The sequence below is a fragment of the Candidatus Nomurabacteria bacterium genome, assembly GCA_020632075.1.
Lineage (GTDB): Bacteria > Patescibacteriota > Minisyncoccia > Phycocordibacterales > UBA918 > OLB19.
The window spans coordinates 399,356-455,954 of sequence record JACKGH010000001.1 but is presented as its reverse complement, the minus strand read 5'-3'; the positions used below and the strand labels follow the sequence as shown (position 1 = coordinate 455,954).

59 protein-coding genes (2 of these 59 cut by a window edge) are annotated in these 56,599 nt (G+C 50.0%); 43 read left to right on the top strand and 16 right to left on the bottom strand.

The features are described 5' to 3' along the window. Nucleotides 1-413, bottom strand: partial view of a peptide chain release factor N(5)-glutamine methyltransferase gene (locus H6786_02295; GenBank protein ID MCB9816204.1) — the 5' portion only. The gene continues 349 nt to the left of window position 1, outside the view; 413 of the gene's 762 nt are visible here — the first part of the coding sequence; it begins with the start codon at nucleotides 411-413; its stop codon lies beyond the left edge, outside the window. 57 nt (nucleotides 414-470) lie between these two features. On the opposite strand from H6786_02295, the gene H6786_02290 reads away from it, so the two are divergent. The 5 genes from H6786_02290 (at nucleotide 471) to H6786_02270 (ending at nucleotide 3,840) form a co-directional block, all read left to right on the top strand. Next, nucleotides 471-860 (top strand): hypothetical protein, encoded by a 390-nt coding sequence (locus tag H6786_02290; protein MCB9816203.1) that lies wholly within the window; start codon nucleotides 471-473, stop codon nucleotides 858-860. A gap of 64 nt (nucleotides 861-924) precedes the next feature. Then, a complete protein-coding gene (locus H6786_02285; GenBank protein MCB9816202.1) occupies nucleotides 925-1,683 on the top strand; it encodes an ABC transporter ATP-binding protein in 759 nt (252 codons plus the stop codon). After that, on the top strand, nucleotides 1,680-2,441 hold the full coding sequence (locus H6786_02280; GenBank protein MCB9816201.1) for an ABC transporter permease: 762 nt from the start codon (nucleotides 1,680-1,682) through the stop codon (nucleotides 2,439-2,441). Before H6786_02285 ends, H6786_02280 begins: the two co-directional genes overlap by 4 nt. 76 nt (nucleotides 2,442-2,517) lie before the next feature. Then, a complete protein-coding gene (locus H6786_02275; protein MCB9816200.1) occupies nucleotides 2,518-2,739 on the top strand; it encodes a hypothetical protein in 222 nt (73 codons plus the stop codon). Nucleotides 2,740-2,838: 99 nt separating this feature from the next. Continuing rightward, on the top strand, nucleotides 2,839-3,840 hold the full coding sequence (locus H6786_02270; GenBank protein MCB9816199.1) for a fructose-bisphosphate aldolase class I: 1,002 nt from the start codon (nucleotides 2,839-2,841) through the stop codon (nucleotides 3,838-3,840). 74 nt (nucleotides 3,841-3,914) lie between these two features. On the opposite strand, the gene rpmG is transcribed toward H6786_02270, so the two are convergent. Next, nucleotides 3,915-4,094 (bottom strand): 50S ribosomal protein L33, encoded by a 180-nt coding sequence (rpmG, locus tag H6786_02265; GenBank protein ID MCB9816198.1) that lies wholly within the window; start codon nucleotides 4,092-4,094, stop codon nucleotides 3,915-3,917. A 157-nt stretch (nucleotides 4,095-4,251) separates the two neighbouring features. Between rpmG and H6786_02260 the strand changes: the two genes are divergently transcribed. From H6786_02260 to H6786_02245, 4 genes are read left to right on the top strand one after another with little or no spacing between them, the layout of a single operon-like run. Beyond that, on the top strand, nucleotides 4,252-5,475 hold the full coding sequence (locus tag H6786_02260; GenBank protein MCB9816197.1) for a glycosyltransferase family 4 protein: 1,224 nt from the start codon (nucleotides 4,252-4,254) through the stop codon (nucleotides 5,473-5,475). Between the two features lie 5 nt (nucleotides 5,476-5,480). Beyond that, nucleotides 5,481-6,887 carry a polysaccharide deacetylase family protein gene (locus H6786_02255; protein MCB9816196.1) on the top strand — a complete coding sequence of 469 codons (1,407 nt, stop codon included), beginning with the start codon at nucleotides 5,481-5,483 and terminating at the stop codon, nucleotides 6,885-6,887. Between the two features lie 7 nt (nucleotides 6,888-6,894). Then, a complete protein-coding gene (locus H6786_02250; GenBank protein ID MCB9816195.1) occupies nucleotides 6,895-7,281 on the top strand; it encodes a hypothetical protein in 387 nt (128 codons plus the stop codon). A 4-nt stretch (nucleotides 7,282-7,285) separates the two neighbouring features. Continuing rightward, a complete protein-coding gene (locus tag H6786_02245; protein MCB9816194.1) occupies nucleotides 7,286-9,262 on the top strand; it encodes a glycoside hydrolase family 15 protein in 1,977 nt (658 codons plus the stop codon). Nucleotides 9,263-9,265: 3 nt separating this feature from the next. On the opposite strand, the gene H6786_02240 is transcribed toward H6786_02245, so the two are convergent. Beyond that, nucleotides 9,266-10,165 (bottom strand): hypothetical protein, encoded by a 900-nt coding sequence (locus H6786_02240; protein ID MCB9816193.1) that lies wholly within the window; start codon nucleotides 10,163-10,165, stop codon nucleotides 9,266-9,268. A 141-nt stretch (nucleotides 10,166-10,306) separates the two neighbouring features. Here H6786_02240 and H6786_02235 point away from each other — a divergent pair, with 141 nt between their 5' ends. The 14 genes from H6786_02235 to H6786_02170 all read left to right on the top strand — a co-directional run bounded on the left by H6786_02235 (nucleotide 10,307) and on the right by H6786_02170 (nucleotide 21,911). After that, complete coding sequence (locus H6786_02235; GenBank protein ID MCB9816192.1) at nucleotides 10,307-10,639, top strand: hypothetical protein; 333 nt, start codon at nucleotides 10,307-10,309, stop codon at nucleotides 10,637-10,639. Between the two features lie 41 nt (nucleotides 10,640-10,680). Next, entirely contained in the window at nucleotides 10,681-10,977 is a 297-nt protein-coding gene (locus H6786_02230) for a hypothetical protein (protein MCB9816191.1), read from the top strand. A gap of 97 nt (nucleotides 10,978-11,074) precedes the next feature. After that, complete coding sequence (locus H6786_02225) at nucleotides 11,075-11,497, top strand: DUF393 domain-containing protein (GenBank protein MCB9816190.1); 423 nt, start codon at nucleotides 11,075-11,077, stop codon at nucleotides 11,495-11,497. A 127-nt stretch (nucleotides 11,498-11,624) separates the two neighbouring features. Next, nucleotides 11,625-12,443 (top strand): hypothetical protein, encoded by an 819-nt coding sequence (locus tag H6786_02220; GenBank protein MCB9816189.1) that lies wholly within the window; start codon nucleotides 11,625-11,627, stop codon nucleotides 12,441-12,443. Between the two features lie 156 nt (nucleotides 12,444-12,599). Then, nucleotides 12,600-12,983 (top strand): hypothetical protein, encoded by a 384-nt coding sequence (locus H6786_02215; GenBank protein MCB9816188.1) that lies wholly within the window; start codon nucleotides 12,600-12,602, stop codon nucleotides 12,981-12,983. Between the two features lie 230 nt (nucleotides 12,984-13,213). After that, nucleotides 13,214-13,516, top strand: a complete 303-nt coding sequence (locus H6786_02210) for a hypothetical protein (protein MCB9816187.1) — start codon at nucleotides 13,214-13,216, stop codon at nucleotides 13,514-13,516. Nucleotides 13,517-13,526: 10 nt separating this feature from the next. Beyond that, nucleotides 13,527-15,533 (top strand): V-type ATP synthase subunit I, encoded by a 2,007-nt coding sequence (locus H6786_02205; GenBank protein MCB9816186.1) that lies wholly within the window; start codon nucleotides 13,527-13,529, stop codon nucleotides 15,531-15,533. Between the two features lie 55 nt (nucleotides 15,534-15,588). Further along, nucleotides 15,589-16,071, top strand: a complete 483-nt coding sequence (locus tag H6786_02200) for a V-type ATP synthase subunit K (GenBank protein ID MCB9816185.1) — start codon at nucleotides 15,589-15,591, stop codon at nucleotides 16,069-16,071. Nucleotides 16,072-16,082: 11 nt separating this feature from the next. Then, nucleotides 16,083-16,652, top strand: coding sequence for a hypothetical protein (locus H6786_02195; GenBank protein ID MCB9816184.1), 570 nt, complete (start codon nucleotides 16,083-16,085; stop codon nucleotides 16,650-16,652). A gap of 9 nt (nucleotides 16,653-16,661) precedes the next feature. Further along, the gene (locus tag H6786_02190; GenBank protein MCB9816183.1) at nucleotides 16,662-17,645 is read left to right on the top strand and encodes a V-type ATPase subunit; all 984 of its coding nucleotides are present in this window, start codon (nucleotides 16,662-16,664) and stop codon (nucleotides 17,643-17,645) included. Continuing rightward, the gene (locus H6786_02185) at nucleotides 17,632-17,982 is read left to right on the top strand and encodes a hypothetical protein (protein ID MCB9816182.1); all 351 of its coding nucleotides are present in this window, start codon (nucleotides 17,632-17,634) and stop codon (nucleotides 17,980-17,982) included. Before H6786_02190 ends, H6786_02185 begins: the two co-directional genes overlap by 14 nt. Before the next feature lie 115 nt (nucleotides 17,983-18,097). Further along, nucleotides 18,098-19,858 carry a V-type ATP synthase subunit A gene (locus tag H6786_02180; protein MCB9816181.1) on the top strand — a complete coding sequence of 587 codons (1,761 nt, stop codon included), beginning with the start codon at nucleotides 18,098-18,100 and terminating at the stop codon, nucleotides 19,856-19,858. Between the two features lie 14 nt (nucleotides 19,859-19,872). Next, a complete protein-coding gene (locus H6786_02175; protein ID MCB9816180.1) occupies nucleotides 19,873-21,267 on the top strand; it encodes a V-type ATP synthase subunit B in 1,395 nt (464 codons plus the stop codon). An 8-nt stretch (nucleotides 21,268-21,275) separates the two neighbouring features. Next, nucleotides 21,276-21,911: a V-type ATP synthase subunit D gene (locus tag H6786_02170; GenBank protein MCB9816179.1), complete on the top strand. Its 636-nt coding sequence runs from the start codon at nucleotides 21,276-21,278 to the stop codon at nucleotides 21,909-21,911. A gap of 73 nt (nucleotides 21,912-21,984) precedes the next feature. Here the strand turns inward: H6786_02170 and H6786_02165 are convergent, their stop codons facing one another. From H6786_02165 to H6786_02150, 4 genes are all read right to left on the bottom strand, one after another. Continuing rightward, nucleotides 21,985-22,239, bottom strand: a complete 255-nt coding sequence (locus H6786_02165; protein ID MCB9816178.1) for a hypothetical protein — start codon at nucleotides 22,237-22,239, stop codon at nucleotides 21,985-21,987. 53 nt (nucleotides 22,240-22,292) lie between these two features. Further along, nucleotides 22,293-23,165 carry an FAD:protein FMN transferase gene (locus H6786_02160; GenBank protein MCB9816177.1) on the bottom strand — a complete coding sequence of 291 codons (873 nt, stop codon included), beginning with the start codon at nucleotides 23,163-23,165 and terminating at the stop codon, nucleotides 22,293-22,295. Between the two features lie 7 nt (nucleotides 23,166-23,172). Further along, nucleotides 23,173-23,634, bottom strand: a complete 462-nt coding sequence (locus H6786_02155; protein ID MCB9816176.1) for a hypothetical protein — start codon at nucleotides 23,632-23,634, stop codon at nucleotides 23,173-23,175. A 73-nt stretch (nucleotides 23,635-23,707) separates the two neighbouring features. Continuing rightward, nucleotides 23,708-24,364 carry a hypothetical protein gene (locus H6786_02150; GenBank protein MCB9816175.1) on the bottom strand — a complete coding sequence of 219 codons (657 nt, stop codon included), beginning with the start codon at nucleotides 24,362-24,364 and terminating at the stop codon, nucleotides 23,708-23,710. Nucleotides 24,365-24,462: 98 nt separating this feature from the next. Between H6786_02150 and H6786_02145 the strand changes: the two genes are divergently transcribed. From H6786_02145 to H6786_02125, 5 genes are all read left to right on the top strand, one after another. Further along, entirely contained in the window at nucleotides 24,463-25,995 is a 1,533-nt protein-coding gene (locus tag H6786_02145; GenBank protein ID MCB9816174.1) for a hypothetical protein, read from the top strand. Between the two features lie 54 nt (nucleotides 25,996-26,049). Then, nucleotides 26,050-29,070 carry a tail fiber domain-containing protein gene (locus H6786_02140; GenBank protein ID MCB9816173.1) on the top strand — a complete coding sequence of 1,007 codons (3,021 nt, stop codon included), beginning with the start codon at nucleotides 26,050-26,052 and terminating at the stop codon, nucleotides 29,068-29,070. Nucleotides 29,071-29,170: 100 nt separating this feature from the next. Further along, nucleotides 29,171-30,676, top strand: a complete 1,506-nt coding sequence (locus H6786_02135) for a hypothetical protein (GenBank protein MCB9816172.1) — start codon at nucleotides 29,171-29,173, stop codon at nucleotides 30,674-30,676. 14 nt (nucleotides 30,677-30,690) lie between these two features. Further along, nucleotides 30,691-32,112, top strand: a complete 1,422-nt coding sequence (locus tag H6786_02130) for a glycosyltransferase (protein ID MCB9816171.1) — start codon at nucleotides 30,691-30,693, stop codon at nucleotides 32,110-32,112. A gap of 78 nt (nucleotides 32,113-32,190) precedes the next feature. Beyond that, nucleotides 32,191-32,484 carry a hypothetical protein gene (locus H6786_02125; GenBank protein ID MCB9816170.1) on the top strand — a complete coding sequence of 98 codons (294 nt, stop codon included), beginning with the start codon at nucleotides 32,191-32,193 and terminating at the stop codon, nucleotides 32,482-32,484. Between the two features lie 54 nt (nucleotides 32,485-32,538). On the opposite strand, the gene ung is transcribed toward H6786_02125, so the two are convergent. After that, a complete protein-coding gene (ung, locus tag H6786_02120) occupies nucleotides 32,539-33,201 on the bottom strand; it encodes a uracil-DNA glycosylase (GenBank protein MCB9816169.1) in 663 nt (220 codons plus the stop codon). Between the two features lie 20 nt (nucleotides 33,202-33,221). Between ung and H6786_02115 the strand changes: the two genes are divergently transcribed. Next, entirely contained in the window at nucleotides 33,222-33,440 is a 219-nt protein-coding gene (locus tag H6786_02115; GenBank protein ID MCB9816168.1) for a DUF2061 domain-containing protein, read from the top strand. Here the strand turns inward: H6786_02115 and mutM are convergent, their stop codons facing one another. Both mutM and H6786_02105 read right to left on the bottom strand, forming a co-directional pair. After that, entirely contained in the window at nucleotides 33,441-34,304 is an 864-nt protein-coding gene (gene mutM, locus H6786_02110) for a bifunctional DNA-formamidopyrimidine glycosylase/DNA-(apurinic or apyrimidinic site) lyase (protein MCB9816167.1), read from the bottom strand. Nucleotides 34,305-34,365: 61 nt separating this feature from the next. Then, nucleotides 34,366-34,992, bottom strand: a complete 627-nt coding sequence (locus tag H6786_02105; GenBank protein MCB9816166.1) for a hypothetical protein — start codon at nucleotides 34,990-34,992, stop codon at nucleotides 34,366-34,368. A 925-nt stretch (nucleotides 34,993-35,917) separates the two neighbouring features. On the opposite strand from H6786_02105, the gene H6786_02100 reads away from it, so the two are divergent. The 9 genes from H6786_02100 to H6786_02060 all read left to right on the top strand — a co-directional run bounded on the left by H6786_02100 (nucleotide 35,918) and on the right by H6786_02060 (nucleotide 46,938). Next, nucleotides 35,918-36,277, top strand: a complete 360-nt coding sequence (locus tag H6786_02100; GenBank protein ID MCB9816165.1) for a hypothetical protein — start codon at nucleotides 35,918-35,920, stop codon at nucleotides 36,275-36,277. Nucleotides 36,278-36,600: 323 nt separating this feature from the next. After that, entirely contained in the window at nucleotides 36,601-38,583 is a 1,983-nt protein-coding gene (locus H6786_02095) for an acyltransferase (GenBank protein ID MCB9816164.1), read from the top strand. Between the two features lie 25 nt (nucleotides 38,584-38,608). Further along, complete coding sequence (gene acs / locus H6786_02090) at nucleotides 38,609-40,516, top strand: acetate--CoA ligase (protein MCB9816163.1); 1,908 nt, start codon at nucleotides 38,609-38,611, stop codon at nucleotides 40,514-40,516. Between the two features lie 275 nt (nucleotides 40,517-40,791). Continuing rightward, nucleotides 40,792-41,385, top strand: a complete 594-nt coding sequence (locus tag H6786_02085) for a hypothetical protein (GenBank protein MCB9816162.1) — start codon at nucleotides 40,792-40,794, stop codon at nucleotides 41,383-41,385. Nucleotides 41,386-41,470: 85 nt separating this feature from the next. Next, nucleotides 41,471-42,184 (top strand): hypothetical protein, encoded by a 714-nt coding sequence (locus tag H6786_02080; protein ID MCB9816161.1) that lies wholly within the window; start codon nucleotides 41,471-41,473, stop codon nucleotides 42,182-42,184. 87 nt (nucleotides 42,185-42,271) lie between these two features. Next, nucleotides 42,272-43,618, top strand: a complete 1,347-nt coding sequence (creD, locus tag H6786_02075; GenBank protein ID MCB9816160.1) for a cell envelope integrity protein CreD — start codon at nucleotides 42,272-42,274, stop codon at nucleotides 43,616-43,618. A 49-nt stretch (nucleotides 43,619-43,667) separates the two neighbouring features. After that, nucleotides 43,668-45,014 carry a Trk system potassium transporter TrkA gene (gene trkA, locus H6786_02070; GenBank protein ID MCB9816159.1) on the top strand — a complete coding sequence of 449 codons (1,347 nt, stop codon included), beginning with the start codon at nucleotides 43,668-43,670 and terminating at the stop codon, nucleotides 45,012-45,014. A gap of 2 nt (nucleotides 45,015-45,016) precedes the next feature. Next, on the top strand, nucleotides 45,017-46,462 hold the full coding sequence (locus tag H6786_02065; protein MCB9816158.1) for a TrkH family potassium uptake protein: 1,446 nt from the start codon (nucleotides 45,017-45,019) through the stop codon (nucleotides 46,460-46,462). Nucleotides 46,463-46,539: 77 nt separating this feature from the next. After that, nucleotides 46,540-46,938, top strand: a complete 399-nt coding sequence (locus H6786_02060; GenBank protein MCB9816157.1) for a response regulator — start codon at nucleotides 46,540-46,542, stop codon at nucleotides 46,936-46,938. Nucleotides 46,939-46,989: 51 nt separating this feature from the next. Here the strand turns inward: H6786_02060 and H6786_02055 are convergent, their stop codons facing one another. Beyond that, nucleotides 46,990-48,444, bottom strand: a complete 1,455-nt coding sequence (locus H6786_02055) for a hypothetical protein (GenBank protein ID MCB9816156.1) — start codon at nucleotides 48,442-48,444, stop codon at nucleotides 46,990-46,992. A gap of 163 nt (nucleotides 48,445-48,607) precedes the next feature. Continuing rightward, nucleotides 48,608-49,363 (bottom strand): ArsR family transcriptional regulator, encoded by a 756-nt coding sequence (locus H6786_02050; protein MCB9816155.1) that lies wholly within the window; start codon nucleotides 49,361-49,363, stop codon nucleotides 48,608-48,610. A 359-nt stretch (nucleotides 49,364-49,722) separates the two neighbouring features. On the opposite strand from H6786_02050, the gene H6786_02045 reads away from it, so the two are divergent. From H6786_02045 to H6786_02035, 3 genes are all read left to right on the top strand, one after another. After that, nucleotides 49,723-50,865 carry a hypothetical protein gene (locus H6786_02045; protein MCB9816154.1) on the top strand — a complete coding sequence of 381 codons (1,143 nt, stop codon included), beginning with the start codon at nucleotides 49,723-49,725 and terminating at the stop codon, nucleotides 50,863-50,865. Between the two features lie 128 nt (nucleotides 50,866-50,993). Next, entirely contained in the window at nucleotides 50,994-51,290 is a 297-nt protein-coding gene (locus H6786_02040; GenBank protein MCB9816153.1) for a hypothetical protein, read from the top strand. A gap of 153 nt (nucleotides 51,291-51,443) precedes the next feature. Further along, on the top strand, nucleotides 51,444-51,776 hold the full coding sequence (locus H6786_02035) for a hypothetical protein (GenBank protein ID MCB9816152.1): 333 nt from the start codon (nucleotides 51,444-51,446) through the stop codon (nucleotides 51,774-51,776). A gap of 79 nt (nucleotides 51,777-51,855) precedes the next feature. Here H6786_02035 and H6786_02030 read toward each other — a convergent pair whose 3' ends face one another. Then, nucleotides 51,856-52,080, bottom strand: coding sequence for a hypothetical protein (locus H6786_02030; protein ID MCB9816151.1), 225 nt, complete (start codon nucleotides 52,078-52,080; stop codon nucleotides 51,856-51,858). A 271-nt stretch (nucleotides 52,081-52,351) separates the two neighbouring features. On the opposite strand from H6786_02030, the gene H6786_02025 reads away from it, so the two are divergent. After that, nucleotides 52,352-52,663 carry a glutathione S-transferase N-terminal domain-containing protein gene (locus H6786_02025; protein ID MCB9816150.1) on the top strand — a complete coding sequence of 104 codons (312 nt, stop codon included), beginning with the start codon at nucleotides 52,352-52,354 and terminating at the stop codon, nucleotides 52,661-52,663. Nucleotides 52,664-52,687: 24 nt separating this feature from the next. Beyond that, entirely contained in the window at nucleotides 52,688-53,056 is a 369-nt protein-coding gene (gene raiA / locus H6786_02020) for a ribosome-associated translation inhibitor RaiA (GenBank protein ID MCB9816149.1), read from the top strand. Between the two features lie 45 nt (nucleotides 53,057-53,101). On the opposite strand, the gene H6786_02015 is transcribed toward raiA, so the two are convergent. The 3 genes from H6786_02015 to H6786_02005 all read right to left on the bottom strand — a co-directional run. Next, nucleotides 53,102-53,983 carry a methionyl-tRNA formyltransferase gene (locus H6786_02015; GenBank protein MCB9816148.1) on the bottom strand — a complete coding sequence of 294 codons (882 nt, stop codon included), beginning with the start codon at nucleotides 53,981-53,983 and terminating at the stop codon, nucleotides 53,102-53,104. Further along, nucleotides 53,976-54,509: a peptide deformylase gene (gene def / locus H6786_02010; GenBank protein MCB9816147.1), complete on the bottom strand. Its 534-nt coding sequence runs from the start codon at nucleotides 54,507-54,509 to the stop codon at nucleotides 53,976-53,978. Before def ends, H6786_02015 begins: the two co-directional genes overlap by 8 nt. Before the next feature lie 377 nt (nucleotides 54,510-54,886). Beyond that, nucleotides 54,887-56,599, bottom strand: the 3' portion of a protein-coding gene (locus H6786_02005) for a hypothetical protein (GenBank protein MCB9816146.1). Its footprint extends 180 nt past the window's final position; the window shows 1,713 of its 1,893 coding nt (coding positions 181-1,893); its start codon lies off the right edge, out of view; the stop codon is at nucleotides 54,887-54,889.

Below are 56,599 nucleotides of genomic sequence, written 5' to 3'. Positions count from 1 at the left end.
TCTTTGCTCACCTGATTCTCCTTGAGATTTTTCTCGATGGTGGGGAGGTGTGCGCGATCGAGCTCGGCAAAATCAACGAGAGTGTTTGGAAGCTCCTTTGCGACAGAGACACCAACACAGCCACTCCCAGCGCAGAGGTCGAGGACTTTGACTGGCTTTGACTCAAAACCAAGCGGCAAGGTAGCACCGCCACGGATAGTATTGATCGCTTCCTCGGTCCAGTATTCAGTTTCGGGGCGGGGAATGAGCGGTCGTGAATCGAGGTAGATGGTGTTGCCAAGAAATGGCACATGACCAATAAGGTACGCAAGGGGCTCACCGAGGAAGAGGCGCTTCACGTCGGCGAAAAAAGCTTTGCTTTTTTCGCCGTTATATTTCTCCGCGAGGAGCCACTGTCGTTCTTGACTATCCATACAATATAGGTACTATGCAACATAGTAGTTTTTTCGTCAATCCACTTAGGAGAAGTTATGATGGGTACTGAATCAGATGGTCGAGTAAAGATAATATCTGCGTCAGGAAGGTATCCTGAGTATCTGGAAGCTTGCGCTGCAGAAATGCGTGCGTTGCGAGAAAAATGGCTCAACCAGCTTGAGGAATTCATTACAACACCAGGACTTGTTATCAACCGGAAGTACTTTACCGAGTACTGGAACATGTTGTTGGAGCTACACATCTTCACCGTAGAAGAGTTTTGTCGGGTGTATCGAATGCAAAGGGGTTCGGTTATCGCCTGGTCTGATAAGTCTGAACCTCTTGAGCGTAATGATCTGATCCCTTCGCCACCACTGGCTCGAATACAAGTCCTCAAAAACGCTATCGAGTTCGCTCGGTGGCGGTTGGATAATGAGCTCGATTGATTTTCTGGAATGCATGGGCCGGCGCGCTTGCGCGCCGGCCATTTTTCTTTGCTATACTAGCCGAATGTCGAATCCGATCCTGGAGATCAAAAATCTCACGAAGATATACAAATCAAAAAAGGAAGAGAAGGTGGCAGTCGATAACATCTCACTCAATGTCGAGCGCGGCAGTTTCTTTGGTCTCTTGGGGCCAAATGGTGCTGGTAAGAGTTCGACCATCCACTGTATTACTGGTATCGCACAGCCAACTTCAGGTCAGATATTGATCGATGGTATTGATGTGGTTGAGGACTACAAGCTGGCACGAACTAAGGTGGGCCTTTCACCACAGGAATTTAACGTCAATATTTTCAATACTCCCGAACAACTCATGGAGTACATGGGCGGATACTACGGTATTCCGAAAGATGTGCGCCGAAAAAAGATCGAAGAATTGATTGAGCGCTTTGACCTGCAAAAGCATCGCCGCGTACTGTTTCAAAAGTTATCTGGTGGTTTGAAGCGTCGTGTCATCCTCGGTCGTGCTCTCATTCATACGCCAGACCTTCTCATTCTTGACGAACCAACAGCAGGAGTGGATGTTGAACAGCGTCACGACCTGTGGGGGTATTTGCGTGAACTCAATGCAATGGGAAAGACGATCATTCTCACCTCACACTATCTCGAAGAGATCCAGGCGCTCTGTAACGACATCGCGATCATCAATGACGGCAAGATCGTGGCACAAGGTACAAAAGCAGAATTTATGAAAGACGGTAAGAGTGTCGAGGATACGTATCTGGAGATCACTCGCGGCCTTAAGGATAAGAAAACTGGCGTATGAATTGGATAGGACTCTATACATTGATCCGGCGTGAAGTGGAGCGTACTTTCGCGGTGGTCGTGCAGACATTGGTGGCTCCGGTTGTATCTGCAACGCTCTATCTATTTATTTTCGGTACGGTGATCGGTAGTCGGATCGATGATTTTGCTGGCGTGCCATTCATCTCATTCGTGTTTCCTGGTGTGTTGATGCTTTCGATCATCAATGCTTCGTTTGCAAGTGCATCTTCAGGACTATACTTCATGCGCTTTTCGCGGGCGATTGAGGAGCTGTTGGTGGCACCACTGTCATACTTTGAGATGTTGATCGGTTTTGTGGGGAGTGCGGTGATGCGTGCACTTATCGTGGGTGTGCTTATCTTGATGATGGGTATGTTGTTTGGTGCGGTAACGCTCGTGAATCCGATCGGGTTTGTGTTGTATGTGGCCGCGATCGCAGCTATCTTCGCGATGCTTGGTATCTTGGTGGCACTCTGGGCAGAAGACTTTGAACAGCTACAAGTGCTCAACACCTTCGTGATCACACCGCTCACGTACCTTGGTGGTATTTTCTACTCGATCACATTCCTGCCAGAATTGGCAGCGACCATTACGCGCTTCAATCCCTTCTTCTACTTCGCGGATGGTATCAGAAGTAGCATGATCGGCTACAGCGAAGCGAATACCCAAGTAGGACTCTTGGTTATTGTTGGACTCCTGGTGGCACTTGGTCTTCTGGTGACTGAGCTCTTCCGGCGTGGTTGGAAGATCCGGTCGTAACCTCGACAGCATTGAGTGTTTTTGGCGTTGTGTTATAAAGGATCTAGCGTCACTCAATAAACTCTTGGAGGTTGAAATGATGCAAGTACAATTGTTCTTCGCATGGTTGCTCAGCTACCTATTTGCGCCTATTGATGTGCTTCTTGATGGGGGTGGTAATTTCAGTTGGAAGCAGTTTAAGCAGGCTCGACTATACAATTACGAAGTGCGACGAGCACACATCACAGGGGATTGGACGGTACTTAATAGGAAGTATGAAACGCCTCTTCCAGATAAAGATGAGCACGCATCAATGTGAACATTCTCGCGGAGCTGGCAATTAATGCTGGCTCTTTTTTGTTATCCACTTAAAGCGCGGCGGCGAAGCTGCCGCGCTTCTGGTACACTTAAGGTCAGTATGAAAAAGAACACTAAATTGTATGAGACAGCTGCAGCACTTCTTGCGTCAGGCAAGGGTATCTTAGCGGCAGACGAGAGCGACCCAACTGCTGGAAAGCGTTTGGCAATGGTGCATTTACCAAACGAACCTGAGCACCGACAGTTGTTCCGTGAGATCCTCTTCACAGCAAACGATATTGAGAAGTATATCTCGGGAGTTATTATGTATGACTCATCAATTCGCAATACGACTCGCGATGGTATCCCATTTGCAGACGTTCTTACTGCTAAGGGAATTATTCCAGGTATTAAGGTTGATTTGGGTACAACAGAATTACAAGGATTCAAGGGTGAAGTAGTTACACAAGGACTTGATAATCTCGCTGAGCGGTTTGAGGAGTACTACGATATGGGTGCTCGCTTTGCGAAGTGGCGAATGGTAGTAAATATTGACGAGGATGAGACACCGACCGATGCGGCAATAAAGATCAATGCTGTCATGCTGGCGCGCTATGCGCAGCTGGCGCAAGAGGCAAACATTGTGCCGATCGTCGAGCCTGAAGTGATCCACGCGGGTGACCATTCGCTCCAGAAAGCGGAAATGGTCACGACTCGTACGTTACAGATCTTGTTCCAGACTCTCATGGAATACAAAGTTGATCTTGGTGGGCTCATCTTGAAGTCATCGATGGTGCTTGCTGGATCTGATCATCCAGAGCAGACCTCACCGGAAGAAGTTGCTCAAGCGACCTTGCGAACATTCCATATGAGTGTACCGCACGAATGTGCTGGTATCGTCTTCCTTTCGGGTGGACAGACCCCAGAGCGCTCAACTGACAATCTCAATGCGATCGCAAAGATGGGAGATCAGCCATGGCCGATCACCTTCTCCTTCTCACGTGCACTTGAAGAGCCTGTGCTTCAGGCGTGGGGTGGTAAGGAAGAAAATATAGAGGCTGCTAAGAATGCATTGACCGAGGTGAGCAAGAAGAACAGCGCTGCGAGTTTGGGTCAACTATAGCTTTAGAAACGGCCGGCCCTTCGGGGCCGGTTGTTTCAAAAAATAATTAAAACCGGCAATCTTGCCGGTTTTAATTATTTCTTCTGCTTGTAGACCGTGTGCTTCTTAGCAACAGGGTTGAATTTCACCGTCTCATACTTCTTGCTCGGGTCCTTCTTGTTCTTGTTGTTGTACCGAGTGTAGTAGACGTGACCTTTCCCAACGCCTTTTTCGTCGCCTTGAGATACGAGCTTTACTAACAAATCCTGTGACATAGTGGCGAGATTCTAGCAAAACAGCGCGGAAACGTCAATGTGTCAAATTAATTAACAGTTTATGCACCGCCTGAATGGGCGGGTGCCTATCAGGCCGTGATACTATAAGGACAACTAACGCTGAGTGGTGCAGTTGGCGTTGGTGTGTTGAAGCTACATGAGAGTACTAACCTTCGGCTGGGAATTTCCACCCGCACAAAGCGGTGGACTCGGCTTTGCATGTCAGAGTCTCACGCAGGAACTTCTACAAGCAGGTGTAGAGGTCATCTTTGTGCTCCCAAAGACCCAAGAAGCGCATGGCAATGCGCGTTTTGTCTTTGCTGATCAGGAGCGCAGGGTAAAGATTCGGCACGCTGACATTGGACCTCTGCCGTATCAACATGCCGACACCATGGTCGATGTGATCGTAGGGTATGACGCACAAGGTAAGCCGATCATTCGCTCACGTACCATCATTGAGGAAGCACACCGCTTCGCGCACCAAGCAGCACTCATTGCACAAGAGGAAGAATTTGATGTGATCCACGCGCACGATTGGACTTCATACTTGGCGGGTGTGGCGGCTAAGATCGCGAGTGGTAAGCCACTCATTTTGCATGTGCATGCCACCTCCTTCGATCAAGCTGCAAGCGATAACGTTGATCCATCGATCTACAAGATCGAGCGTGAGGCATTTGCTATGGCTGATAAGATCGTGACCGTCAGCAACTTTACGAAGAACATCATTGTCACCAAGCATGGTGCATCAGCAGATCGAGTTGAGGTAGTGCATAATGGTTGTGATACTCACGAGCCATTGCGACATGAACCGACTTTGACCGAACTCAAGCGGCAAGGCAAGAAGATCGTGTTGTATCACGGACGTATCACGATCCAGAAGGGTGTTGACCACTTCATTCGAGCCGCTAGACGTGTGGTAGATGTCGATCCAAATGTAGTCTTTGTCATCTCCGGTTCTGGAGACATGACCAGGCAGATCATTGAGATGGTTGGTTCACTGGGATTGTCCCAGAACGTACTGTTCGCTGGAGCACTTTGGTACGAAGATCGTGACCGCATGTACCAAAGTGCCGATCTCATCGTGATGCCATCAGTTTCAGAACCGTTCGGTCTTGTGCCACTTGAGGCGCTTCAGCACGGTACACCTTCAGTCATCACGAAACAGTCTGGTGTAGCAGAAGTACTCTCGCATGCACTCAAGGTAGATTTTTGGGATGTAGACGAAATGGCTAATCAGATCTTAGCTGCATTGCGCTATCCGGTGATGAGTCAGCAGATCGTCAAAGAAGGAAAGTGGCAGATGCTTAACATTTCATGGAAGCATGCGGCGGAAAAGATCAAACAGATCTATCGAAGTCTGGTACAATACGTTACACCATAGTGCATATGCTTTCAGTTTGTCCTTACTTTCATGTTCATCAGCCATACCGTGTAAAGCGGTATCGAGTGTTTGATATCGGAAATGACACTGAATATTTCAATGACACCAGTGGCACTGATCTCGATAACCGTTTCATTGTTGAAAAGGTAGCCGAGAAGTCGTATCGTCCAACCAACCGTGTACTCAAAGAACTCTTGGATCGACATCCAGAGTTCCGTTTCAATCTTTCGTTTTCGGGTACGGTCCTTGATCAATTTGAAGAATACGCGCCGGATGTGCTCGAGTCTTTCCAGGAGTTGGTCGCAACTGGTCGAGTCGAGATCTTGGCTGACACCTATCATCACTCACTCGCGTTCTTCTACTCTGTGCCGGAGTTTGAGCGACAAGTGAAGCAGCATGAACGACGTGTGAAGCAACTCTTTGGAGTGCGACCACGAGTGTTTCGTAATACTGAACTTTCATACCGTAACGATCTCGCTAAGTGGTGTGAAGACAATGACTATCTTGGCATCATGGCTGAAGGTTGGGATAAGTATCTTGGGTGGCGTAGCCCGAACTATCTGTACCGACCAGCTGGCTGTTCTAAGATCAAGGTCCTTCTTAAAAACTACAAACTCTCTGATGACATTGCATTTCGATTCGGGAATAAGCAGTGGGCAAGTTGGCCGTTGTCTGCGGACACGTATGCTAACTGGATTCATGCGCACCATGGTGATGGGCAGACGGTGAATCTTTTCATGGACTACGAGAGCTTTGGTGAACATCAGTGGGAAGATACTGGTATCTTCGATTTCTTGCGCGCAATGCCAGAGATGGTGCTGCGTCACCCAGATACTACTTTCAAGACCGCGACTGAAACAGTCGAAAGCTATGATCCAGCGGGCGAGTATGATGTGCCAGATGTGCTCACGTGGGCAGATACCGACCGCGACCTGACTGCGTGGGTTGGTAATGATATTCAGCGTGACGCGATCGCTGCGACGTATGGTATGGAGTCTGATGTCATGAAGACGCGCAAGCGCAGCCTGATCGAGACCTGGCGTAAGTTACAGACGTCAGATCACTTCTATTACATGTGTACCAAGTGGTCACAGGATGGAGATGTACATGCGTACTTCTCTCCGTACCAATCCCCATATGATGCGTATATCGCCTTTATGAATGCGCTGAGTGATTTACAATTAAGGGTAAGCCATGCGGTGGCTGAACGTGATGCTAAGGAGGCTGCCAAACAAGCGGTCGACGAAGCAATTACAAAGGAGGATGATGCTACACCAACCGATGTAGATAAGGTTGTTGAAGCTCCTGTTGTTGAGCCAGAACCATTGTCAGCACTGAAGCGGTGGTGGCAAAAGATCCTGGACTCATTACCGTTCTTTAGAAGCCCCAAGCGGGGACAAGTAAGTTCTTAAACGAAGTATGCCAACAAAAAAAACGACTAAAACAGCACCTGCAAAAAAAGCAGCTGCTAAGAAGGTGGTCAAGAAAGCGGTGAAGAAGGCACCTGCAAAAAAAGCTGCAGTAAAGACTGGTACTAAGAAGCCACTCGTGTATGCGAGTAACACCAAATCATTTTGGGTAAAGAATGGTCAGGTCCTCAATAGTCTTGTAGCACTCAAGGATGCACTCGAAGAGATGGAGAAGGAAGTTTACGTGTATCACACCGGTGGAGACAGCAATGATTTTGCAAACTGGGTTGAGCAAGTGCTGTGTGACAATGTGTGTGCTGCTGATCTAGCAAAAGCAAAGACGCCAAAGTCTGCAAAGACTGTCGTGGTGAAGCATCTTAAGTACTACGCAGTGTAAGTTCATGGCACGAGCGGTCACAATTGGAAACGGCAACCTCTTGGTCGGCCTTGATGGTCGCGGGCAAGTTCGTGATCTGTACTACCCATTTGTTGGGGAAGCAAATCACGTGAGTGGTGCTAGTGGGAATTACGTGCATCGCATTGGTGTGTTTGTTGATGGTCATATTTCTTGGTTGGATGATCCAGGTTGGAAGGTTAGTGTTGGATCAGAAGAGGGTACTTGTATTGGTTCTCTGTTTGCGGAGAATCTTGAATTAGGCATTTCGATCTCTAGTCGAGATGCGGTACATAATGAACAGAACATCTTTTTGCGACATTTTACCGTTCACAACCACCGCAGTGAAACTCGAATGGTAAAGCTTTTTCTTTCGCAGCAATTTCGTATATTTGAATCGCAACGAGGTGACACTGGTTTCTACGATCCACGTGTAAATGCGATCATTCACTACAAGGGTGATACGACGATCTTGGTAAACGCGATGAGTGGTAAACAACAGTTCCAAGAGTACAACATTGGATTGTTTGGTATCGAAGGAAGGGAGGGGACGTATCTTGATGCGGTAGATGGTGTTTTGGAGTGTAATCCGATCGAGCACGGTTCGGTTGATTCAGTACTGGGGCTTAGTTTTCAGATAGCAGGACAGTCCTCAAATGATGCGTACTACTGGGTCGTATTTGGTAAATCGATTGCAGAGGTACATATGCTTGATGAGCATGTACTGACCGAAGAACCAGAGCGTCTGATCGCTTCGACTGAAGCCTACTGGCATGCGTGGCTTGAAAAGGAACAGACCGATCTATCACTCTTGTCAGCCGAACTTCAGACACTGTACCGACGGTCGTTGCTTGTTATGCGGGTACATACCGACAATCGAGGTGGGATTATCGCATCAAGCGATACCGATATGTTGCATCATGGTCGTGACACATACAGCTATGTCTGGCCACGGGATGCAGCAGTGATCGCACACGCCTTTGACGTGGCAGGGTATCGAGATGTCTCTCGACGGTTCTTTGAATTCATTGCTGAACGTCTCGATCCAAGTGGATACTTAATGCACAAGTATCGGAGTGATGGCGCCCTTGGTAGTTCGTGGCATCCTTGGATCATCAATGGTGAACCAAGATTACCTATCCAAGAAGATGAGACCGCAACAGTCGTCTTTATGCTGTGGGAGCACTATGAGCGCTATCATGATGTTGAATTTATTGAATCGATGTACAACAAGTTCATCGAGCCGGCTGCTGAGTTTATGTGTGAGTATATTGAGTCGCTGACGGGATTGCCGCAAGCTTCATTTGATCTGTGGGAAGAGAAGTACGGTACTTCTACGTACACCGCCGCTTCAGTATATGGCGGCCTCATGGCAGCAGCAAAGTTTGCAAATACGCTTGGAAAGGACGAAGCATCTCGTACCTATCAGGCAGTTGCACAGCGCATGCAGCGAGCGATCGGAGATGTGCTGTTTGATGAGCAGAAGGGTGTGTTTATGAAGCATGTGCTGCACACCTCTGATGGTGACTTGGAGTTTGATCGTACACTCGATACGAGTAGTTTGTACGGACTCCAACTCTTCCGTGTATTTGATAGCGAAGATGAAAAGATGGAACGGATGTGCAAAGCGGTCTTGGCTAATCTGCAGGTGAAAGGCAATAGCGAAGGCTTTGTGCGGTACGAAGGTGATGCGTACTATCAACAACAAGATGCTGGTAGCCCTAATCCGTGGGTGATCACTACACTGTGGGTGGCACGATACTACATTGAAAAGGCTGAGAAACTAAAGGACTTGAAGTATCCACTTGAGTTGTTGCAGTGGACGGCTTCTCATGCAAACCATGGCGGTCTCTTAGCTGAGCAGATGCATCCTGATACGAGACAACAGCTGTCTACCTCGCCTCTAGTATGGAGTCATGCAGAGTTTGTGCTCGCGGTGCGAGCATACCTGGATCGCGTCGAAGCGATCAACGAACAGAAGTAATATTTAAAAAGTGTGACTCCAATCCTTGTTGGTTTGGTTGTAGGTGCCGATGACGGTGCGGTGAATGTGCCAGGCCAGTCCACAGGCACCGAGTTTTTGGCCGATGAGGTGGGCGAGGGAGCGCATGTAGGTACCAGAAGAAGCGACGCAACGAAAGTGTGCGATGGTGTAGGTGTCAGGGAGGGGGGCCGGGCCGAAATTGCCGGAGGCAATTTCGGCCCAGTCCTTACGCACATCCACTCGACGGAAATCATTTCCAAGTGCTTTACGAAGGTCGGTTACTGGGGGAATAGTATCTATTTTGTCGCGCGCTTCGCGCGCGACGTCCGTACGATGTTTCGCCTCGATCTTAATGAGTTCAAGTTCGTAGATCGTAGATTCATTGGTTGGAATTTCAATCTCGTCAAGTCGACCTTCAAGAGTCCAGGTGTGGAGCGGTTTTCCTTTAACTGTTTTTGAAGAAAAAAGTGGGTAGGGGAGTGAAATTTGTCCGACGAGGTTTCTTGTAAGCATCGTTAGATTTTCTTTGGTGAAAACAGATGTACCAGTGCCTCCTTCGGTTGCGCTCCGGGCCGCTAAGCCAAGTCTGACAACCTCAGTAGGCACTGGTACATCTGTTTTTTGAGGAGTCACAGATAATCTACCTAACACATCATGCGTATCAGACGTGATACCAAGTAGTACCGAAAACTCATACTCTTTATCGAGCCCATGGTACTGCTCTTGGTTTTTACACTCCTCACCAATGAGCACTAGAAGCTTTCCTGATGCCATCGGGTCAAGACGTCCGGCGTATGTCAAAGGGACATCTTTGAAGGCGGGCGACGCAGTCGCCCGCCACTTCTCAGCACAAGAGAGCGGTGTTTCTCCAACTTTCTTTTCTAGTACGATGTACTTTTGCATACGGCCATCTTGCCATGCTTTTGAAAGTAGGTCGATATAAAAAGGTAATGATTGACACAATAAACAATCAGTGGTATTAAGCATTGGGCGTAGCATTGCTACAGTCGCACTAGAACATTCACAAACAAGCGAGGAAGACAAATGCAACAGTTGATCGTGACACTGCCGGAAGGACTGGTGCCGCAAAGAATCACCATCGTTGATGGTGAGGGGAACAAATATGCCGCGGAGGTTGTTCAGTATTGGTCTGGTTCGTTCCAACCAGAAGGCAACAAAGATGCGCCAAAGCAGTACATCGGCAACTTCGACACTGAGCAGGCGGCCAAAGACGCTCTCGGAAGCAACCTGCAGTATGGCCGTACTTATCGGGTCTACAAAGTGCAGTCGTTCAATCCCGATTACAAGCCGCCGCAGTTGTATGCCAACGGTGGACGTCTGACCACCGAGCCGCCGCCGAGTGTGCGCGGAACCTGATTCCAATAATTTCGTTCAAGTCATTTTGAGGTGAGGCGTACATGAGTAAGTTGTTTATGATTGCTGCAGCAGCGGTCGCAGAAGAGACCTCTGCAGATGGAACGGTCTATGTCGATCAAGCTCTCTGGCTGCAGGCTGGAACATCACTCGATGAGGCGATTGAAGTCTGTCGAAGCGATGAACCTGAAGGAGAATTGGCAGTGTTTGATGGGGCTGAATTGTCTCGCGAAGTGCTCCTCGAGTTGCTTCCGTTTGCTCGCGCGCAAGCCGAGATCGACGCAGATGCCGCAGTGGAGGAAGAGCTCGAAGATGAAAGATCTTCCGCTGAGTCTGCCTAGGTGGTAGAGCAGCAGGTGTCGTAATCATCTGGTGTACAAACAGACACGGTCTACTATGACCGTGTTTTTCTTTTGCGTAGTATACTGAGTCAGTAATATGTTCAGAAAACAACCAAAACCAAAAGTGTCGATCTACTACGACGGAGGTTGTGGGTTTTGTGCTCGTGGTGTCGAATTGTTGGTGAAGTGGTGCATGATCCGTACCGAACAGATCGCACCAGGTTGTTCAGATGCAGCTGTGTTTGCGCTCATGCAAGCGGAAGACTCTTGGGTGGTAGTCAATGAAAAGGGTGAGATGTTTATCGCGTTTGCAGCTGGAGTAGAAGCCGCAAGACACTCACCGCTTTTAGGGTGGCTTACGCCACTGGCTAGATTTTCTTTTGTGCAAAAGATGGGCAACCGTTTTTATCACTGGGTCGCACGCAATCGTTACCGGATCTGGCTTCCCGGTTTACCCAAACGGATTTCCACCCAAAAACTTGTTCAGGATGGCAAGCAAAATAAATGCTCCGAGTACTAGGATCAAAACTTTCATATGTATGGAAAGTATAGCACCAAGGCGGAAGTTGTTGACAGTTGTGAGTAGCTAGTACATTCTTTTGCCGGGAGATCATTTTTGATCAAAAACCTTGTACGTGGAGGACAATATGTCACACTTTGGTGGTCTGACTTTCTTGCTCGGGGCAGATGACCCCGAGATGCGCCGCATTGAAGCGGTGTTGCACTTGCTTGGGTGTTCCTATGCGTATGCGACGGTAAATGGGGTTCGAGCCAACCCCGGTAATGCGTATCGAGCAGATACGGTCGATAGCGCTTATTGGAAACCCAGACCTGGTTTACGTAAGTTGGTGTGCGTCGAGTGTGGCATTCCAGGTGTCACGCCATACAAGATCATCGATCACCATCGAGAAGGTGATCCGGGGTACGAACTCGGCGCGAAAGAATTCTGGAAGGCTTCCTCGCTAGGCCAGCTGTTTTCGTTGCTTGACCTGTGTGCGTCGACAGAAGATCTGTACATCGCAGCGATGGATCACTGTTTCAGTGCTGCAGTGCATGGTTGCTGTCCCGAGATCGATCCCAAAGAAGTGATCCGTCTTAAGCGAGCCAGTCTGGAAGAGGTTCGCGCGGCAGAGGATGCGCAGTTTGTCGAGCGGATCATGCTATCAGTAACAGATCGCATTGCTGGGCAAGAGGTCTGGATCTTCGATGAGGACTTGGGTGACGGATACTCTCATAGCTACCTGAAGGCAATTCAGGTGGCAACAGAACTGGGGATGCCGATCATTCTGCGCAGTCGTAATGCGGCCGGTGAACGAGAACGTTTCCATCTGTGTGGTGGCAATGTGCGTCCGAGTACGGCAAGGGTATTTATGGACACGTGGGCGCCAAAGCGAGGTCTTGTCGATATATATGGTGTGCCAGAGCGTGGGTATGCCGGTGGGTATGCACAAATAACGAACGGTTGAAAACAAAGCAGCAAGTGAGAACTTGCTGCTTTTTTGTTTTATTCGGTCTAAGACTTGTTGGGTGTGTTTGTGGTATGTATTTTGAGACTTTACTTGACTAACTGTGAGCGTGCTCTATATTTCAATTTGGAGTTCCTACTGTTACGGAGGTAATACATGACTCCACGTCGTAAATTCTACAGAAACGTCTTTCTGTATGGTGTGTACCTGACTCTCGCTATTTTACTCGGTTATTTCATGGAGCCGTATGTATCAACGGAATGGGCAGAATGGATCGGCTTCGTCGGGTTTGCCTCTATGGCCTGCCTGTTTCTTATCGGGCTCGGGCTGCTGCCAGCAGAGCTGCTGAGGAGTACTGCACTTCGGAAAGTCCTGTATTGGACGTTTGGCGGGGTGATGTTCAAGGCGGGTTACGAGTTTGGGGTTGATCCAAGCGATCCCGACAACATCATGATGCTGTTTTCTGGCGTTGGCGTGTACATGATGTTGATCGGATATGTTTTGATGGGACGCCAAAAATTCATCAAAGCAGGTCTGTAACCGGTTAAAGGAACAAAAGCTCGACAATCGTTGAGCTTTTTTGTTTGACGGTCAGATTTTTCATCGTGTTATCAAGGCCAGCCGCTTGACTGTGGGTTGCAAAGTAGTAGTATGCAGTCGCAAGACCGGTCGGGTTATGCCGACAGGATACTCCATTTGCGGTTTTGCGCGCCAACCGCCACGCGCCTTGTGACGGTATTCATTTACGATTTTCAACGCTTTTTTATTTTATGACCGCATTCAATGATGTCATGACCGCTGAGGCAGAAGCAGCGCAAGCTATCGAAGCTGCCAAGGAAGCAGCTACCGCAGCGCTTGCTACCGCAGAGTCAGATCGCCGATCAACACTCGAAACACTCGAGGGTGAATTAAAACAGGTTGAAGAAGCCGAGCGTGCAATCAATGACAAACAAGTAGCAGCGACCGTTACTAAGATCACTGCGGCTGCGGAAGCAGAAGTGGCTGACGTGCGGCAGAAATTTGCTGCTAAGAAAGGAGAGGTAACCACGCTTTTGAAACAGCGTTTTCAATAAATAGAGATATATGGCAGTAGTTCCCATGCAGAAGGTGCGTTTAGTAGTACATGGTACTCAGGTAGACGCGGCACTCGATCTCATTCAGCGCTCGGGCGCGGTGGAGTTTCGTGCGACCAAGCTAGCAGATACTACTGAGCCAGAGCTCTACTTCCCGCATGCGCAGCTTTTGCCACGCGTACAGCACGCCGTACAGTGGCTTGCGCCGTACGCGCCAGAAGTAGGAGCGTGGCAAAAGCTGCGCGAAGGAACTCGAGCTGAACTCACTGAAGAAGCAGTCGCGAAGCAATTGGCAGACACTGATGTGGTCGCATCGGTTGCCGACGATCTCGAAAGGCTTCAGGTTGAATTTGCAGAGACTGAAGAGCGAGTGCGTGTGCTTGAGGAAAAGCGTGATCTGTTTGCAGAATGGAAGAAACTTCCAATTAAGCTATCTGATCTCGCAACTATGCGTACCGTGACCTTCCTCTTGAAGGGTCATCAGGCAACCGACAAACATCCGCTCAAGGAGATGGTGGCTAATTTGTGTGAGAGTGAAGGCACTGCACACGTCATCACCGAAATATCAGTCCAGCAGATCGCACTGACGATCGCGAATGATCCTGACCTTGTCACGAAAGCGAAGGGGATTCTCGAGGCTGCTGATGCAGAAGTGATTACACTGCCAGAAGGAATTGAAACAGTCGAAGTAGAACTCACCGCAGTTGAAGAACAGCTTGCAAAAGCCAAGGGTGACCTTGCGCTCCTGCATGACCAAGCAGAACATTTTGCGATCACGCACTACAAGACCCTTCGGGTTGCGTCAGAGGTGCTCGCGTGGCAGCGGGACCGCTTTGCGGTAGTCGATGATGCAGCAGCGACTCGCTACACTGTGGTATTTGATGGCTGGCTCATGGCTGATCATCGCACGGCGATCGAAGCAGCATTTGCAGAAAAGGGCATTGCGGCCGCTTTTGCCGAAGTACCGCTCGAAGACGGTGAAGAGCCACCGGTAGAAATTCGCAACACTGGTATCGCGCAACCGTTTGAAGCGGTGACTCGTCTCTACGGTATGCCGGGTTACTCTGATCTCGACCCGACTGCGTATCTCGCTGCATTTTTCTTCCTCTTCTTTGGTATGTCACTGACTGACGTTGGATATGGTCTTGCGCTTGTGCTCGTCACTGGTTTTCTTTTGCTATTTGCGAAGCTTTCAAAGGCGACTCGTTCGTTTGCAAAGCTTCTTTTCTATGTTGGTATTGCGACCGTCTTTGTGGGCGCACTCTTTGGTGGGTACTTTGGTATCGCGATCGATCAGCTTCCTGCGCCACTGCAGGCAATTGCACTCTTTGACCCGATCGGCAATCCACTGCCAGTGTTCTATCTTGCGCTTGGCCTCGGTGTCTTCCAGGTAATGGTTGGTATGATGCTCAAGATCTACAGCGAGTACCGCAATGGTCGCTTGATGGATGGTGTTCTTGATCAGGGCCCATGGCTCTTTATGTTTGTAGTCGGTATCTTGTATCTCTGCACGACCTTGGCTGAATCTGGTGCGGTCACAAGTGAATTTTTCTCAATGATCATTGGCGTGCTCGCTTTCCTAAGTGCATCGCAATTGTCTAATCTTGCATTGGTGGCTGTGGCTCTCATCCTACTTGGTAGCGGCCGCAACGGTACCGGTATTGTCGGTAAGATCATCTCAGCGCTCGCTGGTCTCTATGCTGGAGTTGGTCACTTCTCAGACATTCTTTCATACTCACGTCTCTTGGCGCTTGGTCTTGCAACTTCTGCGCTTGCCTTCGCGGTCAATCTTATTGCTGGCATGGTTTCTGGTGTGCCGTACGTTGGCTTCATCTTTACAGCAACTATTCTCTTCATTGGACACGCGTTTACACTTGCGATCAACACGCTCGGTGCTTTCGTGCACAGCGCTCGTCTCCAATTCGTCGAGTTCTTCGGTAAATTCATCGCCGGAACTGGTAAAGAATTCTCTCCTCTCAAACGCTCAGAAGATTACATTACGATCAAAGACGATTGACCGTCTGGTCGTAATGAATAAATGATTAAAATTATCAAACGTTAACAAAATTAGTATGGAATCATTAACAGGAATTGTACTCGTATTCGTTGGAGCAGCGATCACTGCTATCCTCGGATTTCTCGGGTCAGTAGTAGGTATGGGATACGCTGGTCAGGCAGCGGCTGGAGTAGTAGGCGAGAAGCCAACACTCTTCGGTAAGATGCTGCTTATGCAGGCGCTTCCTGGTTCACAGGGAATTTACGGCCTCGTAGGTGCCTTCCTTATCCTCAACTTCTCAGGTGTACTCGGCAACGACGGTACGCTCGTGATCTCAACTGCAACCGGTCTTATGTACCTCGTGGCAGGTCTTCCGATCGCGATCGCTGGTCTGCTTTCAGGTATCTACCAGGGTATCGTAGCTGCGTCAGGTATTTCACTGATCGCAAAAGACGAAGCGAACACTGGTCGCGCAGTAACCCTCGCAGCGATGGTGGAAACATGGGCTATCTTCGGTGTGCTCATCAGCTTCATCTTGCTTATCTCAATTACTAACTAAGTATCACGAACATGTCGGATATCACGCTGATCGAAAAAATCAAACAAGACGCAGCTCTAGAAGTCGCGGAGATCAAAGCCGAAGGCGATGCTAAGGTGGAGGCTGTGCGGCGTGAGACCGATGCGGCCGTGACTGCTCGAAAAGAAGCGCATAGCGCAGCGCTGAAGAAAGAGCTTGCACAAGCTGAGCTTGTCGCAGTATCAAAGGCAAAGCAGGCAGCGAAGATCGCCCTCCAGAGTGCAAAGCGCGAGGAGATCGACAACGCGTTTGTCGCGGTGACTGAAGATATTGCAGGTGCATCTGCTGCCGAGTATGTAGCGTTTTTCGCAAAGTACGCAGCGGCAATTGTGCCAAAGGATGCTGCAGTGAAGCGTGTAGCTGCCCCTGCAGCCCGCACTGCTGAAACTACAGATATCCTCAAGGAGCTAGGGCTCTCTGGTGAAGTGGTGGCTGATGCACGTATCAAGGCTGGTCTTATGATCACAGCTCTTGATGGTGTATATGACATCACACTTGCGCGTCTGATCAATGACAAGCGAGCTGAGCTTGAGATGGAGATCGTAGAGAAGGTAATTGGCTAATAATCAATCATGCAAACCTCGTATATCTACAGTGTAAGTCGAGTGAACGCGTTAACGCAGTTCTTGCTGAGCAAGACTGACGTGGAGCGTCTCTTGGTGGCTGATCCAGGTGAGGATTTGCAGTCTGCGCTGAAGGAAACCTACTTGGCTCCATATGTGCTTCGTGTACCAAACGAAAGCGTACCGCTTGCGGTAGAGCAGACATTGATCGATGCCAAGCGCTTGATCCACAAACTCGCACCAAAGGGTGACATGTTCCGGATCATGTGGGTGCAGTATGATGTGCATAATCTTCGTGTGTTTGCGAAAGCGGCAGCGAAGGGTCTCTCGTACGAGGACTGCAAGCCATATCTCTCTGAGCGCGGTATCTACCAGCCAGAGTATCTCTACGCACAGATCGAAGCGCGAGCACTTGCATCGCTCCAGATCGAATGGCAGAAGGCGTACGACGCAGCGGTAGAGCTTTCAACTGCTGGCAAACTCGATGAGGTAGACGGAGTTTTCGATGAACTCTACTTCACGACCAGCAAGCGCATCGTCGACACGCTTGGTGATGCCTTCATGAAGACCTACTTCGCCACACTCGTTGATCTCTACAATCTCAAGAGTCGACTACGACACCTCAAGAACGACGTGAGTTTCTCACCGTCATTTGTGACTGGTGGTACGTTTGCGGCTGACGCGATCGAGACAGAAGAAGCGACACTGGCGATGTTTGCGCGTCACGGTGGAGTGGAGTACTGGAAGAATGCGCTTGAGTACTTTACGGCAACGGGCAACTTCACACAGATCGACGCTCGAAGCGCTGACTGTCTACTTGCGGTAGCGAAAGAGGCGAGCTACGACATGTTCTCGTCAGCGTCATTGGTGCTGTATTACCTCAAGTGTCGCCAAGCTGCAGCCAATGTGCGTGCGATCGTGGTAGGGAAGAATAACGGTCTCACCGTGGAGGATATTCGATCTAATTTACGACTTGCGTATGTCAACGACTAACGAATACAAGATCGCCATTGTTGGCCCTGAAGACACAGTCTCAGGCTTTCGGGCACTCGGCGCTACTGCCTTTCCGGCTCGGACGGCAGACGAAGCACTTGAGCAGCTTCGCGCGATCAAGAAGCAAACTCTCGATCCAGAGTCTGACACCAAGTATGCGATCGTGTGTGTGATCGAAGATCTGATCGCTCTGGTCGATCAACATGAGTATGCCAAGGTAGTAGACGGTCCGCTTCCAGCGGTAGTACCACTACCAGGGCCAGAGGGAAGTAGCGGGTTTGCTGTCGAACGACTCCGCAGTCTCGCAGAGAAGGCAGTCGGCGCAGCCATTATTTAGACGAAGGCCGGCGCCTTCGGCGCCGGCCAGAAACACAATCATTTATTCATTACTAGAAATTTAGAAACATTTAATAGAAACCATGACCAACACAGAAACAACCACCACTGGTGATATCAAAGCAGGAGAGATCCTACGCGTAACCGGTCCGCTCGTTCGTGCCAATGGTATGAGCGAAGCGAAGCTCTACGAGGTGGTAAAAGTATCAGAAGAAAAACTACTCGGTGAGATCATCGAGCTTCACGGCGATGTCGCTGCGATCCAGGTGTACGAAGAAACCGCGGGTATCGGCCCAGGTGATGTGGTGTATCGCACTGGCCGCACGATGTCAGCAGCGCTTGCGCCAGGGCTCCTTGAGTCTATCTACGACGGTGTGCAGCGACCACTGAAGGATATTCAGGCTGCGTCAGGCGATTGTTACATCAAGCGCGGTATCGAAGCACAGCCAATCGACCTCGAAAAGAAGTGGACCTTCAAGCCAGTCGTAAAAGTGGGCGACACCGTAGTAGAAGGTGATGTGCTTGGTGAAGTACAGGAAACTTCGCTCATCATGCACAAGGTCATGGTGCCACCAGGAGAAGGCGGCGTGGTTGCGTCTATCCAAAGTGGTGATTTCAATGTAACCGAAGAGATTGCGACACTCACTCGTGCCGATGAGTCTGTAGCATCGATCGCGATGCTTCAATACTGGCCAATTCGTGCCGCGCGTCCAAAGACGAGCAAGATCTTCCCAGCGGAGCCGCTTCGTACTGGTGGTCGTTCGATCGACACCTTCTTCCCAATCGCCAAGGGTGGTGCCGGCTGTATTCCTGGTCCGTTCGGTGCCGGTAAGACCGTGACCCAGCAGTCTATCGCGAAGTTCTGTGACGCGGAGATCATTGTGTACATTGGTTGTGGTGAGCGTGGAAATGAGATGACTGAAGTGCTCGATGAATTCCCGCACCTCATTGACCCAAACTCTGGCGAGCCGCTCATGAAGCGAACGATCCTTATCGCCAACACGTCAAACATGCCAGTGGCGGCGCGTGAAGCGTCGGTCTATACTGGTATCACGATTGCAGAATACTACCGCGACATGGGTTACAACGTAGCGCTCATGGCTGACTCAACCTCACGTTGGGCAGAAGCGATGCGTGAGATCTCAGGACGCCTCGAAGAAATGCCAGGTGAAGAAGGATACCCAGCGTACCTCTCATCACGGACTGCTGAATTCTACGAACGAGCAGGTATTGTAAAGACACTTGGTAGCGAAGGACGCGTTGGATCACTGACCGTGATCGGTGCGGTGTCGCCTCCAGGTGGAGACCTTTCAGAGCCTGTGTCACAGGCGACACTTCGTGTAACCAAGACCTTCTGGTCACTCGACGCTGACTTAGCATACAAGAAGCACTTCCCATCAATCAACTGGTTGAACTCATACTCACTCTACGCTCAGAACTTTGAGGGATTCTGGAAAGAACAGATCGCAGATGATTTTGCTGCAGTGCGTGCCACCGCTATGACACTCCTTGAAAAGGAATCAAAGCTTCTCGAGATCGTTCGTCTCGTGGGTATGGAGTCACTCTCAAACGGTGACCGACTCATTCTCGAAACGGCTCGTATGATCCGTGAAGACTTCCTCTTCCAGAACGCATTCGATAAGGACGACGCGTACACACCGCTTGAGCGACAGTACGGTATCCTCAAGTCAATCGTGACCATCTTCGAAGCTGGTCAGTCTGTAGTGGCGCAGCCAGAGTTTGAATTTGCAACGTTCACTTCTATCCCAAGCTACAGTGAAGTAGCACGACTTAAGGAGAAGCTTGAGTGGAAGAAGGAGGATTATCAGAAATTCCAGGAAACCGTGCGTGCTGAAATTGCCGCTCTAACCGCCTAAGTAATAGCAGTATCATGAGTAACAAAGAATACACAGACATTTCTTCAATCGCTGGACCGCTAATGGTGGTAGAGGGGGTAGAAGGAGTGAAGTACGAAGAACTCGTAGAGGTTAATGTGGCCGGAGAAAGCACGCCACGCTTCGGTAAAGTGCTCGACATTGCAAAAGATAAGGCAGTGGTACAGATGTTTGCGTCAACCAGTGGTATGACAGCTGAAGGTACACGCGCTCGCTTCCGTGGTGAAACACTCAAGCTCGGCGTGTCAGAAGACATGCTTGGTCGCGTGTTCAATGGTGCTGGTGAAGTAGCAGACGGTGGCCCAGAGATCGTGCCAGAACAGCGTCGAGATATCGCGGGTGAGCCGATCAATCCATACTCACGCGAATTCCCGAACGACTTCATTCAGACTGGCGTGTCATCAATCGATGTGATGAACACGCTCGTGCGTGGACAGAAGCTTCCGATTTTCTCAGGTGCTGGTCTTCCACACTCACGCCTCGCGGCACAGATCGCGCGTCAGGCATCGGTGAAGGATGGTTCAGACTTTGCGATTGTCTTCGCGACGCTTGGTGTGTCATTTGAGGAAGCAGAATACTTCCGTCGTGAATTCGAAGAGGCAGGAGCGCTCGAGCGTTCAGTGCTCTTCATCAACACGGCAGCTGACCCAGTGGTAGAACGTGTATCAACTCCACGTATGGCACTCACCACAGCTGAGTACCTCGCCTTTGAAAAAGGTAAGCACGTGCTCGTGATCCTCACTGACCTTACCAACTACTGTGAGGCACTTCGTGAAGTGTCTTCAGCTCGTAAGGAAGTGCCAGGACGCCGCGGGTACCCAGGTTACCTCTACACCGACCTTTCAACTATTTACGAGCGAGCAGGACGCGTAAAGGGCAAGCAGGGAACCATCACGCAGATCCCAATCCTTACCATGCCAGACGACGACAAGACTCACCCGGTACCAGACCTCACTGGCTACATTACCGAGGGGCAGTTCGTGGTGTCTCGCGAACTCTACCGTAAGGGTGTATTTCCACCAGTTGACGTACAAGGTTCACTTTCACGACTCTGGTCTGCCGGAGTCGGTGAGGGGAAGACTCGCGCTGATCACTCAGCACTGAAGGACCAGCTCTTTGCGTCATACGCAACTGGTCGTGAAGTACGCGAGCTCGCGGTGGTGCTTGGTGAAGCGTCACTTGATGACACTGACCGCGCACACCTGAAGTTTGCTGATGCCTTCGAACGAGAGTTCGTGGGCCAGGGAGAATTTGAAAACCGTTCAGTAGAAGAATCACTTGATATTGGTTGGAAGTTGCTCACAATGCTACCAAAGACCTCACTCAAGCGTGTGAAGCCAGAACAGATTGAGCAGTACATGCCGAAGACTGCAGAAGAGGTAACTGGATAAGTTGTCGTATGGCGATTTTAAAAGTTAACCCAACTCGCGTCTCGCTCCTTCGGCTCAAGAAGGAGCTCAAGACTGCGCAGAAGGGACATAAGCTACTCAAAGATAAGCGAGATGGACTCGTGAAGAAGTTCATGGCGATCATCCACGAGACCAAGGCACTACGCGAGAGCGTTGAGGAGCGGCTCGGTTCTGCGTTTGACTCATATGCTCGGGCGAGTGGTATGGCGTCTGCTGCAGCACTCAACACCGCCTTCATGGTGCCAAACGCGAAGATCGATCTTGGGGTGAAGATCAACAGCGTAATGTCAGTGAAGATTCCTGAGTTCACGATTGAAAAGACTGGTTCAGCCTTTTCATACGGTATGCTTGAAACGACGGGGGACCTTGACAACGCCATGGTGAAATTCGACGCGGTGTTCGTAGATATCCTGAAGCTCGCGGAGCTTGAGAAGACGGCTGAAAACCTCGCAGAGGAGATCGAGAAGACTCGTCGTCGTGTATCTGCGCTTGAGAACGTTCGTATTCCAAACCTCAAAGACACGATCAAGTTCATCACCATGCAGCTCGATGAGCGCAACCGAGACGCAGTGGTATCGACCATGCGTGTGAAGGCAATGATTATGGCGAAGGAGGAAGTTGCGTAGAATTCTCTCATATTGAAACTAAAAAAGTCCGGCAGGTTCGCCGGACTTTTGCGTTGTTGTGTGTTCCACCGCATTAGCGATCACTGATCACGGAGCGAGCGAGCGGTGGAGAGATGTTGAAGCCTTCGCAGGTTTTCGGCGTCGTGAGCATCATTGGCTGGTCGGGGGCGAAGGTGATCTCGCAGTCGTTGATGACCAAAATGTTTGGTCCGCCACCTGCCATGGTGACCGTACCTGGAAACGTTACGCGTTGATTGTTGTAGACGAGCTCGCCTGCGTAGGCGAACGATGTGCTGAAGAACAGAATAACCGCAAGCAGTTTTTTCATGGTGAACCTCCGTTTGTGTTCAGGTATATCAATGACATTTATGAGGTCTAAAGTCAAGTATTGAAGGAGTTGGTTTGCCAGAGTTGGTTGGTGGCGGGGGTAAAGCGCGCGACGCTGAAGTTTTCTGTTTGGGAGAGTGTGGCAAGCTCAGTTTCAGACAGCATGAGCGCGGTGGTTGCAAACGCATCAGCGTCGCGCGCTGTCCCTGCTTTGATGAACGACGCAACCCGCGGTGCGGCTTCATTGGTCACGATGTGCGTGTAGGTCTGGTCATGGCTTTGCCAGACACGCTTAAAAGGACTTGAGGCCGCGAAGCCTTGATTGAGGAGAGTAGTGCGATGGATGAAATGACGTGCCTTGGTTGGGTGTTCAAGATAGATCTCGATCGGCTTTTCTTGTTCGCTTGAAGCGTACATATCACCACCACCATTGATCAAAAAGTACTGCAGTGAAAATTCTTCACGCAGGATCTTTGCGAGCTCGTCGATCAGGTAGCCTTTACCAAAACCACCGATGTCGACGTTGCCGTGGAGCAGTTCGATTTTTTCTTCTGAAATAAGTAGGTCGGTGATTGGGTTGCCTGGTGTTTCTTTTTCCGGTTCGTGCGATTCAAATGTGTAGGTGGCGTTGTAGCCGCGCGCTTCGAGGATGTGGCCGGTGAGGAGGTTGAAGTGCGTGTTGGTGCGCAGATAGAGTGACTTGCCGTACGTCAGAAGCGCGCGGCAGTCCTGATCTGGCTGCTCCAATACCCGCTCACGGTTGAGGGTGGAAATGAGCGAATCTGGCTTAAAGCGAGAGTATTTTGCTTCATACGCGCGCGTAAAACCCTCGAGGCGGCCGAAGGCCGCCTCGAGGGTTTCTGTTGAAGTCTCATCAAAAATAGTGATCCACCATTTTGTGCCGAGGGCTTCGAATTCTTTTTGCATTTAGGTACTATGCATTTTCTGCGAGGATGTTGTCAACTGCCCCATTGAATGCACCTGTAGTAAGTGATGCACCACCGACACGAGACAGGTCGAGTTCGTCGATCTTCTTGCCAATGATCTCTTCCTTGTATGCTCCTTCAAAGCGCTGCGCGTTTGGATCTTTTTCAGCACCCTGACTGTACACGATATTTGCATCGGTGATCACGCCATTCTCAGTAGTGAGCGATACGTCGAGTAGGTACTCATTGTTGGCGGGCGTGAGATAGGTAACTGCAGTAGTATGAACACCATCAGCTATCACTGTGGTCATCGTGTCAGCTGATTCTGTGTCGGTGACTGCTGGTGTCTCAGCTACTGGTAAGCTTGTTTCAGGTTCGGTAGTGATGGTAGTTGGTGTGTCGCTTGATTTTGTCATTGCAAAACCAACTGCGATCAGCACTACAACGATGATTCCAATGATATACGCCATGATCTATATTACTTTAAAATTTAAACTAATATAGCAATAATAATATACTCGCGAACTATTGCAAGTATAGTTGCTATGCAGCAGCTTGTGCTTCAATGCTATCGAGTGCCTTATTGAAAGCTTTGGTAGTAAGCGACGCACCGCCAATGCGTGAGACGTTGATGCCTTGGAGGTCTTTTCCGATCACGTAACTCGCATACGACTTATCAAAACGGCGGGTGTATGAATCGCGCGCAGTGCTCGAATCATACGCTACATTCACTGCAGTGATGATGTCGTTCTTGACGGTCACTGAGACATCCATTGAGTAACTGTGACTTGGTACGCGATAGTCTACTGATGAAGAATAGGTCCCATCAGCAAAGTCGTTTGTAGGTGCCGTCGGTGGCGGGGTGGTCACAACCGGCTCTGGTGCAGGTGTTACTACGGGCGCTGCCGGCTCTGGCGCGGGTTCAGGTATCGGTGTTACGATCGTGGGTGTTGGGGTTGGTGCGGGAACGTCAGGCTCTGGTTCTTCCGCAATGATCTCTTCTACTTCTTCGAGTGCAAGGGTCACTATGTCGGTAGAGGTTGCGTCAGTCACCTCAGCAAGTTCGGTAGCGATGGTTTCTTTAAGTTCAGATAGTGTTGGTGTGTTTGAAACGAGTTCTTCAGTTGATTGTTCGGGTTGGTAGAGCGTGTATCCAACACCGACAACTACGAGAGCAAGAACAGCAATGATATAAGGCATGTAAGAAGATGAAATTATTTATTGTAACAGGCGTACTGATATGGTATTGAACATTTGGCTTTCGTTAATTAAATGCAGTGATACACTAAATACGTTACATGATGACATTAATTTCAAAACCATTTCATTTCGTGCAACAGTTCGTTGACCGGATCGGAATGTATCGACTCGTTCTCGGGTCCCTCTTTACTCTCGCAGCCTGTTCGATCATTGCTGGATTCACTGGCTTGATTGCCTATAGTGGTCTGTCACAAATTTTTGCTCTGGCACTTGCGCTACTGGTGGCGCTGTCTCTCAACTGGATCATCGCGCTTATAACAAAGATACCAGCCAACCATGAATCCGCCGCTATTACGGCGGTGATCTTGTTTTTCCTTGCTATTCCGGAAGAAAACATCTTCGACAACTGGCCACTTGTCTTAGCAGTGATGATCGCTGTCATTTCGAAGTTTGTCATTGTGACCAAGAAGCAGCATTTTCTTAATCCAGCTGCCTTTGGTGCAGCCGCGCTTAGCGTTACCGGAGTCTACACTTTTAGTTGGTGGGTAGGGAATCCGACATTGTTCATTCCTCTTGTGATACTTGGTTCACTGGTTGTAATGAAAGTCCGCAAGTGGGTGCCGGTACTCACATTTATAGGTGTCAGTTTGGTTATTTACATTGCTGAGTCGATCAGCCATGAGGTGCCAGTCAGTGAAGCTGTTCGCACCTTCTTCCTTTCATGGCCAGTACTCTTCTTGGCTTTTTACATGCTCACTGAGCCATTCACCATGCCAGCTATGAAAGGACCGCAGGCGTTGTATGGTGGATTGGTCGGCTTTCTGTCACACTCGTCTATCTTTTCTTCCTTCTTGTATGTTTCGCCAGAATTGGCACTAGTGATCGCCAATGTCATCATGCTGCCGTGGCGAGTCCGTCAGAAGTTGTTTTTGACCTTTGAAGGAAAGCGACAGATCGCTCAGGATACTTGGGAGTTTGTGTTTGCGAAACCGAAAGGCTTCACCTTCAAAGCAGGTCAGTACCTCGAGTGGATGTTACATCACGAAGCAGCAGATAGTCGTGGAACCCGTCGCTACTTTACGATCGCTTCATCGCCGACCGAAGACAAGATCCGATTGGCGTTTAAGCTGGTAGAAAAGGGAAGTTCATACAAGTGTGAACTCATGAAGCTCGATGCTGGGGAGAAGATCGTTGCGAGTCAATTGGCTGGCGACTTTGTGCTACCAAAGGATGAAGAGGTGAAGCTTGGTCTGATTGCGGGAGGGATTGGAGTGACGCCGTTCCGTAGTCATATTCAGTATATGGTTGATAGTGGCAAGAAGCACGACACAAAGCTGTTTTACTGCTGTAATGTTGCAGATGAGTTGGCCTACGTCGATGAGTTTATGTCAGCCCTTGATAACATGCCACTTGAAGTGATCCCAGTGATCGCAAAGGAAGCGGTGAATGCGCCAGCTGAGGAAGGGTATGTCACGATCGAAATGCTCAAGCGTCGAGCACCTGATTATCTTGAGCGTACCTGGTATCTCTCTGGGCCGCCACCAATGGTCAATGCGTACACAAAACTACTCCAGAGCGCAGGTGTTCCAAAAAGTCAGATCGTTCGAGATTTCTTCCCTGGGTTGGCGTAAGTTGCTGTACCCAGGTCGCCAAAACCACAGCGATAATATTGATACAATAGAGCTATGCGAATCGCACTTCGGATGGTAGCGGTGGTGTTTTTGGTTAGTACTCTGACCACACCGTTTTTTGCGAGTGCGAATACCGGTGAACAAGGATTTTTCTGTGACTGGTTTGGATGGATGGTGCGCCCCTTTGGAGGATGTGCACAATCAGTAGCGGTAGCTACGCCGATCCAGCATCTCGATGAACCAAACCCAGATCCAGTAGTGCTTGGTGAATCAGTGACACAAAAAGATCCAGAGCTTGCGACAAGTACGTACCCAGTCACTTATGAGACGATCACCAACGAGTACGTAACGATCCAGCAGTCGGGCGTTTCAGAATCATTGCTGAATCAACGCATCACAGAGGTGTTGCAATACATTAATTCTTTACCACACAGTGCAGCGATTGCGACTGCTGACGGAGTGCAAGCGACGAGCTCACTTTCGACAAGAGATTATGTCCTCAAATCAGTCGATCGTATCTATGAGCGAGTCGATGCTGTGCAACAGGATATTTTTGTACAGGCAGAACTCACTACACCGACGCTGGCTGATGCGATCCTCTCGGGTACCTCATACGTGACTGGTCGTCTTGGTATTGGTACCAGCAGCCCGGCTGATTCACTGTCTTTGGCAGGTGCGCTGTACTTGGCTGAAGTGTCACCGAGTAATGTTGTGAATCGCCTCTACAATTTTGGTGGTGATCTGTACTGGGGTGGAGTTGTCTTGGCTGGTTCATCAACCGCCAACTGGTCTGCTGTCAGTGGTGACGTCTTTCGGCTTACAGGCAATGTTGGTATTGGCACCAGTACCCCGAGTGAAACACTCACTGTCGCAGGTACGCTTTCGGCTGGTACGACCACTGCACGACTCGTCGATACGGGTGGGCAGGTGTGTAACGTGGAGGCGTATGGTGCGGTGGGTGACAATAGTACGATCAATGACGCGGCGATCGCGTCAGCGATCGCCGCGTGTGGCGAAGGTGGTACTGTCTATTTCCCAATGGGCGAGTATCGTATTTCAAGTCCGATCGTACTCGATACGCCAGTCACGCTTCGTGGTGCGTACTCACCGCGTTGGTCGTATAGCTCGACACCACGCAGCTCGATCCGGGCTGACTTTGGGACCTTCTCGGGTGCAGCATTGATCCATGTGCGCGACCGCACTATCTCAGGCGAAACTAACCACAACAACGGTGGTCGACTCGAGTACCTCAGTCTCGATGGTGGTTCGGCCAGCGTTGATGTGGACGGTGTCTATTTTGAAGGTTTGGTGCGCGATTGGAAACTGACTGACGTCGATATTTCGCAGGTGACCGGTAATGGTTTTGAAGCGGCAGTTGGTACGGGTAGTGGTAACCCTCGCGGGTTCACTATCCGTGGTCTTTCTATTTATAGTGCCGATGGTCACGGCTTTCGAGCCACTGCACTCAACGACTCATACATTGAGGATCTCTTGGCAGTTGGTAATGCGCTTCGAGGAATCTACCTCTCTTCGATGGGTGAAACCAAGATCAACAACTCACGTGCTGTATTCAATGGACTCACTGGTCTCTACATCGACGGATCGTCAAGCAACGGCGGTATGATGTTCACTGACTTCTCAACCGACCGCAACGACCGTCATGGCGTACGTATCTCACTGACGGGTACAACTACCGTAACCTTCAACGGCCTCCTTACGCGCCGTGACGGACCAAACTCTAGTGGTGGTACCGAGACACCATATGCCGGCGTAGCGATCATTGGTTCATCGACCGCACAAGTTGCGCCTGTCTTTATCAACGGCCTTTCGCAGATTATTGGTGAAGACGACAGTAGCAATCCGCCAGTTGCACCATTGACTGGCGTGCGTGTCTCAAATGCGTCATATGTAAAAGTCGAAGGGCAGCTTTGGGGTATGAACGAAGCGTACAGCGACGATGGTGGTAATGATAATTTTATAATCGAAGAAGGATCGATCGTGAAGGTTGGTGAGGATGGTGTGACCGAAACCCCGCCGCCGCTCTATCACAACAAGTGGGTGGCTTCGAGTACGATCGGCGGCTTGATCTACGATGGGCAGATCAACATCGGTAGCAGTACTGATAGTCGACTTTTGAATATCGTAGCGCCGGCCGGCGCCGGAGCTCGCTTCCGTGATACGACCAACGACGTGATCTTCGATATGCGTGCGGAAGACTTCCAAGGCTTCTTTGGCACCTTCTCAAATCATCAGTTACGCTTCCAGACCAACAACACCTCGCGTCTCACTATCGATACCAACGGGTATGTTGGGATTGGTACCACTAGTCCAACAGCTATGCTTACTGTAGCCAGTGGTGTGCGTTTTGCGGGTATTGTTGGCGGTACGCTTGAAACTGACGCAGTCGGTAATGTGACAGTCAGTTCCGACGAACGACTTAAGAATATTCTAGGGGCATACGAAGCTGGGCTCGACGAAATACTCAGTATCAGGCCAATTCGTTACAGTTGGAACGAAAAAAGTGGCTATGATCAAACCACCATCTATGCTGGATTCTCGGCACAAAACATAGAAGACTTCCTGCCAGAAGCAGTGGGAGAAAATCCTGATGGCTACAAAACTCTTTCAACGAGGCCGATCTTGGCGGCAGTGGTAACTGCTATTCAAGAGATCTGGCAGACTGTGACTGGCAACCAGCAGCGTATTGCCGAGCTTGAAGAGAGATTGGCTGAAGTAGAAGCTGAGTTGGGAGTTGAACAACAACCAGTTGAAGAAGATGACGAAGACAAGGTGGTTGAGCCAGTTGGCGTGCTTCCAACAGACGAAGAGACTGCGACGACATCTGCTGCTGGTACGGAAGAGGTTTTGGAAGACACTTCGACCACTACAGATGAAGTGATTGAAGACGACGAAGAGGTTTCAGGAGACTCTGAAGACGAAGCTGTGTCTGATGAGCAGGAGGAGGTTATTGAGGAGGAAGTACCAAACGAACCTCTTCCAGCTGACGAGGTCAGTGCGGAAGAAACAGCAAACGAAAACCCAGAAGAAGTAGTCGAATCTCCTCCAAACGAATAGCTTTACATAGTAATAATTCTATTGTACTTTAGGCACAGGAGTGGCCGGCCCCTTGGGCCGGCTGTGTTTTTCATAGTCCTTTGAAAAGGAGATCAGACAAATGATCAGAAAACATGTGTGGTGGTTACTGCTGTGTTCGCTAGTCTTGTCGGGCGTTTCCACTGCGGCACCTTCTCAGGCAAAACGGGAGTTTTGTCTTGGCAAGGATGATATGTGGAGTGCGACAGAGCACAAGCAGCGAATGACAGAGGTGGGGATCACCTGTGCCACCCTGTACTACAAGCTTATGTCGGATGAGAACCGAGCTAATCCCTACGAATGGGTGCGGCGCGAGTATCTTGATCATGGTTACGAAGTGGTCCTCACTGTCATCGTTGATGATGGTGTTACGTCTACTGTCGGTTCAAGCGAGGCGACGAGCCTTGGTAATGAAGTTGCTGGGATACACTGGCAAGTGCTTACTGGTGTGTACGACGAAGCGCTGTATGAGCTGTCGGCCAAAATCAAGAAAGACGGTCGGCAGCTGGCGGCGCTTCGTGTTATGCATGAGCTCAATGGCAACTGGTATCCCTGGGGCATGTACGCAACGGGGAACACTCCAGAACTGGCGGTAGCAGCAGAGAGTCACATAGTCTCCATTTTCGAACGAGAAAAGGTGAACGTGCGCTACTACGAGGTGAACTACAATCGCACTGACGCAGGAGGTGAAGGGGTTTTAAAAGATGGTGATCGGTATGTCGCTCAAATAAACCGCTTTATGCCCGCCACAGCCATTTCGACGTACAATCGATGTGGTACTGCGCCGAAGTATAGGTACGAACGTTCGTTTCAGTACGAGTTTCGTCCAATCTACAACGAGCTCATTCGTCGAGGTGTCGCCGGTCCGATCAATATTGCGGAGGTGTCGACCTCTGGTCAGTGTACTGGCGGAAAGAAGGTGGCGTGGTTCCGGAAGATGTTGGAATCAATTCATACTGATTTTCCGCGGGTCGAGATGATCACGTTCTACTTTGGTCAAGTGCCAGTCGGAAAGGCTTCCAATACGGTTGTTATTGACTGGGGGCTTTCTGATGACGCTGAACGCAGAGCATTTCGCGATCTGTTGAGCGAATATCGGCAGAAGTGGGCAGGTACGATTGATGTGCCTGAGCAAGAAAGATCGGTACGGAAAGATTTTCGTGCACCCTTTAACTTCTACGTTAAAATGACGCTTCCATTTGATGAAGCTGATAATCCAGCAATCAATCCAGCCTCTGGTCAGCCGTTTGGCAAGGCCGGTCCACTGATCCGTGGTCATGTGAGACAGCGTGCTCTCTGGGGTATTGCTGAAGATGTCGAAGCTGGCCCGGGCTTGAAGTTTGGGTTTGTGGAAGCTCCAGACAATAATGAGCAGTGGTGGAATAACCAAACGTATGCTGAGGCTTCACTTGGAACGTACGGTAAGCTGCCACACGATAGCTTGGTTTGGGGTAACTGGTCATTGGAACTCGTTGGTCGTCAGACCTGGTTCACTACTGGTGCAACGCCGGATCGATACAGTGACCGACAAGATAACTACGTCGGTCTTCAATTCACAGTGAGTGGCGAAGTCGATCTGGCTCGCTAGGGAGGGGACAGTATATGTTCACATTCAGTAGGGATGTGTTCTTCTATATGGAGTTCACACTCTTTGTCTCAATGTTTTTGCTCGTATCACTGATCGTGATACCGCGGCAGATACTCGGCTGGTGGGCACATCGAAAGTTGGCGCGTGGGGAACTGTTCATGCAGTACCCCATGCAAAAGTCGGCTGGTGGTGTGACTCACTTCATGCCGGTCTATCTCGAGGATCATGCAGTGATGCATGAGTCGCTTAGGCTGATGTGCGCTTCGTACGAGAAGTGGACCGACAAATATGCGATCGTCTGCATCATTGATGCGGCAGATATTTATCCTGAGGAGGGGATCGAGCTCGCGAAGATCGCAAAGCAGTATGATGCGCACGTCTTTATGACCAATGCGCGGAGTAAGCGGAAAAATCTGCGAAACGGCGTTCGGTGGGCTAAGGACCCAGAAGCAAAGGGTAAGGTGCTCGAAGCAGCGGTGGAGTGGGCGAAGGATCGAGGGTTGCTGTATGAATTTTCAGCTTTCCACGATTCTGACACGGTCCCCACGACACCAAACGATGATATTGTCGGTGAACTGCTCAGGCCGTTTGCAGATCCGAAGATCGGTGGAGTGACCACGGCCCAGCGTATTCGTAATCCGGATACGCCATTGCTGCAGGTGCTCGACTGGCTGGAGGATTCGCGTATCGGCTCGTCGATGGCGGCTGGCACGTTGTTTGGACAGGTTGGCTGTCTGCCTGGTCGGTTGTATATGATCCGGTCCGAGATCATCGTTGGTTGGATGGATCAACTCGTCGAGCACTATTGGAATGTACCGTTTCTGAAAAGTACATTCCCGTTTGTTGGTATGCGTCGTGTGCAGCTACATGCTGGCGATGACCGCGAGATGACGCTTCGAGTGGAACAGTTGGGCTATCACACAGTCATGAACCCTCGGGCGACTGTGGTGACCTCAATGCCAAAGCGGCTTCGGCAGATCAATCGCATCTTCCGCCGTTGGGCAACCTCGAGTCAGTGGCTGACCTTCATCTCGACCAAGTATTCGTGGTTCCGGAAGCAGTGGTTCGTGATGTATCAGTACTACACGGATCTCTTGCTGACACTGATCACGGTGTTCTTGGTCGGACGGTGGTTTTGGCTTTTGTTCTTCAGTGAGCGAGAGCCGCTTATGCCACTGTTCTTCCTGATCGTCTTTTCGTTCCTTGGGACCATGCTGACCTTTGGTTCACGGCAACTGTGGCACCTGGTACGACATCCGCGTCGTCTCATGGTGTTGCCGATGTTCGTGGTCCTGGTCACTTGGTGGCAATTCATTCGCTTTCAAGCGTTGTTCACACCCGGTCGCATTAGTGTCTGGGGATCGCGCAAGGGTGCGGATGAGTCAAAGGGCGAGGTGTGGTTCATTCCGTTCGAGGAGTTTGTGTGCCCGGCTTGACAGCCTGGAAAATACTGGCAAACTGTAGGTAGGTGATCTATGTTCAATGCAATTCAGCAGTAGCTGAGGAGGTGACTTATGGGCGAAGTTCTTCGCAACCACGCTGTGCTGCAGAAGCCGCTCCACGAGCGCTTGCTTGGCTGGAGTCAGGCACTGTTTCGTGCGCGGCGACTGAAGCGCGAGCTCGGTCTTCATGACGGTATGCCCGGCAAGTACGTGGTTCTGACCAATGGTCAGTCCATCGCACTCGATGCTGGTGCGGCGTTCGAAGGAACGACCCTTGTGGTCGTTGTCGATGCGGATGGCGGAAAGACCAAAAACTTCCGCGTCTCCGAGATCGAACGTTTCGGCAGCAAGCTGGACTACTACTGATCTTCTCACGCTCCTTCGGGAGCACAACAAAGGCGTCTTCGGACGCCTTTTCTATTACCAGTCGATTGGAGATAGTTTTTGTTTTTCTAGGTACTCATTGGTCTTGCTGAAATGTTTGCAGCCAAAGAAGCCAGAGTGAGCCGAGAAAGGGGAGGGGTGAGGGGCTTCGAGCACAAGGTGTTTTGTAGTATCAATGAGGGCTGCCTTTGAGCGCGCGAAGTTGCCCCAGAGTAGAAAGACCACATGCTCTTTTTGGTCTGAGATAGTTTTGATCACCGAGTCGGTAAACTGCTCCCAGCCGAGTCCTTGGTGTGAGCCGGGCTTGCTTTGTTCTACCGTTAGCGTGGCGTTGAGAAGTAGGACTCCTTGCTTGGCCCAGCGCTCAAGATTTCCACTTTCTGGTACACTAGTACCAATATCGGCTTTGATCTCTTTATAGATATTTTGGAGTGAGGGTGGGATCTTTACATCATCTTGCACGGAGAAGGAAAGCCCGTGAGCTTGGCCGGGTCCGTGGTATGGGTCTTGTCCAAGGATCACCACCTTCACCTGATCAAACGGACAGAGTGTAAACGCATTGAAGACATTTTTCGGAGCAGGATAGATGGCCTTCGAAAGATACGCTTCTTTCACCTTCTGTGAGAGATCGGCAAAATAAGGCTTTTCAAATTCCTCCTTCAGGGCAGCTTTCCACGATGGTTCGATTTTTACTTCCATCTCCGCAGTATACTAAAGTCATGAAAGATTCACGAATACGAAGTTTTGTTAAGGGTATCACCTGGCGGTTTATCGCTACCGGTACCGGGGCAGGAATCACGTACTTCCTCACTGGTAGTCACGAGCTAGCCGCGTCATTTATTGTGCTCGATGTGGTGCTGAAACTCCTGTTCTATTACGGCCACGAACGAGCGTGGGGAAGAGTGGCCTGGGGTCGTGCCAGTGTGAAAGTCGATTAATTACTTCTGACACCCTGGACAATAGTGTGTCCCGCGGCCGGCGCAGCGGATCTTTTTGATGAGGGTTCCACAGCGGGGGCACTTGGTGCCGTGCTGACCAAAAACCTTGAGATAGTCGGTGAAATTGCCGTTTTCGCCACCAGTGTCTTTGAAGTGTTGGAAGGTAGTGCCGCCGACGGCGATCGATTCTTTCATCACGTCTCCGGCAGCGCGGCAGAGAGCGACCGCAGCCTTCTTGGTCACCTTATCAGCTCGCCTGGTCGGTCGTACTTGCGCACGCCACAGTGCTTCGTCGACATAAATATTCCCGAGGCCTGCGATGAATGATTGATCAAGGAGCGCGGCTTTGACTGAAGTCTTTCTTCTCCGGAGCCGATCAGCGAACCATGCACAATCAAAATCGTCGCTGATCGGCTCCGGCCCAAACCCGTTTCTTGCTCGTTCCATTTCCGCCCGGTCGACTACTTTTGTATACCCAAAGAGACGCATGTCATTGAAGTAGAGAGTGGTGTGATCGGTGAAATGAAATGCAACACGAGTGTGCTTCATTGGTAGGTTCATATCGGCGGCGGTCATGGAATGACCGCCGCCCGTCACCGCCGCATCTTTCCCGACATAAAAAAACTGCCCAGTCATCTTGAGGTGCGCCAAAAGAAATAGATCTTCTTCGCTCACAAAAGAGAAGATCATGAGTTTGCCAACCCGGTCGATGTGTTCGATCGTTTTTCCACGCAATCGATCTTCGATCTCTACATCATGACTGACCGTCTTATTGTGAAATACCTCGACCGAATCGATCGTTTTCCCGACCACTTTTCGCAGTAATTGCAGTCGTACGGTTTCCACTTCTGGTAGTTCTGGCATGAGTCGCATCATACCTCAAAAAAACGCCGTCCGCATTTGCGAACGACGTTTGTGTACGGTGCTACTCACCGAAACAGAATTTCCACCACTTGCAGTCGGCGTTGGTCGAGGCGACTTCGACCTCGGTGGTCGTGGCTTCTGTCGCCTGACTTGCCTTCGGAGGCTCGGATGCCGCTGCTTCAGCGACGACGACCGGTGGTTTGTCTGCTGTCTTCAGGCTGGTATCTGCCGGCGGTGCGACGTCTATGGTCTCAGCGGTAGTGCTTTCGATCGATGCCGTTTCTGGCTTATCATCCGACTTGTTCCACCATTCTGCGATTCCCGCTTTCTTTCTGGCGAACCATGACGGATCGTCATTTTCCGGCTCAGGAGCAGCGACTTGCGTTTCCTCCTCTGCATCATCACCGAAGAAGGGAATATTCCATTCGGAAGGATGCGCCCACGCGCCGCAGCGCTTGGTCTCCGACATGAAACAAGGGGTGACTTTTTCCATAGCACCGGCTGTTGCGTTGCCAACATATGACCATGCGGTCCAGCCAGCGCCACTGATCACCAGCACGATGAGTCCATACTTGATGATCATCCACTTCAGGCCAGCGGCTTGCCGGCCCTCTTCTTCAGCATAGCCAGCTGCGTACCGGCGCTCGGGACAGAGCGGATCTTTTTGGTCGATGTCGTTTGTCGACATGTGCACACTCCTCTGTGGTGTGTAAGTAACAGGTTCAAGCTGGGTGAAATAGTACAATAATTTTTTTAAAAAGCAACTTTTAGAGCAATGAGATTTTGGTCAGTTAATTTCGTAGTTTTGTTATTCCGGCGTGTATTTCTGCGTGACAGTTTGCACATACAAGAATGCATTTATCAATTTCAGTTTTCATTTTTTCCCATGATCTTGTCGTACCACGTGCTGACAATCCAAAATCTTTCTGCGAAGGGTCCTTGTGGTGGAAGGAGAGGGCGTTGATGCATTTCTTGTATCCACAGATCTGGCATTTTCCGCCTCCATACTCAACCGCTCTTTGACGCAGAAGACGTCTTCGTTCAGCGACGGCTCTCTTGAGATATTCTGCTCGATCTGCATATGTTCGAGTATCCTTCTTTGGCATACAACATGTAGTATACCATGTTGGTGAGGAGGTTGTATATTGGTTGAAAATCTGTAAAATAGCCATACTTGTTTGTACAAGTAACAATTACATATTCCGCCGTAGCTCAGTGGTAGAGCAGTCGGCTGTAACATTGAACAAATGTTCTAAATAGCAGCCTTCCTCAGTAATGAGGTACGGAAACATGAGGTGAATTGCTGGAACCCCTAGCGCGTGCGCGGGCAATCAGCAGCCAAGCCAAGGAGTAATCCAAGGAAGGTTCAGAGACTATTCCGAAAGGAAGTAGGGCAGGAAGTTGCTCGAAGCCCCTCACATCCCACGGTTATCAGATCAGGATGATGATATAGTCCATCCCGTTAAGAAATTTTCGGACAAGATGTAACCGATTGGTCGTAGGTTCGAATCCTACCGGCGGAGCACTATTGACAATACGCTATTTATAGCGTATTGTTTTGTGTAGGGTATTTCCGAAATGAACTGACTAGTTTTCTGTGGAGGAAACAAACAATGGTAGACGTTCTCAATAGTCCCGCTGTTAACGGTGCAATCGAACACTACGAAATGATTGACCAGGTCGTTGATGCGGTTGTCCCACATCTTCTGGAGACGAAAGGTTGGTACGAGATGGACGAGACTGAACGTGAAGCCAGTCTGCGGTATCTCGTCGGGCAAGCAAATTCTGAAGAGTCCTTGCGACAGTCTTTGTCCGAGTTGGGTGTGTACGACTACATGCTCAGCTGGTCAGATGTTGACCCCAACAACAAGACCTCGCTTGAGGCTCAGGCGTTGGTCAAAGCACTTGGCGGTCTCGTTGCCAAGAACGGTGCATTGGTCAATATCCACTTCTGGGACTTCGATCTCGATTGATGTTAATCGGACACCCAAGACCCCGCGTCACGTACGCGGGGTCTTCTCATTTGTACAAAAAGTTCGAACATCATCCCACAAGGAGAGCTTTATAACAGAAAGTCCAAGCATGAAATGCTTGGACTTTCTGTTTGATGGATTTGAGCCTATAAAGTTATTTGTGTATGAAATCCTGGTGGCGTCAGTCTTAAAGTGCAACAGTCTGATGCAGTATCTGTAATTTGCCATTTCTCCTTTTTGTTGCCAGGGCGAATTTTAGGTATTGGAGAGGCAGAGACATCTGTATAATACCTTTTAATTAATGACAGAATGACGGATCGGGTATGCGTGCAGCAAGTTTGAAATACATTCCTTACATCGATGGATTGCGAGCGATCGCGGTGATCGCGGTGATCCTTTTTCATATGTATCCGGACCACTTTCAGGGTGGGTACCTGGGTGTTGATATTTTCTTCGTCATATCGGGGTATGTTATTACCCAGTCGCTCTACAAAGGGTATCTAGAAAACGGCAGGGTCGATCTGAAGAAATTTTATGTACGGCGATTTAAGCGTTTGTATCCAGCGCTGCTTTGCATGCTGCTTGGTACTACCGTACTGTATCTGTTTTTCGGCTTCCTTTGGGATACAAATTTATTTGTGAAAAGCGCAGTCAGCTCAGTCTTCGCGCTTTCGAATGTATACTTTTTATTCCGTGGTGACGAATACTTTCATCAGGATCTGATCAATCCGCTGCTGCATACATGGTCACTAGGTGTGGAAGAGCAGTTTTATGTGCTGTACCCGCTTCTGCTCATTGGGATCCTCTGGTGGGTCCGCCAGCGGAAGCTGGCGATACATACTGCGGGTTTTATTATTGCTGGGGTGGCGTGTGTGTTTTTTCTGATCTCTACCTATTACGCCGATGAATTGATCGGTGCGTTCTATTCACCAGTTGCGCGTTTTTGGGAGTTGGGCGTTGGTTGTGCTTTGTTTTTCTTGCGGGAGAAACTGGAGCAGTATGCTATACCAAACTACTTTGCTGCTGCAGGATTGACGATCATTGGTATTCTGCAGTTTTTCCCTGAGGCGAGATTTGGCTTGCAGCTGGAGATATTTTTCGCGGTGTTGTCTGTGGTCTTTATCATCTTGGCTGGCGGGACGGCTTTCCTGAATCAGAGGGTGCTAGGTAATCGCGTCGTTTTGTACGTCGGAAAAATATCGTATTCATTGTATCTCTGGCACCTACCGGTGATCTATTTTGCAGGACTGTATCTGGATGCTGTAGCCTTTGTTTTGGTAGCGACAGTCGCAACTGTTGCAGCAGCGGTGCTTTCGTATCATCTGGTAGAAACGCCACTCCGCTATTCAAGTGGGTTGGAGAAATTCTTATCTGCGCTAGTTAGTCGGTGGAAGCTCATTATGGTAACCGCGGCCACCATTGTTGTGTTCAGTCTGACACAGGTCGATATGATCAGGTTGCAGGTCAACACAGCCCTCAATGATTTTTCTCATACGAGCAAAAGTATTAATTATATTGAACGAACACTCTCGCTCGGTGATCGAGTTCAGCCAGCACAGACTTTTTTTGGTAGATCCGTGACAGTGTGTGGGTATGGAGATACTACAAGTGATCTTAATAGGTATGGCTTACGAGAAGAATGTTTTGTTGCTGGTCAGCAAGGCGATTCCACCTTGCTGTATCTAACCGGAGATAGCCACGCGACGCACTTTATTCCGATGTTTGAAGAGTCTCGGGTAGTGGATGCGTTTTATTTTGACGGCTTTCCGAGAGTGCCGTTGACGTCTGAGTTTGTGGCGGGTAGCGACGTGATACAAGCTCGTGCGAGCGAAGTGAACAGAGTGAGTGAATCCTTTGAAACGGTGTACTACGTTACTTCTCTACATATTGATCAGCAGCCTCAATATGCTCAGGTGCTTGAGAAAAGTGTACGAGAGTATATTGAGCGGTTCGATCCAGCGGTCGAACTGATCTTCATCGCGCCAACGCCAGTGTTCGCTTCTGGACCCCAGTCGTGCGCACTACTTGGTCGTCATTGCGAATTATCTAAAACTGACGATCTTGCACGCGCTGCATTTATACGAGATCTGTATGCGGAGGTAGCTCGTGAGTATGCCAATGTGTCTATTTTTGACCCGTATGAATATATTTGTCCAGGGTCGGTATGTCGGAAGTATGTCTCGGAGGAAGACTTGTTGGTGATCATGGATGATGATCACATTAGTAAGGAGATGGCGGCGCGTCTCGCTGATACGTTTGATGCGTGGATGATGGACACGTTTGCCGTTGCTCAAAAAGAAGACTAAGTGCTATATGCTATCCTAAGACAATATGAATTTTGCACAGCGAACCACACGACTAGACCAAGAGAAGTATCAAGAAATGTATCAGCGATCGATCACTGATCCAGAGGGGTTTTGGTCTGAGCAGGCTGAGGAGTTGTTGGTGTGGGATACGAAGTGGGACACTGTCTTTACGCATGATGTCGAGCAGGGCAGGGTGCGTTGGTTTGATGGTGGTACTTTAAATGTGAGCTACAACTGTATAGACCGACATGTCGAGGCTGGTATGGGTGCGCGAGTAGCGTACTACTGGGAAGGTAACGAAGGGCAGCGGATCGATATCACGTATCAACAGCTATTAGAAGAGGTGTCTCGTTTCGCTAATCTATTGAAATCTCGTGGTGTTACGAAGGGTGATCGGGTGTGTATTTACATGCCGATGATACCAGAGGCGGTGTACGCCATGCTGGCGTGTGCACGCATTGGAGCGGTGCATACGGTGGTGTTTGGTGGTTTTTCAGCCGAAGCGCTACAGTCTCGGATTCATGATGCGGCTTGTGTAGCAGTGATCACTGCCGATTATGTGAAGCGTGGTCCAAAGCAAAATCCACTACAAGCCAATGTCGATGCCATTTTGCCAGATTGTCCCACGGTACATACCACTGTGGTGGTGCAGATCGGGTCTGAACCGTTGGTGCTTGGAGATACAAGTGTCGATTATCGTGCAGAAATTATGAAGCAAGATGTGGTGTGCGAGCCAGAGAGTATGGAGGCTGAAGATCCGTTGTTTATCTTGTATACGTCTGGTTCAACTGGTAAGCCAAAGGGGGTCTTGCATACAACGGGAGGGTACTTACTGTATGCAGCGATGACACACCGCTACACCTTTGATTATCAGCCAGACGATGTGTACTGGTGTGCTGCCGATGTCGGCTGGATCACAGGGCATACCTATATGGTATACGGTCCCCTCTGTAATGGTGCTACCTCAGTATTGTTTGAGGGCGTGCCGACCTATCCCGACGCATCTCGTTACTGGGAGGTGATCGACAAATATTCAGTCACGACATTTTACAGTACGCCGACTGCGATCAGGATGTTGATGGGGCAAGGAGATGAGTTTGTGACCAAGACGTCGCGGCAGAGCCTTCAGATCTTGGGTACGGTAGGTGAGCCGATCAACCCCGAAGCGTGGCATTGGTATCACGATGTGGTTGGTCGCGGACAGTGCTACATTGTCGATACCTGGTGGCAGACCGAGACGGGTGGCCACGCGCTGACACCTATTCCTGGAACGGTGGATCCAAAGCCGGGGGCAGCTATGCAACCATTCTTTGGTATTCAACCTGTGATCGTGGATGCTGATGGAAACGAGCTCACAGGAGAGTGTGAAGGGATACTGCTTCTTAAGGGTTCGTGGCCGGGGCAGATGAGAGATTTGTTTAACGATCACGAGCGGTATCTAGAGGTGTATTTCAGCCAGTATCCAGGGTATTACTTACCAGGAGATGGTGTGCGTAGAGATGCTGATGGACATCTGTGGATCTCTGGTAGGATCGATGATGTTATGAATATCTCTGGTCGACTGATCGGTACTGCAGAGGTTGAGAGCGCTCTAGTGTTACATCCGGATATTGTCGAAGCGGCGGCAGTCACTATACCTCACCCAGTTAAAGGGTGCTCAATGTGCGTCTTTGTCTGTCCGACGGCTTCTGCGACGATCACTGAGGAGACATATGTCGAGCTCGGTGACTTGGTAAAAAAGCAGGTTGGTTCATTTGCACGACCGGATCAGATCGTGGCTGTCGCAGCATTACCAAAGACCCGATCAGGAAAGATCATGCGGCGAATTGTACGAAAGATCGCAAATAAAGAATACGATGCGCTCGGCGATGTTTCCACCCTCATGAATCCGGAGTCGGTGACCGATCTGATCGAGATCGTGAAAAAGCTGTAGGATCAAAAATCGAAGTGGTATGTCCACTGTTCTATAAAGGGAGGCATAGTTTTTTTGGTACACTAAACAAATAGGACACCGATCGTATTACTAGTGCTTTTTTACATAGTACGTATGTTAGCAAAAACCAAAGCTTTACTCGCTCGACCACTTATCGCGTTGTTTGCTCTGATGGTAGCTCTTGGAGTGGAGGTTGCTGCTCGGCGACTACGATCAGTGCGACCGATGCGGCTGGTAATACTGCGGAGGTGGGTTGTTCAGAATAGTGTATAGGTATGCTACGTCAAATAGTCATTCTCAGCTTACTCATATTGTTCGCGCCGAGTGTTGTTGGTGCTGCGGTTATTACTGATGAAACCTACGATTTCACATTTCAGATCGACGACTCATTTGTTCAGTACAATACATCTGATTATCTTGAAAATGGAGGAAACTACGGGTTGTACACCTTCAATAAGGGTGGCGACCTGGCTCGAAACCGTTGGACCGGTATCTTTGTTGCAGTGAAGTTATCTGACCCGCTGTATGACGATGATTGGGAAGACTACTACGTGAACGGCCTCGGGGCAGAGAAGCGGACTGTGGTTGGGTGTGATGCATACTATTACATCGAAGAAAGGGTCTACACGACTGGTGGAGCGGTACAAATAACGGAGTCTATAGACATCGTCCTTGATGGACAGCCGATCATGATCCAGGTTTCGGGTGACAAGAGCGATATCGCCGAGATCCGGACGACCTTTGATTCTGTGGTGTATTCCTTTACGAGCGGTCACAACTGTAACGATGATGAATCAAATGCGACCGTGTTCCTCCTACTGACTTTGGTAGTTGTGCTGCTCGCTTTTGTGGTGCGACGAAAAAAGTAGGAAACTGCACGTGAGATGTCATTGACGTATTAAATTTATTATTGTATTTTTCCTATCAGAAACTCGGTCCTACAGGAGACTTAACATGTGTAATAAGACCAGCTTTGACGGTCCGTGTGATTGCGGCTGTCATGATGCTGATTCGCCCGCAATGCATATAGCACCTTGCTGTTTCTATACGAGCATTCCTCGTGCTGAAGCAGAAGCTGCCGCGCGGCAGGCTCGTGAACGACATGGGTCAGACCGTACCGATCAGCCTCAGAAATTCTCGCTCGGGCAGCGTGTGTTGGTTGTCGGGTGGGTCGAATCTGCCGTTGGGGTTGTTCGAGATATCAAGCGTATCTTCCACCAAAGAATTGAAGAGTGGGTCTGGGGCTACCAGATCGACTACGAGAATTCTAAACCTGTACTTTCTCTTAAGTATGTACCGCAAGGGTACTTGAGAGAGATTTCTGAAACTTCAGGGAGCAACATGATGCATTTTGGTATTTTTAAACTATCAGTGACCTACGCTGATGGTTGTCCGGTCATTTCGTACTCGGCACTCAAGAGTCCGGTCGGCTCTGATCCGATCAAGATCGAGGCTATCAGTGCAGAAGAGGCGGTCGACAAAGCGACGGATCTCTTGAGGCAGTTGGGGGTCGAAACTCACTCAATATTGGGTGACCCCGATACGATCATGGCCCCGTTCCCGAATTTCTTTGTCGGAGAAGTGCAGCTTCAAGTCGCTGATAAGTACGACACGCGTCAGTTGGAGTATCGGATCAGCCAGTTTTTTCCGGTGCACGCCTCCAAGTAATCACAGAGCCGCTCGATTTATCGAGCGGCTGTTTTCGTAACTAAATGGCAAGAAGGGAAGTATGAATATGTGTAAATACCAAATACTATGAGAGAAATTCCTCGACCGAAGCTTCAGAGTCAGTTAACAACCAAGCTTATTGTGCTGGCTGCACTTGTGTTTGTGTCGTGGGTCGCCACTATGTTCGTGTGGAATATTGTCCAAGAACGAGAAAGCACCCAAAGAGATGCGTCAGATCAAGTGTCTGAACAGTGGAGTCGGCCACAGACGATCGCTGGTCCGGTCATTACAATTCCGGTTGAAAAGACAGCTGTTACCACTACGGGTGAACGTGTGGTCAATACGACCACCCTCACGCTACTGCCACAGGACCTTTCGTATCAGAGTGAGATCGGCACCCAGTTGCTCACAAGAGGGGTGTATGAAACACCGGTCTACACCACGACAGTGAATGGGGTCGGTAGCTTCGACATATCAGTCATCGATCTGGGATCATCGGCAGATACAAAGGTCTTATGGGACAAGGCAGTCCTCTCGCTGAATGTATCCGATACGCGCGGTATCACGTCTTCGTTTCCACTCAGCTTTGGAGAAAAAGAGTACAAGATGTTACCGTCTTCTGAATTCTTAACGCTCGACACTGTCGGCGTACATACTCCGGTCACGATCGACCCAAGTCAGGCGACATGCCAATTTTCATTCGCGCTGCCGCTGAAGGGAAGTCAGTCGATCTCATTCATTCCACTCGGAGAAAATACTGCCGTGACACTTAGTTCAGACTGGAGTGCACCAAGCTTCAGTGGAGAATTTTTGCCTGAGAACCGTACGGTCTCCGAGCAAGGTTTTGAGGCGACTTGGAACGTTACTTCATACGGGAAGAATCTCCCGCAGTACTGGTTGGGCAGTGGCGCGGTTGACGGCAACGAAACGCTGCAAGCAAAAGCGTTTGGAGTGAGCCTGTTCCAGGAAGTCGACTTCTATACTATGGTCGACCGCGCCACAAAGTACGCAATACTCTTCATCAGCCTCACGTTTTTGACCTTCTTCATGTACGAGGTGCTTGCCGGTTTGCGGATCCATCCAGTGCAGTATCTCCTGGTCGGTCTGGCGATTGCGCTCTTTTATCTACTCCTCCTTTCATTTGCTGAGGTGATCGGATTTCTGCCGGCGTACTTGGTGGCGATGATCGCGACCACGCTGCTCATTACTGGCTATTGTTTCAGTGTACTTAAAGCTAAGAAGCGTGCTCTAGCGATCGCAACCCTGCTCACTGCATTGTATGGTTACTTGTACATCCTGCTGCAAATGGATCAGTATGCGTTGCTGTTTGGTTCGGTCCTACTCTTTGGAGTCCTGGCGACGGTCATGTTTATCACTCGCAATCTTGATTGGTACACGTTGAATGATAATACTAGCTCCACTGTGTCCAACTAACATTGAAGCAGCCTTCGGCGCGGCGTTATAATGAAGTGTACAAACTTCTATGCGCATCGTAGTAGCGGGTGCCGGCGACCTAGGCACATTTCTCATTGCACAGCTTTCTGCTGAGCGACACGAGCTGAGCGTGATCGACAAGAGTGCAGAAAAACTTGAGCGTCTGGCACAAAAGCATGACGTTGCGACATTTCGGGGTAACGCACTTTCATATGACAATCTGATGGAAGTAGGCGCGGCTAAAGCTGATCTGTTTGTGTCCGTGACCGAGAGTGAAGAGCTTAATCTCATGACCGCGATCTTAGCCAAGCGGGTTGGTGCGAAGCGAGTGATCGCTCGTGTGCGTCATTCGAAATTGATCTTGCACGATGATGTGTTTGATTTCGCTGGACTCGGTATCGATGAGATCGTGTCACCGGATTCGCTTGCTGCCGATGAGGTCGCGATGTTGCTCGATACACAGGCGTTTTCACAGTTGGTAAAATTTGAGCATGGGAAATACTTTTTGGCTGGTTTGATCGTCCCGGCGTACAGTACATTGATCGGTCATACATTGCAGCAAATTGCCCGCAAGTATCGGGCGGCCGGGGTAGAGCCGATCGCACTCGTGCGTGATGGTATGACCTATCATGCTAGCGAACGCCTCCCGCTTAAAGAGACTGATCATCTGTACTTCATAGCTTCTTCCGGCGGTCTCCATAAGATGGCGAAAGTACAGTCTGGACAAACACGTCGACGCAAGCGAGCGATGGTGTTTGGTGGTAGTCGCGCGGGGATTGAGACGACCAGACGGCTGCAGGCAAAGGGCTACCAGGTGACAATGGTAGAGGGGAAGAAATCAGTTGCTGAGGAGTTAGCAGATTTTTTGCCGGAGGCGTTGGTCATTCATGGCGACATGCAAGAATCGGGGTTCTTAGAAGAGCATGACGTCGATGAGATGGACGCGATCGTGGCTGCGACCGGCAATCCAGAGCTCAACATCATTTCATGTCTGATCGCCAAACAGCACGGTGTCAGACATACGATCGCGTTTGTGAAAGACGTACACTATTTGCAAGGCGCGTACGAGCTCGGTGTCGATACGCTTATCAATAAAAAGTACATTGCGGCAGACTTTATCTTTCGTCATGTAAAGAAGCGTAACGTACTTTCAGTGGCGAGTATCCCGGGTCTCGATATGGAGATCTTCGAATTCTTAGTGAAGGACAGATCGCCGATCACCGGTATGCCCCAAAAGAGCATTGAACTCATTGCAAAGAGCGAAGTGGTGATCGGTGGGGTGCTGCGCAAAAACAAACCGGTTGAGCTTGATCCCTCATATATTTTCCAGCCAAACGATCGGGTCATTGTTGCGTGCCACAATGCTGTGCGTGATGCGTTTCAAAATATGCTCTAAGTATGTCATTCAATGTCCGAGCCATTGTGCAAATACTAGGGATCCTCTTGTTATTGCAGGCTTCGTTCATGCTGCTGCCTCTGTTCTATTCTTTGTACCGGGGCGATGGACAATTCGCAGCGTTCTTGGTGTCGGCCGTGTTGGTGTTTGTGTGCGGGCTTGCACTGTGGTTGCCAAACCGTGGTAAGCGCCAACTCCACAAACGAGACATCTATCTGATCGTCACCGGTGGTTGGGTTCTCCTTTCCCTTATGGGTGCTTTACCGTATCTTTTTGGAGGGGCTATCCCACAGCTCGCTAATGCATTCTTTGAATCGGTCTCTGGCTTTACCACGACTGGTGCGTCAGTGCTGACCGCGATCGAGGTGCAGCCAGAAAGTATCTTGTTGTGGCGAAGTTTGACACAGTGGATCGGCGGAATGGGAATTGTAGTGCTTATGATCGCAGTCATGCCGCTCTTGGGGATTGGCGGTATGCAGCTCTTCAATGCTGAATCGCCTGGAGTAACAGTCGACAAGCTCACTCCACGCATTAAAGAAACTGCCGGGATCATGTGGGTGGTGTATGTGGTACTTACGTTTGCACTCGGTTTCTTTTTGTGGCTTGGTGGCATGTCTGTTTTCGATGCGATCAATCACGCATTCACCACGCTTTCTACTGGCGGCTTTTCAACCAAACAAGCGAGCATGGCTGCCTTTGCGCCGCACCTGCAGTACATTGTGATCTTCTTTATGTTCTTAGCGGGGACGAGCTTTGCGCTCCTCTACACTGCACTGTTCACCAAGATCACGGCGCTGTTTCGTAATGATGAGTTTCGCTACTACGTGTATGTGGTAGTGGGTGCAACCTTGGTCTTATGGCTCTTTGGAGTGACGCTCGGTACCGGGATCGAACATGCCTTTCGTGATGCATTGTTCCAAGTAGTGTCGATCGTGACCACCACTGGTTTTGCGACTGCTGATTACTACGTCTGGGCGGCACCGATGGTCTACATTTTGTTTATTTTAATGTTTGTCGGCGGCATGACAGGATCGACCGCAGGAGGAGTGAAGGTCATGCGACATCTGGTTCTCTTTAAAGACGCATTTTTAGAATTCCGCAAACAGCTACACCCTGATGCGATCTTGCCGGTTCGTTTCAACGGCAAGCTGGTCCCGCAGTCGGTGTTGTATCGAGTGATCGCATTCGTTATGTTGTACATCTTTATTGCGGTAGTGTCGGTGGTGGTACTGCTCTTGTTTGGGATCGATACACCGACTTCCTTTGGTGCAGTCGCTGCTACGCTGGGGAATATTGGTCCCGGTCTCGGTGAGGTCGGCCCGGTTGGCGACTACTCGCAGTTGCCAGATTTAGTGAAGTGGTATCTCTCGGGCCTGATGATCGTGGGCCGACTGGAACTGTTTACGGTTCTTATGTTGTTTACGCCATACTTCTGGCGACGATACTAGACCTATTCGAGCGGACTGGTTTTACTATCTTGCGGCACAGGGTAGAATGACAGTCATAAGTAATGAGTGTTACGAATATGAAACAAACTCCCAAAAAGATCCTGATCATCGAAGATGAGAGTATGCTGCTTGAAGCGTTGTCTGAAAACTTCACTGAACTTGGATATGTGGTTACTGGCTGTCCAGATGCACAGACCGCCTTTGATCACATGCAGGAGGATAAGCCAGACATCATTTTGACCGACTTGGTGTTACCAAATATTGACGGTTTTGAGATCTTGCGGACACTGCAGCAAAGTGTGCACTTGAGTGATATTCCGGTGTTGGTGCTATCGAACTTGGCTGAGCCTACTGATATTAAAAAAGCCAAAGACCTCGGCGCGCATGATTTCTTGGTCAAGGCACAGATGGCACTCAGTGAGATCGTGGAGCGAGTCGAAAAAGAGCTAGAGACAGGAGACAAGAAAGAGAAATAAAAACGCCCCGACGAGAGTCGGGGCTTTTGCTATCGCGTTGCGCGATGGAGATCAGGAGATATTGATCAGATAGTCAGCGTACAGTACGGCGAAGCCTGCCACGTAGGCGAGGAAAAACGGAATGATCGTCATCTTGATGTACGCACCCATGGTGAGAACCGAGTGGAAACGAGACATTAGGATCATCCCAGCCGCGGTGCCGATCGGCAGGAAGGCCCCACCTACGCCGGTGGTGTAGTTCAGCATCAGCCAGAAAATGTGGTTGGTTGGATACTGATCGAGACCAAACATAGCCTGGTTTGAAGCGACGAGTGCGCTGTTCGACATGAACGCCGAGACGATGCCTTCGAGGAGGGCAATGCCTGGTGCGACGAGATCTTCGCTACCGTGTTCTGTGATTGTGTTGACGAGTAGGTTCGCAACATCTCTCAAGACCCCAACATAGTTTGCGGCACCCACGAGAGCAATAAGGAAAGCGAACTTTACGACCGTTTCAAAATCGACGTCGCTCAGCGCACTCTTCACGTTAAACTTTTCGACGAAATGGTGACCTTTAATAACGTGAAACTTGCCGGTCAAGATACCCCAGATCGAGAACACCAGGATCCCTGCCAGCCACGGCTCGTAGTGATACACCAGCTTCGTAATCACGATCAGTGCAATGCCAGACAGTACGAGCCCAAGGAGCAGTAACTGCTGCCAGGTCTTCAGGTGAAACTGTTGAGATTGCTCTAGCGCGTGAGGATCCAGCTCATTAGGGACTGGTCGTTCGACGTTGCCGCTGAGTTTGAACCAGAACCAAGCGAAGATCACCAGCATGTATACCAGCGATGGTACGATCAGATGTAAGAACATTGCATCAATCGTGATCTGTCCTCCCATGAATAGGAAGAGCGAGGTTGTGTTACCGATAGCTGACGGTATGCCGCCAGCGTTTGCGCCGGCAATGATGATCGCCAGGAAGACCAAGCGGTTTTCGGGTCGGGTGGTCAACTGAGTCAACAGTGCACCCATGACAACAGCAGTAGTCGGGTTGTCGAGTACTGCAGACATGATAAAGCTCATCAGTCCAATGATGATCATTAATGTGCGCTTGCTGTTTGTGTTAATGATCGTCAAGATCGGGCTAAGGATGCCCATGTGGACACCAGCCTCGACCACGAACATGATCATAATTAAAAACGTGTTGAGTTCCGTGATACTGTTCTTGACGTCAGTCAGAGCAGTCATGATCGGCGTATGATCATCTGTTGTCATGAAGATCAGCAGCCATGAAACTCCGGCAGCTAGCCCAAGCATGTAGATGTTGAAGTGTTTACTCACAGCCATGCCGGTCAGCCCGAGCACGAACGCAGCGGTAACACCCCAGTACACGTGGTACGGGTCATCGTAGTGAGCGAACAAGGCGAAGAGCAGGAAACCTGCCACAACGCCTACGATGGTCGATGTCTTCAGGTGCCAACGAAACAACATCCCCAGCACACCGGCTCCAAAAACGAGCCACATAATGGGGAACAGGTACACTGGCGGTGCAATGAGTACCATCTTTGATTCTCCTTTTCTTAACTTTTGATGAACAGGTTTGGAACAGGAAAGCAAGGCGAAGCCATGCTCGTTTGTGTAAATTTATACACTAAAATATTAAAAATGTCAATGTTTTAGGGCTCTTTTACGATTTTGCCTTTTCCCACAGTGCGGTGAATTGGAGTCGTTGCAATGATGCAAATTCAGCACTATCAACCACAAAGCCAAATGCTTCTTTGCTCGAACTGATGAACATTACTTTGTTTGCATAGATGATGTATCCCATGCCGTCAGTGGGAATGCTCGAAAGATACCGTCGCTCTACATCTGATGCGTCGGTAGTAAAGGTCTGCGTCGCTTGCTTCTTGTTACTCTGTGGCCAAATGGTCTTGAGTGTGATGTGTCGTTTCTGGCGGCGTTCATTGAACCACTGCAAGAAATCTGATCCGAGCACGGTGAGCATCGCGTCGTGCGGCCAGCAGATCTGTAGTTCTATGTCGTTGTGCCAGAGCATGTCTTTCATGAGTTGTTGGACACCATCTCGACCCTCAAAGAAGCGCACTTTTGGCTGTACGAGGTCGAGTGACGAGAGGAGAGCAGGAAGATTCTGCTTGAGAGTTGCGCGGCCGTACTCGAGTTCGTCGAGCTGCTCGTCCATAAGCACGATGAGCTGCTCTGGGTTGGTGGGGGAGAAGTAGGTCTTGCCGTCGATGTCGAGTTCGACCACTAGCCCTTTACCGCGAAGCAATTTGAGTTGGTCGTATACCGATGGGCGAGTGATGCTTGTGCGCGCAGCGAGCATGCGCGCAGTGGACTGACCTTCGCGGAGTAGGGAAAGGTAGATGGTCTGCTCAGGCGTAGCGAGTCCAAGTAGTCCAAGGATGGTAGTTAGTTTTTCCATAGTGGTTTCGACGTACTATAGCAATTTGTCGAAATTCGTCAACAAATAACAAAAAAGTGCATTTCGAAATATCCTCATGACAGTTCAGTTCTTCACAGATACCAAAGAAGTGACACAGCTGAACACGAACGTCCTGAGGGTTTGAACGAAGTCTCACCGGTGTCCCAAGCGGCAAAAAATTTGTGCGAGACACAAGCTGGAGTCTGTAGTGAACTCAAGTTCAGTGCAGACGAAGCGTAGTGTTGCAGCCAAATTTTTTGTCGCGACGACCCGGAACAACTTGATGTTATTAGGTTGTGTTGAGGGTTCGGACAGACCCGATGCGGGGATTCTATCACTGTCATGAATGGAGGTGCTAAGTGGGCACTCAAAAGAAAATTGTTCGTGGTTCCAACTTCGTTGCCAAAACCGTCAAAGACGTCGCAACGCGTACCGATACTGCCGCTGCCAAGATCATGGACCGCAGTCAGGCCATCGATAGCGACTTCGTTCGCTCGTTGGTTGACGGCGCGATCATGAGTTGGGCCGGCCGTTCGCCGCGCCCGGCGCTCGACGCTGCTGGCAACTTCCAGGTCACCGACCTCGACTTGCTGTCGTTTTTGGTGCCGCTGGTCGAGCGCCGGGCGGTGGTCGAGATCCCTCAGTACACCAACCGTCGCCAGAGCGTGCGCAAAGAGAACGAGCGCAAGATCGGTCAGAATCAGTTTGGTTCCCTGACCGGCCTCACGTCCAATCGGGACGTCTTCTCGTTCTCGGTGCGCCTCTTCGACCAGACCATCGTGGTACGCGATCCAATCACTGAGCGGGAATCGACCGGTGCGCATCGCAACTACATGCTGGTCGATGTCGACGGCTACTGGTATGACGGCTGGAAGAAGATCGTCTTCGATCCGACTGCCAAGGAGAACAAGTTCCTGACCGAGCATGGTCTCTTTACTGGCAATACCGTCTACTTCGAGCACTATGTGCACCCGAACCGTCGGCAGAGCATTTACGGTGCGCCGTACTTGCGACTGAAGATGCTTTCGGAGCGCCTGCGTGACGAAGCCTCGTTCTACCGTAGTGAAGTAAAGCGCCTCGAAGCGCTCGGCTTCACACTGCCGGAAGGCGTGAAAGCTCCGTCGGTCTCGACCGAGTCGGTGGGCGAGAGCAAATCGATCGAGGTCGGTACCATGGAAATGGTGCTTGAGCTGCCGGAGTTCTCGGGTGCGTATGCACCGGTCGAGGATTCGGTCGAAGGCCTGATGGCTGCCTATGAGCGGCAGAAGCTCTTCACCTACACGCTGCGTCCCTTGGTGCAGTTTGTGATCCGAGCAGACGAAGCTGCCTTCTTCCTCTACGGTGCCGAAGACCTCTTCGTCGCGCCGTGGATGAAAGGCGCCGAGTGGGAACTCGGTTATCGTCTGCCGCGTGGTCGGGTAGATTGGAATCGGCTCGAACTCGCACCGGGTGTTGCTCTGCGGTATCGCATCAAACGTATCTCGCAGCGGGTCGCTGCGTAAGGAGGTGTCCCGGCCGGCAAGCATAGCTTGCCGGCCTTTTCGTATGTAACTTGCAAAAATACAAAAATGTTGTATGGTATAGAAAGCGCCAGACGCTGGTTGTCTGGATTTTTGGGAGATCATTTTTTATGAATGATAGCTTGCTCAAAAGTATCGAAAAGAGTGAACGTTCTTTCCATCGAGTACTGGCTCTGCTCGGCATCATGCTGATCGTTGGGCTCGTACTCTGGTTTGGTGGTGTCGCATTGTTGGTCTCGTTGTTGCGAGATCCGATCGTGTGGCTACTCCTGACTGCGATCGCAGTGTTGGGTGCTGGAGTGTGGATCAACCTTCACCCGGATCCCTTGGTTTCTGCGCGTCACAGTGCAGGCAAAGTAGTCCGCTGCTTGTGGAGCCGAGCGCGCCTGCGACCGTGTGCTGCATAGTACGGTGTAAAGACGTTTGAGGAATATGGCCACGTCTCGATGGAGACGTGGCTTTTACTGTTATTGTGGATAAATATTGACAGTCATATATATCTCTGGTATCATATTTTTATCTTGGAAATTGATACTTCACCAAGATAGGAGGTTTTGACGATGGACACCATGATTTCGTTCACCGCCGGTGTTCTTTTTTTGTTTGGAGCCCTGATGGGCTGGGTTGAGCTGTTTGTGAATAAACAGCCTGAATACTTTGCCGTGTTGGCATTGGTGGCAGTTTCATCACTGACCGGGATCGATATCCTGCCGGTGACCGCTGCACTGATCTATGGCGAAGAACGCTTTGGGTTGATCAGCTCGCCGCTCCTCATGCTGCTTCAAGCCCTGCTGTGGCTTCTTACTCACACTGCACCATTGGCAGCACGTGTGCTTTGCAGTGCTGGCCAATCGTGTCGCCAGTTGTTCGTACAATACGTTGTGCGTCACTGATGAAGTTGGTCGTGGATGACCACAGAATGAAACCCGCCGTAAGTGGTTGCCAAATTGGCAACACACACGGCGGGATTTTTCATACAAAAAGACCGACATAAGTCGGTCCAGATTCTTTAACGATACCGATACCGCCAGCGGTCGTTGTATCGTTCTTGATTGCGACGCCACTTGCGGTGGTTGTCTCGATACTCGCGGTTTGAGGGGCGGTTGTAATCGTACCGCAGACCCCAGTGGTAGGTGCGAGTTTCGACTCGAGGTGGTTCGTAGTATCGGTAGTACGGTTGTACGTGGCTGCGAACATGTACGCCCGGAACATACAGCACGCAACTACTCAATAGCGTGGCCAGTAGGACGACTACCAGCAAACGAGCACGTGCGAAAGAACGGGACATGGCACACCTCCTAGTGGTAGTTGTCTGTACCTGTGGTATATACTGCGCTGATTTTTTCATATGTCAAGAAAGTTCATTGACAGAGAATGAGAGTGTTTCGTGTTCAGAGTTGCTGAATGGCAGTGGGTGCGGTTGCGTAGTATACTGTAGGAAGGTTACAAAATAACGAAGAGTGAAATCATGCTAACACTTTACATGCGTTCAACGTGTCCATTCTGTCAGCGAGTGATGCAAATGGCAGAAAATCTAAACGTGGCACTAGAACTGAAGGATATCGACGAAGATGAAGCGGCCTTGGCTGAACTGGAAGTTAAAACCGGTAAGTCACAGGTGCCGTATCTCGTCGATACTGAAAAGGATGTCGCGATGTTTGAGTCTAGTGACATTATCGAGTATTTGCGCGAAAACTACGCAAATACTGGCGCGACAGCTGCCGTGGCCAAGCCACGGGTGCATGTGGGTGGATCAACGTGTACTTCGTGTGAGGGTTAATAGTCTAAGAAGCAACAAATTTCTATGACATTTCCATCAATCAACTATAAATTCAATGATTTGGCAGAAGCGCAAGCATTGACTGAACTTATCGAAAAGAAATGTGAAGCATTTTCCAAGTATCTCCATGACAATGACGCGGTAACGTGTGAGATCGAATTTCAGAAGGTGGCACCACAGCAGAATGGTCAGGTACATCAGGTTGAGGCAAATTTGCAGATCAATGGCACGCTATATCGAGCAGTAGCTACGGAAGAAACATTTGAGAAAGCGATCGACGAAGTCCGAGACGAACTCGATAAAGAGCTCCGCACCGCTAAAGAAAAGCAGGTAACGAGAGATAAGCAAGCGGGACGAGAAGCAAAGGAAATGATGATGGAGGCTCAGGTATAGAGCTGAAGTAAGAAACGGGCGGCCCCTTCGGGGCCGCCCGTTTTTTTATGAAACACTCTTCAGGTAGTCATCAAAATCAATCTCACGTTTACCCTCGGGTGTTACACGAAGTAACTGCAGCGTGCCGTTATTAGTCAGTTCGGCCATCTTTACCTTCACTCGCTTGTCGTTGTGCATGAAGTATGTATCGCCAATACCAGCCCAGGCATTGATCGTGTGCCAAGCAGCCAAGGCTGCTTGGCCAGTAGGAAGATCGAGTGGATCGATCGTGAGCTCATTTTCGCCCTTTTTGAAGCGACCGCAGTAGGTAGCGGCGCCGTGATCTTGTTCTTGTGGAGCGAGTTCGCCGGTGATCCAGGCTGGTAGCACGTCGGCCAGTAGTGAACCGCCCATACGGGCGAGCGCGAGGTCGAGATCCGGGCCTGATACGGGCCAATTCTCGTCAGAAATATCCATTGCCATCTGGTCGAGAATTGGCCCGTGGTCCATCTCCTTATCAAGTAACATCACGGTCACTCCTACTTCATCGCGCAAGTCTTTCAGGATTGCAGTGCGAATCGGGCTTGCTCCACGGAGTTTTGGTAGTAGGGAAGGGTGGGCATTCAAAACGCCATGCTTCGGCATCTCAAGTAACCATTCGGGTAGAATAAAATTGTAGGCCACTACGACAAATGCATCCCAAGACTCGCTCTCAAGTCGTTGGCGTGTTACTTCTGCCTTGTAGCTATCTGGTTGGAAGACAGGAATATTGTGTGCTTCTGCCCAGATTTTGACGGGCGGCGGCGTGAGTTTGTGGCCGCGGCCGGCCGGTCGATCGGGGTTGCAAACTACCAAGCTCGGCATGAGGCCGGCCGCGGCCAACTCTTCGAGCGCAGGCACTCCAAGCGGTTCGCCTCCAAAGTATGCGAATTTTATTTCCTTATTCATTTTCAGCCTCGCTTAACCCACTTGGTCGGTCGTCTTTGTCCCACACTTTTTCTGCGCGATCTACAAAGAGGGTGCCATCGAGGTGATCGCACTCATGCTGAATGATCTGTGCCAAGAGGCCACCAGCACCACGAGTGAATGGTTCGCCGTTTTCATCAAGTGCCTCAACAGTCACGTTCTTATGGCGCAGTACGACACCATACTTGTTTGGTACTGAGAGACAGCCTTCACCAACCTCATGTGATTTTTTCGATACTTTGGTGATGCGAGGATTGATAGCAACGATAGTTGGGAGTGGATCCTCACGATCTGCGTTTTGGTCCTCAATCAGAAACAGGCGCTTAGCAACACCAACTTGCGGTGCAGCAATCGCAACCGCAGCATAGCCATCAACGTCGTAGGTCTTGATCGCTTTGCGCATGCCTTTGAGGATCTTCGCGACGGTGCCATTAGCAAATTCCTCCGGGGTGATTTCCTCGGCGATGGTGTGTAGGGCAGGGTGGTTCTGCGGGACTAATTTATTCATGAAAATACTATACAAAATGATAGGGAAAAATAAAGAGCGGCGATTAGTCGACCACTCTCAAATTTTTAATTCACTCAGTCGTCTCCAGTGATTCCCCAAGGTGGGGCAGAGATTGGAGTGAAGAGGAATGTTATATATCCGATTGTTAACAGTACTGTTGCAGCTATTCCTACGATTAGGATAGAAGATGGTCCTGATAAGACCGCCAAATACGTGATAACAGTGCGTTTTCCGAATATTTGAGGCCACAACTCCCAGAGTATGGCTGAAACAAGCAGATGTAGAATTGTGTACACAAGTAGCATGACTTTCCTCCATCAGTACCGTACAGATGACCATCTGCACATTACCACGTGATTTAATGAGCGTAAAGTTAATTACACGATTCTCTCTGGATCGATCTCGACCTTTACATACGGCGGAATAGTGCGTAGTGTCGTGAGGATAGTTTGGAATAATGCTTTATCGCTGGCTGGTACACGAATAAGCCCGTGTCGCTGGGTTTTGCTGTAGGTAGAATTAGGGTTGTTGTAGTACTGGATCGGAAAGGCTTTAAGGGTTTCTCGTACTGGCTTTTCGAGTTCAAGTGCAGACTGAGCAGTACCAACCCAGGTAAGCAGAATGAAGATGTTGAAGGGTGGATATTGCACCATTTTTCGCAGTGCGATCTCGTCATCATAAAAACGTTCCACCGCACCGCGTGTCGCATGGATGAGGAGGTTGTCGGTTTCGGTACGTGTCTGTATCAAGACTTCTTTTGAAGTACATTCGCGCAAGCGGAGTAGTAAACGAAAGAGTGATTCGTCAGCGCGCCAGGTTGGAATAGCTCTCGCTGCATCGAGTGAAATGATCGCACTCACCTCAACACCTTGGCTTAAGAACGGCAGTGCTATCTGGGTGCCTATCAGTACACCGCAGCGCTTCTCAAAGAATTCCCTGGCCATTTTTTCAGCCTGCTTTGGTGTGCTGGCGGTGGTGTTGTCCATGATAGTTACGTCGCAGCTCGGCATTTTGCTTTTCCACTCATCGTAGACTTGCTGAATGCCGATGCCGCGTTCGCGCAGGCGCCATGAGCCGCACTTCTCGCAGACATCTGATGCGCGAACGCGGCGACCCGACGTACTCGAGACAAACCAGCGTTCTTCCTCGCCGTTTTTGTTTGTGCGAACTAGTGAATACGGTGTGTTTGAGTCAGGGCAGCGGAAAATAAGACCGCAGTCGATACAGGCGACAACCGGCGCGAGGCCACGACGAGCGGCATAGAAAAAGACGTGGCCTCGCGCCTCAAGCGCCCGCTCCACACTGGTCACCAACTCATCAGAAAACAACTGAAACGGCACGTCAGGTCGCGGTTTATCCTTTTGTTTGATGATCGAGAGTGGCGCGGTGAATGCAATTCGCTTCGCTTCTTCGCCATAAGTAAGATAGATCTCTTCACGGCGCCGCACTTCGTCTTCAGTGCGATGTACGGTATCACCGAGTACGATCGAGCGTCCTGCTTGCTTAGCAAAGGTAATGAGCGCAGTGCGATGATCCAGATAGGGGCGTTGACGAGTCACGTAGTGATTGCTGGCTGCTTGCTCAATGACGATCGTCATGAGATCGATACGCTCTAGATACGCGTGTGATGGGGTGGTAATGATCAGCTTTGCAGTCGTCGTATCGGCGAGTTTTTGGTATGACGTGTCTCGTTGTCGCTTCGTCTGGTTCGGTGAAAATATGATCGTGCGATCACTAATACCCGCACCTAGTTCTTTTTGCGCATAGGTCACATCAACGGCGGTTGGTACTACGACCATGATCGATCCTCGATGTGCGAAGGTGGTGCGGATGAGGCTTTGATATGCTACATATCGTTCATCTACTCGAGCTGTCAGGAGTTGTGGTGTGGTCTCTTCGCACTGTTGCATGAACTCACTGCGTGGGTATGGTCGACTGCCATTGCGGATGTCTGGCGGGAGTAGTCCAAACAAGATCGCCCCGACCGAGGCGGGGTAGTGCCTTGTTAGCATGTCAGCGGTCTTACGGATCGTTTCAGGGAGGACGGTTGGGTCTGGTTGAGTGGGAAGTTTTCGTAATGAAAAAGTGGC

What these genes read in the sequence shown, in the direction of transcription:
- H6786_02290 (MCB9816203.1), top strand. Translation starts at nt 471, where the DNA reads ATGATGGGTACTGAATCAGATGGTCGAGTAAAGATAATATCTGCGTCA.
- H6786_02285 (MCB9816202.1), top strand. Translation starts at nt 925, where the DNA reads ATGTCGAATCCGATCCTGGAGATCAAAAATCTCACGAAGATATACAAA.
- H6786_02280 (MCB9816201.1), top strand. Translation starts at nt 1,680, where the DNA reads ATGAATTGGATAGGACTCTATACATTGATCCGGCGTGAAGTGGAGCGT.
- H6786_02275 (MCB9816200.1), top strand. Translation starts at nt 2,518, where the DNA reads ATGATGCAAGTACAATTGTTCTTCGCATGGTTGCTCAGCTACCTATTT.
- H6786_02270 (MCB9816199.1), top strand. Translation starts at nt 2,839, where the DNA reads ATGAAAAAGAACACTAAATTGTATGAGACAGCTGCAGCACTTCTTGCG.
- rpmG (MCB9816198.1), bottom strand. Translation starts at nt 4,094, where the DNA reads ATGTCACAGGATTTGTTAGTAAAGCTCGTATCTCAAGGCGACGAAAAA.
- H6786_02260 (MCB9816197.1), top strand. Translation starts at nt 4,252, where the DNA reads ATGAGAGTACTAACCTTCGGCTGGGAATTTCCACCCGCACAAAGCGGT.
- H6786_02255 (MCB9816196.1), top strand. Translation starts at nt 5,481, where the DNA reads ATGCTTTCAGTTTGTCCTTACTTTCATGTTCATCAGCCATACCGTGTA.
- H6786_02250 (MCB9816195.1), top strand. Translation starts at nt 6,895, where the DNA reads ATGCCAACAAAAAAAACGACTAAAACAGCACCTGCAAAAAAAGCAGCT.
- H6786_02245 (MCB9816194.1), top strand. Translation starts at nt 7,286, where the DNA reads ATGGCACGAGCGGTCACAATTGGAAACGGCAACCTCTTGGTCGGCCTT.
- H6786_02240 (MCB9816193.1), bottom strand. Translation starts at nt 10,165, where the DNA reads ATGCAAAAGTACATCGTACTAGAAAAGAAAGTTGGAGAAACACCGCTC.
- H6786_02235 (MCB9816192.1), top strand. Translation starts at nt 10,307, where the DNA reads ATGCAACAGTTGATCGTGACACTGCCGGAAGGACTGGTGCCGCAAAGA.
- H6786_02230 (MCB9816191.1), top strand. Translation starts at nt 10,681, where the DNA reads ATGAGTAAGTTGTTTATGATTGCTGCAGCAGCGGTCGCAGAAGAGACC.
- H6786_02225 (MCB9816190.1), top strand. Translation starts at nt 11,075, where the DNA reads ATGTTCAGAAAACAACCAAAACCAAAAGTGTCGATCTACTACGACGGA.
- H6786_02220 (MCB9816189.1), top strand. Translation starts at nt 11,625, where the DNA reads ATGTCACACTTTGGTGGTCTGACTTTCTTGCTCGGGGCAGATGACCCC.
- H6786_02215 (MCB9816188.1), top strand. Translation starts at nt 12,600, where the DNA reads ATGACTCCACGTCGTAAATTCTACAGAAACGTCTTTCTGTATGGTGTG.
- H6786_02210 (MCB9816187.1), top strand. Translation starts at nt 13,214, where the DNA reads ATGACCGCATTCAATGATGTCATGACCGCTGAGGCAGAAGCAGCGCAA.
- H6786_02205 (MCB9816186.1), top strand. Translation starts at nt 13,527, where the DNA reads ATGGCAGTAGTTCCCATGCAGAAGGTGCGTTTAGTAGTACATGGTACT.
- H6786_02200 (MCB9816185.1), top strand. Translation starts at nt 15,589, where the DNA reads ATGGAATCATTAACAGGAATTGTACTCGTATTCGTTGGAGCAGCGATC.
- H6786_02195 (MCB9816184.1), top strand. Translation starts at nt 16,083, where the DNA reads ATGTCGGATATCACGCTGATCGAAAAAATCAAACAAGACGCAGCTCTA.
- H6786_02190 (MCB9816183.1), top strand. Translation starts at nt 16,662, where the DNA reads ATGCAAACCTCGTATATCTACAGTGTAAGTCGAGTGAACGCGTTAACG.
- H6786_02185 (MCB9816182.1), top strand. Translation starts at nt 17,632, where the DNA reads ATGTCAACGACTAACGAATACAAGATCGCCATTGTTGGCCCTGAAGAC.
- H6786_02175 (MCB9816180.1), top strand. Translation starts at nt 19,873, where the DNA reads ATGAGTAACAAAGAATACACAGACATTTCTTCAATCGCTGGACCGCTA.
- H6786_02170 (MCB9816179.1), top strand. Translation starts at nt 21,276, where the DNA reads ATGGCGATTTTAAAAGTTAACCCAACTCGCGTCTCGCTCCTTCGGCTC.
- H6786_02165 (MCB9816178.1), bottom strand. Translation starts at nt 22,239, where the DNA reads ATGAAAAAACTGCTTGCGGTTATTCTGTTCTTCAGCACATCGTTCGCC.
- H6786_02160 (MCB9816177.1), bottom strand. Translation starts at nt 23,165, where the DNA reads ATGCAAAAAGAATTCGAAGCCCTCGGCACAAAATGGTGGATCACTATT.
- H6786_02155 (MCB9816176.1), bottom strand. Translation starts at nt 23,634, where the DNA reads ATGGCGTATATCATTGGAATCATCGTTGTAGTGCTGATCGCAGTTGGT.
- H6786_02150 (MCB9816175.1), bottom strand. Translation starts at nt 24,364, where the DNA reads ATGCCTTATATCATTGCTGTTCTTGCTCTCGTAGTTGTCGGTGTTGGA.
- H6786_02145 (MCB9816174.1), top strand. Translation starts at nt 24,463, where the DNA reads ATGATGACATTAATTTCAAAACCATTTCATTTCGTGCAACAGTTCGTT.
- H6786_02140 (MCB9816173.1), top strand. Translation starts at nt 26,050, where the DNA reads ATGCGAATCGCACTTCGGATGGTAGCGGTGGTGTTTTTGGTTAGTACT.
- H6786_02135 (MCB9816172.1), top strand. Translation starts at nt 29,171, where the DNA reads ATGATCAGAAAACATGTGTGGTGGTTACTGCTGTGTTCGCTAGTCTTG.
- H6786_02130 (MCB9816171.1), top strand. Translation starts at nt 30,691, where the DNA reads ATGTTCACATTCAGTAGGGATGTGTTCTTCTATATGGAGTTCACACTC.
- H6786_02125 (MCB9816170.1), top strand. Translation starts at nt 32,191, where the DNA reads ATGGGCGAAGTTCTTCGCAACCACGCTGTGCTGCAGAAGCCGCTCCAC.
- ung (MCB9816169.1), bottom strand. Translation starts at nt 33,201, where the DNA reads ATGGAAGTAAAAATCGAACCATCGTGGAAAGCTGCCCTGAAGGAGGAA.
- H6786_02115 (MCB9816168.1), top strand. Translation starts at nt 33,222, where the DNA reads ATGAAAGATTCACGAATACGAAGTTTTGTTAAGGGTATCACCTGGCGG.
- mutM (MCB9816167.1), bottom strand. Translation starts at nt 34,304, where the DNA reads ATGCCAGAACTACCAGAAGTGGAAACCGTACGACTGCAATTACTGCGA.
- H6786_02105 (MCB9816166.1), bottom strand. Translation starts at nt 34,992, where the DNA reads ATGTCGACAAACGACATCGACCAAAAAGATCCGCTCTGTCCCGAGCGC.
- H6786_02100 (MCB9816165.1), top strand. Translation starts at nt 35,918, where the DNA reads ATGGTAGACGTTCTCAATAGTCCCGCTGTTAACGGTGCAATCGAACAC.
- H6786_02095 (MCB9816164.1), top strand. Translation starts at nt 36,601, where the DNA reads ATGCGTGCAGCAAGTTTGAAATACATTCCTTACATCGATGGATTGCGA.
- acs (MCB9816163.1), top strand. Translation starts at nt 38,609, where the DNA reads ATGAATTTTGCACAGCGAACCACACGACTAGACCAAGAGAAGTATCAA.
- H6786_02085 (MCB9816162.1), top strand. Translation starts at nt 40,792, where the DNA reads ATGCTACGTCAAATAGTCATTCTCAGCTTACTCATATTGTTCGCGCCG.
- H6786_02080 (MCB9816161.1), top strand. Translation starts at nt 41,471, where the DNA reads ATGTGTAATAAGACCAGCTTTGACGGTCCGTGTGATTGCGGCTGTCAT.
- creD (MCB9816160.1), top strand. Translation starts at nt 42,272, where the DNA reads ATGAGAGAAATTCCTCGACCGAAGCTTCAGAGTCAGTTAACAACCAAG.
- trkA (MCB9816159.1), top strand. Translation starts at nt 43,668, where the DNA reads ATGCGCATCGTAGTAGCGGGTGCCGGCGACCTAGGCACATTTCTCATT.
- H6786_02065 (MCB9816158.1), top strand. Translation starts at nt 45,017, where the DNA reads ATGTCATTCAATGTCCGAGCCATTGTGCAAATACTAGGGATCCTCTTG.
- H6786_02060 (MCB9816157.1), top strand. Translation starts at nt 46,540, where the DNA reads ATGAAACAAACTCCCAAAAAGATCCTGATCATCGAAGATGAGAGTATG.
- H6786_02055 (MCB9816156.1), bottom strand. Translation starts at nt 48,444, where the DNA reads ATGTGGCTCGTTTTTGGAGCCGGTGTGCTGGGGATGTTGTTTCGTTGG.
- H6786_02050 (MCB9816155.1), bottom strand. Translation starts at nt 49,363, where the DNA reads ATGGAAAAACTAACTACCATCCTTGGACTACTTGGACTCGCTACGCCT.
- H6786_02040 (MCB9816153.1), top strand. Translation starts at nt 50,994, where the DNA reads ATGAATGATAGCTTGCTCAAAAGTATCGAAAAGAGTGAACGTTCTTTC.
- H6786_02035 (MCB9816152.1), top strand. Translation starts at nt 51,444, where the DNA reads ATGGACACCATGATTTCGTTCACCGCCGGTGTTCTTTTTTTGTTTGGA.
- H6786_02030 (MCB9816151.1), bottom strand. Translation starts at nt 52,080, where the DNA reads ATGTTCGCAGCCACGTACAACCGTACTACCGATACTACGAACCACCTC.
- H6786_02025 (MCB9816150.1), top strand. Translation starts at nt 52,352, where the DNA reads ATGCTAACACTTTACATGCGTTCAACGTGTCCATTCTGTCAGCGAGTG.
- raiA (MCB9816149.1), top strand. Translation starts at nt 52,688, where the DNA reads ATGACATTTCCATCAATCAACTATAAATTCAATGATTTGGCAGAAGCG.
- H6786_02015 (MCB9816148.1), bottom strand. Translation starts at nt 53,983, where the DNA reads ATGAATAAGGAAATAAAATTCGCATACTTTGGAGGCGAACCGCTTGGA.
- def (MCB9816147.1), bottom strand. Translation starts at nt 54,509, where the DNA reads ATGAATAAATTAGTCCCGCAGAACCACCCTGCCCTACACACCATCGCC.